General features: G+C 67.5%; 56 protein-coding genes (1 of these 56 running past the window's edge). 22 read left to right on the top strand and 34 right to left on the bottom strand.

Features of this window, described 5'->3' with window-relative positions; translation table 11 throughout:
* From AC6LJ2_RS16280 to pcp, 13 genes are all read right to left on the bottom strand, one after another.
* On the bottom strand, positions 1–354 hold the beginning of the coding sequence (locus AC6LJ2_RS16280) for a CysB family HTH-type transcriptional regulator (RefSeq protein ID WP_263912700.1). The gene continues 576 nt to the left of window position 1, outside the view; 354 of the gene's 930 nt are visible here — the first part of the coding sequence; its start codon is at positions 352–354; its stop codon lies off the left edge, out of view.
* A gap of 44 nt (positions 355–398) precedes the next feature.
* Positions 399–746: a VOC family protein gene (locus AC6LJ2_RS16275; RefSeq protein WP_263912699.1), complete on the bottom strand. Its 348-nt coding sequence runs from the start codon at positions 744–746 to the stop codon at positions 399–401.
* A gap of 122 nt (positions 747–868) precedes the next feature.
* Complete coding sequence (metC, locus tag AC6LJ2_RS16270) at positions 869–2,077, bottom strand: cystathionine beta-lyase (RefSeq protein ID WP_263912698.1); 1,209 nt, start codon at positions 2,075–2,077, stop codon at positions 869–871.
* Positions 2,074–2,700, bottom strand: a complete 627-nt coding sequence (locus tag AC6LJ2_RS16265) for a cysteine dioxygenase family protein (protein WP_175193535.1) — start codon at positions 2,698–2,700, stop codon at positions 2,074–2,076. The genes metC and AC6LJ2_RS16265 overlap by 4 nt, the downstream gene beginning before the upstream one ends.
* 30 nt (positions 2,701–2,730) lie before the next feature.
* Positions 2,731–3,582, bottom strand: a complete 852-nt coding sequence (locus AC6LJ2_RS16260) for an amino acid ABC transporter ATP-binding protein (protein WP_263912697.1) — start codon at positions 3,580–3,582, stop codon at positions 2,731–2,733.
* Entirely contained in the window at positions 3,569–4,390 is an 822-nt protein-coding gene (locus tag AC6LJ2_RS16255; protein WP_263912696.1) for an ABC transporter permease subunit, read from the bottom strand. The genes AC6LJ2_RS16260 and AC6LJ2_RS16255 overlap by 14 nt, the downstream gene beginning before the upstream one ends.
* Complete coding sequence (locus AC6LJ2_RS16250; RefSeq protein ID WP_263912695.1) at positions 4,380–5,117, bottom strand: amino acid ABC transporter permease; 738 nt, start codon at positions 5,115–5,117, stop codon at positions 4,380–4,382. Before AC6LJ2_RS16250 ends, AC6LJ2_RS16255 begins: the two co-directional genes overlap by 11 nt.
* A complete protein-coding gene (locus AC6LJ2_RS16245) occupies positions 5,114–6,361 on the bottom strand; it encodes an aminotransferase class I/II-fold pyridoxal phosphate-dependent enzyme (RefSeq protein WP_498151742.1) in 1,248 nt (415 codons plus the stop codon). The genes AC6LJ2_RS16250 and AC6LJ2_RS16245 overlap by 4 nt, the downstream gene beginning before the upstream one ends.
* Before the next feature lie 28 nt (positions 6,362–6,389).
* Positions 6,390–7,253, bottom strand: coding sequence for a transporter substrate-binding domain-containing protein (locus AC6LJ2_RS16240; protein WP_498151741.1), 864 nt, complete (start codon positions 7,251–7,253; stop codon positions 6,390–6,392).
* A gap of 35 nt (positions 7,254–7,288) precedes the next feature.
* Positions 7,289–8,128, bottom strand: coding sequence for a transporter substrate-binding domain-containing protein (locus tag AC6LJ2_RS16235; protein WP_263912692.1), 840 nt, complete (start codon positions 8,126–8,128; stop codon positions 7,289–7,291).
* Between the two features lie 138 nt (positions 8,129–8,266).
* Positions 8,267–9,289 (bottom strand): Bug family tripartite tricarboxylate transporter substrate binding protein, encoded by a 1,023-nt coding sequence (locus AC6LJ2_RS16230; RefSeq protein WP_263912691.1) that lies wholly within the window; start codon positions 9,287–9,289, stop codon positions 8,267–8,269.
* A 126-nt stretch (positions 9,290–9,415) separates the two neighbouring features.
* Positions 9,416–10,303, bottom strand: a complete 888-nt coding sequence (locus AC6LJ2_RS16225) for an alpha/beta fold hydrolase (RefSeq protein WP_498151740.1) — start codon at positions 10,301–10,303, stop codon at positions 9,416–9,418.
* Between the two features lie 11 nt (positions 10,304–10,314).
* The gene (gene pcp, locus AC6LJ2_RS16220) at positions 10,315–10,962 is read right to left on the bottom strand and encodes a pyroglutamyl-peptidase I (RefSeq protein ID WP_263912689.1); all 648 of its coding nucleotides are present in this window, start codon (positions 10,960–10,962) and stop codon (positions 10,315–10,317) included.
* 93 nt (positions 10,963–11,055) lie between these two features.
* Between pcp and AC6LJ2_RS16215 the strand changes: the two genes are divergently transcribed.
* Positions 11,056–12,000, top strand: coding sequence for a LysR family transcriptional regulator (locus AC6LJ2_RS16215; protein ID WP_498151739.1), 945 nt, complete (start codon positions 11,056–11,058; stop codon positions 11,998–12,000).
* A 3-nt stretch (positions 12,001–12,003) separates the two neighbouring features.
* Here the strand turns inward: AC6LJ2_RS16215 and AC6LJ2_RS16210 are convergent, their stop codons facing one another.
* Positions 12,004–13,167, bottom strand: coding sequence for an alpha-hydroxy acid oxidase (locus AC6LJ2_RS16210; RefSeq protein WP_263912687.1), 1,164 nt, complete (start codon positions 13,165–13,167; stop codon positions 12,004–12,006).
* Positions 13,168–13,329: 162 nt separating this feature from the next.
* Between AC6LJ2_RS16210 and AC6LJ2_RS16205 the strand changes: the two genes are divergently transcribed.
* From AC6LJ2_RS16205 to AC6LJ2_RS16190, 4 genes are all read left to right on the top strand, one after another.
* Positions 13,330–14,229 (top strand): LysR family transcriptional regulator, encoded by a 900-nt coding sequence (locus tag AC6LJ2_RS16205; RefSeq protein WP_263912686.1) that lies wholly within the window; start codon positions 13,330–13,332, stop codon positions 14,227–14,229.
* 171 nt (positions 14,230–14,400) lie between these two features.
* The gene (locus tag AC6LJ2_RS16200; protein WP_498151738.1) at positions 14,401–15,069 is read left to right on the top strand and encodes an RraA family protein; all 669 of its coding nucleotides are present in this window, start codon (positions 14,401–14,403) and stop codon (positions 15,067–15,069) included.
* Entirely contained in the window at positions 15,066–16,127 is a 1,062-nt protein-coding gene (locus AC6LJ2_RS16195) for a hydroxyacid dehydrogenase (protein WP_263912684.1), read from the top strand. The genes AC6LJ2_RS16200 and AC6LJ2_RS16195 overlap by 4 nt, the downstream gene beginning before the upstream one ends.
* 50 nt (positions 16,128–16,177) lie before the next feature.
* Positions 16,178–17,170, top strand: a complete 993-nt coding sequence (locus AC6LJ2_RS16190) for a Bug family tripartite tricarboxylate transporter substrate binding protein (RefSeq protein ID WP_498151737.1) — start codon at positions 16,178–16,180, stop codon at positions 17,168–17,170.
* Positions 17,171–17,288: 118 nt separating this feature from the next.
* Here the strand turns inward: AC6LJ2_RS16190 and AC6LJ2_RS16185 are convergent, their stop codons facing one another.
* Complete coding sequence (locus tag AC6LJ2_RS16185; RefSeq protein WP_263912682.1) at positions 17,289–18,125, bottom strand: DUF4189 domain-containing protein; 837 nt, start codon at positions 18,123–18,125, stop codon at positions 17,289–17,291.
* Between the two features lie 315 nt (positions 18,126–18,440).
* Between AC6LJ2_RS16185 and AC6LJ2_RS16180 the strand changes: the two genes are divergently transcribed.
* Together AC6LJ2_RS16180 and AC6LJ2_RS16175 are read left to right on the top strand one after the other, a co-directional pair.
* Positions 18,441–19,004: a hypothetical protein gene (locus AC6LJ2_RS16180; RefSeq protein WP_263912681.1), complete on the top strand. Its 564-nt coding sequence runs from the start codon at positions 18,441–18,443 to the stop codon at positions 19,002–19,004.
* Positions 19,005–19,246: 242 nt separating this feature from the next.
* Positions 19,247–20,785, top strand: coding sequence for a hypothetical protein (locus tag AC6LJ2_RS16175; protein ID WP_498151736.1), 1,539 nt, complete (start codon positions 19,247–19,249; stop codon positions 20,783–20,785).
* A gap of 73 nt (positions 20,786–20,858) precedes the next feature.
* Here the strand turns inward: AC6LJ2_RS16175 and AC6LJ2_RS16170 are convergent, their stop codons facing one another.
* Positions 20,859–21,257, bottom strand: a complete 399-nt coding sequence (locus tag AC6LJ2_RS16170) for a Rid family hydrolase (RefSeq protein WP_263912679.1) — start codon at positions 21,255–21,257, stop codon at positions 20,859–20,861.
* Positions 21,258–21,390: 133 nt separating this feature from the next.
* On the opposite strand from AC6LJ2_RS16170, the gene AC6LJ2_RS16165 reads away from it, so the two are divergent.
* Positions 21,391–22,314, top strand: a complete 924-nt coding sequence (locus AC6LJ2_RS16165; protein WP_498151735.1) for a LysR family transcriptional regulator — start codon at positions 21,391–21,393, stop codon at positions 22,312–22,314.
* Here AC6LJ2_RS16165 and AC6LJ2_RS16160 read toward each other — a convergent pair.
* Positions 22,311–22,817 carry a hypothetical protein gene (locus AC6LJ2_RS16160; protein ID WP_498151734.1) on the bottom strand — a complete coding sequence of 169 codons (507 nt, stop codon included), beginning with the start codon at positions 22,815–22,817 and terminating at the stop codon, positions 22,311–22,313. The two genes, AC6LJ2_RS16165 and AC6LJ2_RS16160, sit on opposite strands and share 4 nt — an antisense overlap.
* A gap of 248 nt (positions 22,818–23,065) precedes the next feature.
* On the opposite strand from AC6LJ2_RS16160, the gene AC6LJ2_RS16155 reads away from it, so the two are divergent.
* The 5 genes from AC6LJ2_RS16155 (at position 23,066) to AC6LJ2_RS16135 (ending at position 26,749) form a co-directional block, all read left to right on the top strand.
* On the top strand, positions 23,066–23,950 hold the full coding sequence (locus tag AC6LJ2_RS16155) for a hypothetical protein (protein ID WP_498151733.1): 885 nt from the start codon (positions 23,066–23,068) through the stop codon (positions 23,948–23,950).
* An 86-nt stretch (positions 23,951–24,036) separates the two neighbouring features.
* The gene (locus tag AC6LJ2_RS16150; RefSeq protein WP_498151732.1) at positions 24,037–24,471 is read left to right on the top strand and encodes a RidA family protein; all 435 of its coding nucleotides are present in this window, start codon (positions 24,037–24,039) and stop codon (positions 24,469–24,471) included.
* Positions 24,472–24,476: 5 nt separating this feature from the next.
* Positions 24,477–25,553, top strand: coding sequence for a hypothetical protein (locus AC6LJ2_RS16145; RefSeq protein ID WP_498151731.1), 1,077 nt, complete (start codon positions 24,477–24,479; stop codon positions 25,551–25,553).
* Positions 25,554–25,681: 128 nt separating this feature from the next.
* A complete protein-coding gene (locus tag AC6LJ2_RS16140; RefSeq protein WP_263912674.1) occupies positions 25,682–26,170 on the top strand; it encodes a CesT family type III secretion system chaperone in 489 nt (162 codons plus the stop codon).
* A 15-nt stretch (positions 26,171–26,185) separates the two neighbouring features.
* Complete coding sequence (locus AC6LJ2_RS16135) at positions 26,186–26,749, top strand: hypothetical protein (protein ID WP_263912673.1); 564 nt, start codon at positions 26,186–26,188, stop codon at positions 26,747–26,749.
* Between the two features lie 73 nt (positions 26,750–26,822).
* Here AC6LJ2_RS16135 and AC6LJ2_RS16130 read toward each other — a convergent pair whose 3' ends face one another.
* Positions 26,823–27,314: an aldehyde dehydrogenase family protein gene (locus AC6LJ2_RS16130; protein ID WP_498151748.1), complete on the bottom strand. Its 492-nt coding sequence runs from the start codon at positions 27,312–27,314 to the stop codon at positions 26,823–26,825.
* 185 nt (positions 27,315–27,499) lie between these two features.
* On the opposite strand from AC6LJ2_RS16130, the gene AC6LJ2_RS16125 reads away from it, so the two are divergent.
* Both AC6LJ2_RS16125 and AC6LJ2_RS16120 read left to right on the top strand, forming a co-directional pair.
* Positions 27,500–28,681, top strand: coding sequence for a TGL-type protein-glutamine gamma-glutamyltransferase (locus AC6LJ2_RS16125; RefSeq protein ID WP_498151730.1), 1,182 nt, complete (start codon positions 27,500–27,502; stop codon positions 28,679–28,681).
* A 245-nt stretch (positions 28,682–28,926) separates the two neighbouring features.
* Entirely contained in the window at positions 28,927–32,049 is a 3,123-nt protein-coding gene (locus tag AC6LJ2_RS16120) for a CheR family methyltransferase (RefSeq protein ID WP_498151729.1), read from the top strand.
* A gap of 53 nt (positions 32,050–32,102) precedes the next feature.
* Here the strand turns inward: AC6LJ2_RS16120 and AC6LJ2_RS16115 are convergent, their stop codons facing one another.
* The 4 genes from AC6LJ2_RS16115 to AC6LJ2_RS16100 all read right to left on the bottom strand — a co-directional run bounded on the left by AC6LJ2_RS16115 (position 32,103) and on the right by AC6LJ2_RS16100 (position 35,197).
* Complete coding sequence (locus tag AC6LJ2_RS16115) at positions 32,103–33,149, bottom strand: ankyrin repeat domain-containing protein (protein WP_263912670.1); 1,047 nt, start codon at positions 33,147–33,149, stop codon at positions 32,103–32,105.
* A 45-nt stretch (positions 33,150–33,194) separates the two neighbouring features.
* Positions 33,195–33,632 carry a hypothetical protein gene (locus tag AC6LJ2_RS16110; RefSeq protein ID WP_263912669.1) on the bottom strand — a complete coding sequence of 146 codons (438 nt, stop codon included), beginning with the start codon at positions 33,630–33,632 and terminating at the stop codon, positions 33,195–33,197.
* Between the two features lie 56 nt (positions 33,633–33,688).
* On the bottom strand, positions 33,689–34,186 hold the full coding sequence (locus tag AC6LJ2_RS16105; RefSeq protein ID WP_263912668.1) for a hypothetical protein: 498 nt from the start codon (positions 34,184–34,186) through the stop codon (positions 33,689–33,691).
* 126 nt (positions 34,187–34,312) lie between these two features.
* Positions 34,313–35,197, bottom strand: a complete 885-nt coding sequence (locus AC6LJ2_RS16100) for a LysR family transcriptional regulator (RefSeq protein ID WP_263912667.1) — start codon at positions 35,195–35,197, stop codon at positions 34,313–34,315.
* A 107-nt stretch (positions 35,198–35,304) separates the two neighbouring features.
* On the opposite strand from AC6LJ2_RS16100, the gene AC6LJ2_RS16095 reads away from it, so the two are divergent.
* Positions 35,305–36,429 (top strand): muconate/chloromuconate family cycloisomerase, encoded by a 1,125-nt coding sequence (locus tag AC6LJ2_RS16095; protein WP_263912666.1) that lies wholly within the window; start codon positions 35,305–35,307, stop codon positions 36,427–36,429.
* An 80-nt stretch (positions 36,430–36,509) separates the two neighbouring features.
* Positions 36,510–37,496 carry a Bug family tripartite tricarboxylate transporter substrate binding protein gene (locus AC6LJ2_RS16090; RefSeq protein ID WP_263912665.1) on the top strand — a complete coding sequence of 329 codons (987 nt, stop codon included), beginning with the start codon at positions 36,510–36,512 and terminating at the stop codon, positions 37,494–37,496.
* A gap of 157 nt (positions 37,497–37,653) precedes the next feature.
* Here the strand turns inward: AC6LJ2_RS16090 and AC6LJ2_RS16085 are convergent, their stop codons facing one another.
* Positions 37,654–38,304: a GntR family transcriptional regulator gene (locus AC6LJ2_RS16085; protein WP_263912664.1), complete on the bottom strand. Its 651-nt coding sequence runs from the start codon at positions 38,302–38,304 to the stop codon at positions 37,654–37,656.
* Between the two features lie 357 nt (positions 38,305–38,661).
* On the opposite strand from AC6LJ2_RS16085, the gene AC6LJ2_RS16080 reads away from it, so the two are divergent.
* Entirely contained in the window at positions 38,662–39,564 is a 903-nt protein-coding gene (locus AC6LJ2_RS16080) for a dihydrodipicolinate synthase family protein (protein WP_498151728.1), read from the top strand.
* Positions 39,565–39,577: 13 nt separating this feature from the next.
* Positions 39,578–40,543, top strand: coding sequence for a Bug family tripartite tricarboxylate transporter substrate binding protein (locus AC6LJ2_RS16075; protein ID WP_263912662.1), 966 nt, complete (start codon positions 39,578–39,580; stop codon positions 40,541–40,543).
* A gap of 48 nt (positions 40,544–40,591) precedes the next feature.
* Here the strand turns inward: AC6LJ2_RS16075 and AC6LJ2_RS16070 are convergent, their stop codons facing one another.
* From AC6LJ2_RS16070 to araD, 4 genes are all read right to left on the bottom strand, one after another.
* Positions 40,592–41,692, bottom strand: coding sequence for a PDDEXK nuclease domain-containing protein (locus tag AC6LJ2_RS16070; RefSeq protein ID WP_498151727.1), 1,101 nt, complete (start codon positions 41,690–41,692; stop codon positions 40,592–40,594).
* Between the two features lie 129 nt (positions 41,693–41,821).
* The gene (locus AC6LJ2_RS16065) at positions 41,822–42,811 is read right to left on the bottom strand and encodes a Bug family tripartite tricarboxylate transporter substrate binding protein (protein ID WP_263912660.1); all 990 of its coding nucleotides are present in this window, start codon (positions 42,809–42,811) and stop codon (positions 41,822–41,824) included.
* 142 nt (positions 42,812–42,953) lie between these two features.
* Positions 42,954–43,664 carry a ribonuclease activity regulator RraA gene (locus tag AC6LJ2_RS16060; protein WP_263912711.1) on the bottom strand — a complete coding sequence of 237 codons (711 nt, stop codon included), beginning with the start codon at positions 43,662–43,664 and terminating at the stop codon, positions 42,954–42,956.
* Positions 43,665–43,708: 44 nt separating this feature from the next.
* Positions 43,709–45,439, bottom strand: coding sequence for an L-arabinonate dehydratase (gene araD, locus AC6LJ2_RS16055; protein ID WP_025138523.1), 1,731 nt, complete (start codon positions 45,437–45,439; stop codon positions 43,709–43,711).
* Between the two features lie 132 nt (positions 45,440–45,571).
* On the opposite strand from araD, the gene AC6LJ2_RS16050 reads away from it, so the two are divergent.
* Positions 45,572–46,261 carry a GntR family transcriptional regulator gene (locus AC6LJ2_RS16050; protein ID WP_263912659.1) on the top strand — a complete coding sequence of 230 codons (690 nt, stop codon included), beginning with the start codon at positions 45,572–45,574 and terminating at the stop codon, positions 46,259–46,261.
* An 82-nt stretch (positions 46,262–46,343) separates the two neighbouring features.
* Here the strand turns inward: AC6LJ2_RS16050 and AC6LJ2_RS16045 are convergent, their stop codons facing one another.
* The gene (locus tag AC6LJ2_RS16045) at positions 46,344–47,672 is read right to left on the bottom strand and encodes a beta propeller repeat protein (protein WP_498151726.1); all 1,329 of its coding nucleotides are present in this window, start codon (positions 47,670–47,672) and stop codon (positions 46,344–46,346) included.
* Between the two features lie 225 nt (positions 47,673–47,897).
* On the opposite strand from AC6LJ2_RS16045, the gene AC6LJ2_RS16040 reads away from it, so the two are divergent.
* Entirely contained in the window at positions 47,898–48,461 is a 564-nt protein-coding gene (locus AC6LJ2_RS16040) for a surface-adhesin E family protein (RefSeq protein ID WP_263912657.1), read from the top strand.
* Positions 48,462–48,523: 62 nt separating this feature from the next.
* Here AC6LJ2_RS16040 and AC6LJ2_RS16035 read toward each other — a convergent pair whose 3' ends face one another.
* From AC6LJ2_RS16035 to AC6LJ2_RS16015, 5 genes are read right to left on the bottom strand one after another with little or no spacing between them, the layout of a single operon-like run.
* A complete protein-coding gene (locus tag AC6LJ2_RS16035; RefSeq protein WP_498151725.1) occupies positions 48,524–49,309 on the bottom strand; it encodes an ABC transporter permease in 786 nt (261 codons plus the stop codon).
* Entirely contained in the window at positions 49,306–50,496 is a 1,191-nt protein-coding gene (locus AC6LJ2_RS16030) for an ABC transporter substrate-binding protein (RefSeq protein WP_498151724.1), read from the bottom strand. The genes AC6LJ2_RS16035 and AC6LJ2_RS16030 overlap by 4 nt, the downstream gene beginning before the upstream one ends.
* On the bottom strand, positions 50,486–51,316 hold the full coding sequence (locus AC6LJ2_RS16025; protein WP_263912654.1) for an ABC transporter ATP-binding protein: 831 nt from the start codon (positions 51,314–51,316) through the stop codon (positions 50,486–50,488). Before AC6LJ2_RS16025 ends, AC6LJ2_RS16030 begins: the two co-directional genes overlap by 11 nt.
* Positions 51,313–52,482, bottom strand: a complete 1,170-nt coding sequence (locus AC6LJ2_RS16020) for an acyl-CoA dehydrogenase family protein (RefSeq protein ID WP_263912653.1) — start codon at positions 52,480–52,482, stop codon at positions 51,313–51,315. Before AC6LJ2_RS16020 ends, AC6LJ2_RS16025 begins: the two co-directional genes overlap by 4 nt.
* A complete protein-coding gene (locus AC6LJ2_RS16015) occupies positions 52,479–53,036 on the bottom strand; it encodes a carboxymuconolactone decarboxylase family protein (RefSeq protein WP_263912652.1) in 558 nt (185 codons plus the stop codon). The genes AC6LJ2_RS16020 and AC6LJ2_RS16015 overlap by 4 nt, the downstream gene beginning before the upstream one ends.
* Before the next feature lie 124 nt (positions 53,037–53,160).
* Between AC6LJ2_RS16015 and AC6LJ2_RS16010 the strand changes: the two genes are divergently transcribed.
* On the top strand, positions 53,161–54,093 hold the full coding sequence (locus AC6LJ2_RS16010; protein ID WP_445658907.1) for an AraC family transcriptional regulator: 933 nt from the start codon (positions 53,161–53,163) through the stop codon (positions 54,091–54,093).
* Positions 54,094–54,141: 48 nt separating this feature from the next.
* Here AC6LJ2_RS16010 and AC6LJ2_RS16005 read toward each other — a convergent pair.
* Positions 54,142–54,812: alpha/beta fold hydrolase (locus AC6LJ2_RS16005; RefSeq protein ID WP_498151723.1), on the bottom strand; the 671-nt coding region annotated here is incomplete at its 5' end.

Raw genomic sequence — 54,812 nt, 5'->3', positions numbered from 1 at the left:
GCGCTGGCGAAATTCCTTGATGACCGGCGGCAAGGCGTAGCGCGCCTGCGAATGGGTGGCGGCAATGGACAGCACGCCCGTGCGACTGTCGGCGTATTCCGCGCCCGCGTGGCGGATGTTGTCGGCGCATTGCAGGATCTGCTCGACCAGCGGCAGGATCAGTTCGCCGGGCGGGGTCAGGCCGATCAGGCGCTTGCCCGAGCGCACGAAAATGTCGACGCCCACCTCTTCTTCCAGTTCGCGGATCTGGCGGCTGACGCCGGGCTGCGAGGTATGCAGGCTTTCCGACACGTCGGTCAGGTTGAAATCACGGCGTACCGTTTCGCGCACGGAACGCAATTGCTGGAAGTTCATGGAGTCGCTGGGCCTGTAGAGGGCACAAGAAGCCTTGCCCGGCCCTAGCCGAGAAAGGCCAGTTGATTGCCGGAGGGATCTTTGACGTACATGACCCGCTGGCCGGCGTCAGGCAGCGAACAGACAGGGTGATAGCCCGCCTTGCGCAGGCGCAGCAGGATGTCGTCGTAGGCGCGGGTCTTGATGGCCAGGTAGTCGGGCTTGACCTCGCGGCTGACCTCGGCCACCGGCGACAGCGACAGGGTCGCGTCGCCCAGGGTGAACAGCAGCTGCCCGCCCGGGGCGGGCACTTCGTCCAGCCCGATGGCGCCGCGGTAGAACTCGCGTACCGCGTCCAGCCGCCGCGCCACAAAGGAAAGCTGTACCGAACCGATGGATGAAATAGTAGACATGCCCTGCCGCCAACCGTGGAACAAGGCAAATTCTAGTACCCGGGGGTACAACCGGACAAAGAGGTTGTAATTGCTTCTACATAATCAGAAACCCTTAAGACACGGAGTCATTTGCATATGCGTCAGGCACTGCGGCGCAGGCTCTCGCGGACCACGCCAAAGGCCCGGTCCAGGTCGCCCACCAGATCCAGCGGATGCTCCAGGCCGATGTGCAGGCGCACCACTTCGCCCGTCCCTTCCCAGACGCTGTGCTCGGCCAGGCGCTCGGGCGCGGCTTGCAGCGCCAGGCTTTCGTAGCCGCCCCACGAGGCGCCGATCGAGAAGTAGCGCAGCGCATCGATGAAGCGCGCCGCCGCGCCCGGCTGCCCTGCCGGAAACGCAAACGACACCAGGCCGCTGGCGCCGCTGAAATCTCGTTGCCACAGTGCGTGGCCGGGGTCGCCCGGCAGCGCCGGGTAGAACACCCGCGCCACGTCAGCATGGCGCGACAGGTATTCGGCCACGCTCAGCGCGTTCTGGTGGTGGCGCGCCAGGCGCACGTCCAGCGTGCGGATGCCGCGCAGCGTCAGGTAGGCATCGTCCGCACCCACCGCCAGGCCCAGCGCGTCGTAGGTGGCGCCGATGCGTTGCGCGAGTTCGGCGCTGTCGACCGTCACCACCCCCATCATCACGTCCGAATGGCCGGCCAGATACTTGGTGGCCGCCTGGATGGAGATGTGCGCGCCCAGCGCCAGCGGCTGGTAGTACAGCCCGCCGCTCCAGGTGTTGTCGGTGGCGACCAGCACGCCGTGGCGGCGCGCGGTGGCGGCCAGGGCCGGCAGGTCCAGCACCTCGTACAGCAGCGAGCTGGGCGATTCCAGGTACAGGAGGCGCGTGGCGGGGCGAATCAGCGTGTCCAGGTCGTCCTTGCCTGGCGAGAAATATTCAACTTCGATGCCATAGCGCTGCAGCAGCGCCTTGTCGACGCGCCGCACCGGTGAATAGACGCTGTCCGACACCAGCGCGTGCTCGCCCGGCGCCAGCGTGGCCAGCAGCACCAGCACGATCGCCGACAGGCCCGACGGCGCCAGGATGCTGCGATAGCCGCCTTCCAGCGACGCCACCGCGGCTTCCAGGGCCTGGTGGGTATCCAGGCCATGGCGGCCATAGGTGGCGACACGCTCGCCGGCCGCGCGCTGGCCGTTCAGCGCCGCATGCGTGGCGGTGTCGGCAAAGCGCACGGTGCTGGTGCGCACCACCGGCACGTTCACCGGGCCCGCCCCGGCGTGCAGGTCGGGGCTGCCGGTGTGCACCAGGCGGGTCTGCACATGGGCTTGGTCCAGGCCGCTCATGCGCGCTGCTCCTGGCCGGGCTTCATCTGGGTGGCGTTGTAGTTCACGATTTCGCCGGTGGCCAGGTCGATGCCGATGCGGCCCGACAGGGTCTCCAGCGGCTGGCCATACAGGTGAAAGTGCAGCGTCGGCTCATCGCCGGTCACGTGGATGCTGTGGATGTCATCCGGCAGGAACGACACCGGCTGGCCGGGCTGCACCACCACCTCACGCACCTGTTCCAGCGTGGCGCGGCCGGCCTGCGAGCCATCGTCGCTGCGGCGATAGACGCGGTTCAGTTCCTGCCCCGACAGCGCCACGATCGCCGCCCAGGTGGTGTGGTTGTGCGGCAAGGTGGTCTTGCCCGGGTTGATCGAATTCAGGTAGAGCGCCGGTTCGCCTGCGCCGTCGTCCGGGTTCAGGCGATAGCGGGTGGACGCGCCCACGCCCTGCCCCGGCGCGGGCGGCGGGAAGTCGGTCGCGGGAAACAGCGCGCGCTGCTCGGCCAACTGTTCCAGGCGTTCGGTCACGCGGGCCAGCAGGTCACGGGTCAGCGGCGCGGCGGCCAGCAGGCCGCGGATGTCGGCCAGGGCATCCTGCACCTGGCGGCGGCGTTCTTGGGAAACGGAAGTCTCGGTGGTCATGGCGGTTCTCCGGAAGGTCGGAAAAAAAGGTCACACTGCAAGACGCAGCGGATCAAAGGTCAGGTAGGCGTCGATCGGGTCGGGCTGCCCGCGCCGTGCAGGCGGCTCGGCCGACGTCCGTTGCAGGAACGCGCGGGTGCGTTCGCTGTCGGGATGGCTGAAGATGCGGGCCGGCGGGCCGTGTTCCACGATGCGGCCTGCCTCGGTGAAATAGACCGTGTCGCTGACTTCCTGCGCAAAGCGCATCTCGTGCGTCACCAGCACGCAGGTCAGGCCGTCGTTGACCAGGTCGCGGATCACGGTCAGCACCTCGCCCACCATTTCCGGGTCCAGCGCCGAGGTCACCTCGTCGAACAGGATCAGCTCGGGCCGCAGCGCCAGCGCCCGGGCGATCGCCACGCGCTGCTGCTGGCCGCCCGACAGTTCGCCGGGATAGGCGTTTTCCTTGTGGTCCATGCGCACCTTGGCGAGCAGTTCGCGCGCCAGCGCCTGTGCCTGGGCCCGTGGCTGGCCGTTGACCTTGATGGGCGAGATCACCAGGTTTTCCAGCACGCTCAGGTGCGGGAACAGGTTGTATTGCTGGAATACGAACCCGACCCGCTTGCGCAGCGCGATCAGTTCGCTTTCGGATTTCAGGGCGTCCACCCGCACCCCGCCCACCTCGATTTCGCCGCGTTGCGGGCGCAGCAGACCGGTGATGCAGCGCAGGATGGTGGACTTGCCCGAGCCTGACGGGCCGATGATGGAAACGGCGTTGCCCGCCCGCACCTCGACGTCGATGCCCTTCAGGACCTCGGTCTGGCCAAAGGCCAGGTGGACGTCCCGCAAGCGGACCAGCGGGGTGTCGGCGGCGGCGCGCGCGCCGGTGTCAGTGGTGCGCATAGCGTCGCTCCAGATAGCGCGTCCAGCGCGAGATGGGATAGCAATAGGCGAAAAACAGCGCCAATAGCGTGAAATAGACCAGCACGGTGAAATCGCTGCGCGCCACGGTATTGCTGGCCACGGTGGCCGTGTCGACCAGGTCGTGCACCCCCACCAGCGAGGCCAGCGAGGTGCTCATGGTGATGCTGGCGTACAGGTTCATCCACGACGGCAGCATGCGCCGCACGCACTGCGGCAGCACGATCATGCGCAGCACCTGGGTGCGGCGAAACGCCAGCGACTGCGCCGCTTCCCATTGGGCCTCGGGAATCGACTGGATCGCCCCGCGAAAGATCTCGGCCACGTTGGCGCTGGCCGGCAGGCCCAGGCCGATCACCACCTTGATCCAATCGGGAAACGGCAGGTTCCAGCGCCCCAGGTTCAGCTCGAACGGGAACACGTAGGTGGTGAAATACACCAGCACCAGGATCGGTGCGTTGCGAAACGCCAGCACGTAGACGCGCGTCAGGCGCCGCAGCAGTGCCGACGGCGACAGCGACAGCGCGCCGATCACCAGGCCCAGCGCGGTCCCCAGCGCCATCGCCAGCACGCTGATCTGCACGTTCATGCCCAGGCCGCGCAGCAGCGCCGGCGACCATTGCCACAAAAATCGCACCGCGGCGGGCGTGGTGCCCGTCAGCGCCCACCCGGCGCCCAGCGCAACCAGCGCCAAGAGCAGCACGAACCACGGATCGCGCAGCAGCGCGCCCGGCCCGAAACCACCCGCGCGGCGGGACGCCTGCGCATTCAATGCCAGATCATTGGCCATAGCCGGGCATCCTCAAGCGGGTTTCCAGCCAGCGTCCGCCCACGCTCACCAGCCAGGTCAGCAGGCCGAAGTACAGCAGGATCAGAAGCAGCAGTTCCAGCACGTTGTCGCGGTGCGACCAGATCATGATCGATTCATACGTCACGTCGCCCACCGCGATGGCCGATGCAATCGCGGTCATCTTCACCAGGTCCACCAGGTTGTTGACCAGCGCCGGCAAGGCAAAGCGCAGCGCCAGCGGCAACTGCACCTGCGCCAGGATCTGGCGCCGCGAGAACGCCAGCGACCGCGCGGCCTCCAGCGTCACGGACGGCACCGCTTCGATCCCCGCGCGCAGCGCCTCGGCGTGGAAGACGCCCTTGTGCAGCGCCACCACGATCACCACCCACATGAACGGCGTGACCGGGCTGCCGCCGCCCAGCTTCTGCGTGATCAGCATGTTCAGCACCAGGAAGGCGCAGTACAGCTGCACCAGCGTGGGCGTGTTGCGGGTCAGTTCCACAAACGCCTGCAAGGGCCGCGACAGCCAGGCCCGGCCACTGGTCAGCCCGGCGGCGATCAGCACGCCGAACGCGAGGCTGACGGGAATGGTCCAGAGGCACAGCTGCACCGTCACCAGCAGGCCATGGCCGAACGCAGCCAGTTCGCCGGGGTCCAGCACGAAGCTGTAGTTCAGGCCCAGGGGCTTGAAGAAATGCACCCAGGCCTGCAGCACCTGTTCGATCATGCAGCGGCCTCCAGCGTCCCGGCCGGCCGCAGCGCCGCGACCGCGCGGCCGATGCGCACCACCGCTTCCTGCAACTTGGCGTCCGAGGCGGCGAACGACAGGCGCAGATAAGGCGACAAGCCATAGGCCGCGCCGCGCACCACCGCCACGCCTTCGGCGTCGAGCAGCCAATCGACCACGTCGCCGTCATCGGCGATGACGCGGCCGTCCGGCCGTGCCAGGCCGATCAGCCCGGCCACGCCGATCCAGGCAAAGAACGAGCCCTGCGGCACGGCCACGCGCAGCCCCGGCACGGCGCCCAGGCCGTCCACCACCACGCGGGCCCGGCGCGCATACGCCTGCCGCGCCGTCTCGACAAAATCGTCCGCCACGCCCTGCAAGGCGGCCAGCGCCGCCGCCTGGCCCAGCGAACTGGGTCCGGACGACACCTGCGACTGCACGGCTTCCAGCACGCCGATCAACGCCGCCGGCCCCACGCCCCAGCCGATGCGCCAGCCGGTCATGGCGTAGGCCTTGGACACGCCGTTGACCGCCAGCGTGCGGCCGGTCAGGTCGGGCGCCACGCGCAGCAGATGCATCGGCGGCTCGCCAAACCAGATCTCCTCGTACATCTCGTCCCACAGCACCAGCACCGACGGATGCTCGCGCAGCACAGCGGCCAACGCCGCCAGCTCGTCGTGGCTATAGACGGCGCCCGAGGGATTGCCGGGCGAATTCAGGATCAGCCACTTGGTGCGCGGCGTCAGCGCCTGGCGCAGGCCACCCGGCGTGAGCTTGAAGCCGTTGGCCTCGGCCGTGGGCGCCAGCACCGGCGTGCCGCCATTGACCCGCACCGAATCCAGGAAGGTCGGCCAGTACGGCGTCGGCACGACCACTTCGTCGCCGTCGTCCAGCGTGGCGGCCAGGGCCAGGTAGATCACCTGCTTGCCGCCGTTGGAGATGATGACGTTGCCGGCCTGCACGTCCAGGCCATGACGCTGGCGATAGTCGTCGGCCACCGCGCGGCGCAGCGCCGCCGTGCCGGCGGTGGGCGTGTATTTGGTCTGGCCCTGGGCCAGCGCCGCCGCGGCGGCGTCCTTGATGGCCTGGGGCGTATCAAAGTCCGGTTCGCCCGACGTCAGCACGACAATCGAGCGGCCCTCGGCCGCCAGCCGCGCGGCGCGCGCACCGGCTGCGGCGATGGGCGACAGTTCCACACCGCGGGCGCGGCGCGACAGCACGCCGGGAAACAGGGATTCAGTCATGGCAGCACCTTTCGAAACGACATCGGGATCATGGCTTGGCCTGCGCCTCGGGCGGCGCGCTGTCGAACTTGCCGGCCTGGGCGTCGGCCTGGGCCTGTTTCAGGTAGTCGGCGGGCACGCCGAATTTCTCGGCCTCTCGCACCAGCAAGCCGGACGTGTGCCAGTCGCGGATCACGCCATCGACGAAGGCGCGCGTATCGGCTTCGTTGCGGCGCGTCCAGATGACCGTCGGCGACGGAATCAGCTGGTCGGACGTGGCCAGCTCGAAGCCGTCCCATTCCTTGCCATTGGGGCCATGCAGCGTCTCGTACAGCGCCGGCTGGATGTGTACCGACGCATCGCAGCTGCCCCCCTTGAGCGCCAGGAGCGATTCCGGAATGTTGCGCAGGCCCTTCACCACGGCGCCGTAGGTATCCTGCAGCGGCTTGGCGAAATTGCTGCCTTGCGACACGCACGCCACCTTGCCCTTCAGGTCTTCCCAGCGCTTGATGCCGCTGCGCTTGGACACCATCGCCGCGCCGCCCACCAGGTTGTAGGGCGTGGGCGCGTAGCTCAGGATCTCGCTGCGTTCCTGGGTCCACTGGATGTTGGCAATCAGCAGGTCCACCTTGCCCGCCTGCAGGAACTGCACCCGCGTCGCCGCGGTCACGGGCACCGTTTCCAGTGCCACGCCCAGCCGCCGGGCGATATCGCGGCCCAGTTCGGTCTGAAAGCCCCCCACCTTGCCGGTGGCCGGGTCCAGCAGGCCGAACGGCGGGCTGGCGCCGTCCACGCCCACCACCAGCCTGCCGCGCTGCTTGACGCGGTCCAGCGTCGCGTCGGCGTGCGCCGCCGTTGTCGCCAGGGCCGCCAGCGCCAAGGCGGCGGCCCACTTCATTGCTTGCTTGGTCATCGTCTTATCCAACACGTGCTTGGCGTTCGCCGGGCTCAGCTGCCCTGCTTGTACTTGTCATGCAGCTCTTGCAGCAGCGGCTGCGCCGGCTGGATGTCCAGGCGTTTCTCGGTGGCGATCAGCCAACCCGTGCGGTGCCAGCCCTGGATCACCTTGTCGACCGCGGCAATCGTGTCGGCCTCGCCCTTGCGGGTCCAGACCACCGAGTTCGCCGGCAGCACTTCCGTGGCGATGGGCGCGTGGTAGGCGGACCATTCAGGGTTGTTGCGCAACAGCGGATGGATCAGCGTCGAATCGTGCACCGCCGCCACGCACTGGCCGCCGCGCAGCGCCAGCAGCGAGTCCGACGAGCTCTTGTAGCCCTTGACCACCGCGCCGTAATCGGCTTGCAAGGGGCGCGCAAAGCTGCTGCCTTGCGACACGCAGACGGGCTTGCCGCGCAGGTCTTCCCACTTGGCGATGCCGCTGTCGCGGCGGGTGGCGGCCGCGCCGCCGACCCGGAAGAACGGCGTGGGCGCATAGCCCAGGATCTCGGCGCGTTCGGGATTCAGTTCCATCGACGCGATCAGCAGGTCGACCTTGCCCGAGATCAGGAATTGCGTGCGGGTGGCGGTCTGCACCTGCACCAGCTCGGCCTTCACGCCCAGGCCCTTGGCCAGCTCGCGCGCCAGGTCGGGATTCCAGCCCACCAGTTCCTGGGTCTTCGGATCGATCGAACCGAACACACCGCCATTGGCCAGTACGCCGATGGTGACGGTGCCGCGTTCCTTGATCTTGTCCAGGGTGGCGTCCGCGTGGGCGGCGGCAGCGCCGGCCGCCAGGGCCAGGGCAACGGCCGTACGCAGGAACAGGCCGGGGGTATTGCGAGTCTTCATGTTGTTGTGCCGTATGCATTGAACGAAGTTCTATGCTGCGGGGCCGCGGCGCTCAACACAAAGAAGACTTTCAGATATGGATATGAAACCGCTGGCGCGCCCCGGGTCGCGCTCCCGGACGGCGCGCCCGTCCCTGGCTCAGTCGAGCTTGACGTCGGCCGTCGCGATGATGCGGCGGTAGGTCGCGATGTCGTCGCGCACGGTCTGGTCGACGGCCTCGGGCGTGCTCGCCGCAATCGCAAACCCCAGGTTTTCCAGCAAGGCGGCCGTCTCCGGCTCGCGCAGCACCGCGACGACGTCACGATGAATGCGATCCACCAGCGGCTTGGGCGTGGAGGCCGGCACCACAAAGCCCTGCCAGCTTTCCACCGCGTAATCCGCCAGCCCCGATTCCTGGATGGTCGGCACGTCGGGCAGCGCCTTGGACCGGTAAGGCGTGGTCACCGCCAGCGCCACCAGCTTGCCCGAGCGCACATTCTCGGTGGCCGCGGCCAGCGTGATCAGCATCGCGTCCACGTGCCCGCCCAGCACGTCCAGCGTGGCCGGGCCGCCGCCGGGATAGGGAATCTGGTTGGTCCTGGCGCCGATGCGCTCGTTCAGCAGTTCCACCGCCAGGTGTTGCAGGCTGCCGTTGCCGCCGGGCAGCGCCAGCGAAATCTCGCCGGGCCGCTGGCGCACCAGCGCCACGAACTCCTGGAAGGTCTTCACGCCCAGCCCCGGGCGCACCACCAGCAGTTGCGGGTTGACGACGGCCTTGGTCACGCCCTGCAGATCACGCACGGGGTCATAGTTCTGCTTGCCCGGTTGCAGTGCGTTGAGCGACAAGGCATCGCCGCCCAGCAGCAGCGTATAGCCGTCGCCGCGCGCGTGCGCCACGGCGGCGTTGCCGATCGCGCTGCTGGCGCCCGGCTGGTTCTCGACCACCACGCTTTGGCCCCACTTCTCGCTGAGCTTCTGCGCCACCGTGCGCGCCAGCTTGTCGGCGCTGCCGCCCGCGGCGATCGGCACGATCAGCTTGACCGGCCGGGCGGGATAGCGCGTGGCGTCGTCGCCGAGCGCCGGCGCCGCCCCCGTCATGTTGCTCAATAACCCCGCGCCCACCACCACGCCTGCCGCCAGGCCAAGCGCGGCCTTGAGGACGGATCTGCGTTGACTGCCCATCGAAAAACTCCAGGTTCTCTACGTGAAAACCAGGATAGGGGCGTGCCACGCGGCCACCAAATACCGATACGCAATGTCGAAATGCCGCCCGGGCGCCTTGCGGCCGGGGCGGTCCGGGGCGCTGGCCTACGCCAGGAACGCCAGCATGCGCCGCGCCAGTTCCCGCGGCTGCTCTTCGGGCAGATAGTGGCCGCAGTCCGCCAGCACCCCGCCCTGCAGGTCGCGCGCCAGGGGCTGCAGGGCCTGGTACAGGTCGGGCGCGCTGCCCTGGTCGCCGCCCAGCGCCAGCACCGGCAGCGTCAGCGGCGTGTCGCGCAAGGCCCGGTTCTGGATCGCATCCTGATGCGCCGCCCGGTAATAGCCCAACATGCCGCGCAGGCCGCCCAGCGTCTGATACACGCGTTCGTACTCGTCGATGTCCTCGCGGCTGAACACGCCCGGCTTGTTCGCCGTCTTGCGGCTGAAGAACCATTCGATCAACACCCGCTCGCGCCCGGCCAGCAGCGCTTCGGGCAGGTCGGGCACCGTGTTGAAGAGGAAATGCCAGCTTTTCCAGTTGTCCGGCCCCAGTTCGATGGCCGGCTTGAGCGTCACGCCGGGAATGTTGGCGTCCAGCAGCACCAGGCGTTCGACCTCGTGCGCGTGGCGGGCCGCGTACGGGTAGGCGATCCAGGCGCCTATATCGTGACCGGCCAGCGCATAGCGCGTCAGGCCCAGCGTATGGAACAAGGCCCGCAAGCGCTCGCCCGCCGTGTGGGTGTCGTAGCCGTCCAGCGGCTTGTCCGAATCGCCCTGGCCCGGCAGGTCCACCGCGTACAGGCGAAAGTGCGGCGCCAGCAGCGGCATCACTCGCCGCCAGGCGTACCAGCTCTGCGGAAAGCCCGCCAGCAGTATCAGCGCCGGCCCGGCCCCGCCCTCCACCACGTGGTAGCCCAGGCCGTCCACGCGTACCCGGCGATGCCGAAACGGTACGCCGGCCAGCGCAAACCCGTCGGCGCCATTGAAGGTGTCCATCTCGCTCTCCCTCAATGCAGCGCGCCGCCGCCGGCCTTGATGTCGCGCTGGACCGCCAGGGTCGTCGCCGCCATGATCTTGACCGCTTCGATCAGCGTGTCCAGCGCCAGGCTGGGCTGGCCGGGATGGCGGGCCGCCATTTCCGGCAAATAGGGCACGTGCACGAAACCGCCGCGCAGCGCCGGTTGCTCGGTGGCAATGTAGTGCGCCAGGCCGTAGAAAATCGTATTGCAGTTGTAGGTGCCCGCCGTCGACGACACCGAGGCCGGCACGCCTGCCGCCCGCAGGTCGCGCACGATGGCCTTGATGGGCAGCGTCGAGAAATACGCCGCCGGCCCGCCCTCGACCACGGGTTCATCGATCGGCTGGCGTCCTTCATTGTCGGGAATGCGCGCGTCCACCACGTTGATCGCCACGCGCTCGACCGACACGTCGCTGCGGCCGCCGGCCTGGCCCAGGCAGATCACCACGTCCGGCCGGGTCTCGGCAATGGCCTGGCGCAGCACGCCCACCACCTTGCCGATCACGCACGGCAACTGCCGCGCCACCAGCATGGCCCCGGCCACCTGCGTGCCATCCAGCCGCCGCACGGCCTCCCACGAGGGGTTCAGTGTTTCGCCATCAAAGGGTTCGATTCCGGTAATCAATACAGTAGCCATGGCCGCATCCTTGCATCGGGGTTCTGGCGGTCATCGTAGGCCCGGGGAACTGAATTGTTGAAATCGATAATTGATATTCGTACTATTGACTACATGAATCTATCTGCCGTCGACCTGAACCTGCTGGTCGCCTTCGAAGCCCTCTACGACACGCGCAACGTCACCCTGGCCGGCCAGCGCATCCATCGCGCGCAGCCCTCGGTCAGCAGCGCGCTGGGACGCCTGCGCCTGCTGTTCCAGGACGAACTGTTCCTGCGCACCGCCGACGGCATGCAGCCCACGCCCAAGGCCACGGCACTGATGCCGGCCGTCGCGGCCGCGCTGGACCACATCCGCCAGGCCCTGGCGCAAGGCTCCGGCTTCGATCCGCGCAAGGCGTCCGGACGGCGCTTCACCCTGGCCGCCAGCGACTATGCCGACGTCGTCATCGTGCCCCACATCGTCGCCGCCCTGCGGCGCGAGGCGCCTGGCATCGACCTGCGCGTGGCCCGGCTGGACCGGACAGCGCTCTACGAACAGCTGGACAACGGCACGGTGGACCTGGCCATCGGCGGCCATCTGGCGCCGCCCAAGCGCATGCTGCCCGAAACGCTTTACACGGAAGATTTCGTCTGCCTCGCCGACAAGCGCCACCCAGCCCTGCGCGGCCGCAAGCTGGACCTGGCGCGCTACCTGGCCCTGCCCCACGCCCTGTTCACCCCCAGCGACGACGGCTCGGCCCGTGGCGTGATCGACGCCGGCCTGGCGCGGCTGGGCCAGCGCCGCCGGGTGGCCTGCACCTTCGCCCACATCGTTGCCCTGCCCCACGCCGTCCAAGGCACGGACCTGATCGCCACGCTGGCGCGTCGCGCCGCACAGCGCCTGGCGGGCGACGGCCTGAGCCTGCGGCCATTGCCGCCCGAGGTGGACCCCGGCCCATTCGACATCGACATGGTGTGCAGCCGCCGCGCCCCCGGAGATGCGGCGCTGGGGTGGTTGCAGGGGGTGGTCCGGCAGGCGGCGCAGCGGGTGAAAACGGCGCCCCGCCTGGCGACGTAGCGGTCAATCAGGCACGGCCGGCACCAACAGATCGGCCGGCAACGCCCCCACGTCCACCACGCCCAGCAGCCCCAGGTTGCGACGCACCTCGGCCACGAGCAGGCTGATCGCATGCGCCACCCCCGCCTGACCCGCCACCGCCGCCGCGTAATTGAATGGCCGGCCCACGAACACGCAGCGCGCACCCAGCGCCAACGCCTTGATCACATCCGAGCCGCGCCGCACGCCGCTGTCGAGCATGACGTCCATGCCGCCCGCGGCGTCCAGCACCTGCGGCAAGGCTTGCAGCGGCGTCATGCTGCCGTCCAGTTGCCGGCCGCCGTGGTTGGACACGATCACGCCGTCCATGCCCAGCGCACGGGCACGCCGCGCATCGTCGGGATGCAGCACGCCCTTGATCACCATGCGTCCCGGCCAGCGCCGCCGCACCGCTGCCGCATGCTCCCAGTTCAGGTGCCCGCGGTCGGAAAAATCGCGCAGCACGCGGGCCGACAGGATGGGCGCGCCACGGGTGGCGTAGTTGTTCTCGAAATGCGGCATGCCATGGCGCCACAGCGTGCGCAAGAAGGTGCCGAACAACCAGCGGGGATGCGTCGCGCCCTGCCAGGCCAGCCCCAGGCTCGGCCGCAGCGGCGTCGAGAATCCGGCGCGCACGTTGTTCTCGCGGTTTGCGGCCACCGGCGTGTCCACCGTCAGCACCAGCGTGCCGACGCCAGCCGCCGCCACCCGGTCGATCAAGGCATCGATCTGTGCCGGGTCCCCGGGCAGATAGGCCTGGAACCAGGTGCCGGGCGCTTCGCTCATCACCGTCTCCAGGCGGATCAGCGACGAGCCGCTCATGATGCAGGGCACTTGCGCCGCCTGCGCCGCCCGTGCCAGCACCAGGTCGCCGCGGTAGCTCGTCAACGCCGAAATGCCCATGGGCGCGATGCCCACCGGGGCGGCATAGCGCGTGCCCAGCACCGTGGCCTGCGTGCGGCATGCCGAGACGTCCACCAGCACCCTGGGGCGAAACGCATAGCGCTCGAAGGCGCGACGGTTGGCGCGCTCGGACACGCCGTCCTCCACCGCGCCCGATACGTAGGCGAACAGGGGCTTGGGCAGCACGCGACGGGCCGCCGCCTCGAAATCGTGCAGGCTGAGCAGATGACGCAAGCGTCTGGACATGGACGGACTCCTGGCGCGGGCGGCCATCGCGGGCCGCACGGGTGTCGTGGGCAATGGCGCACGACTATAGGCGCGACCGCACTTTGAATAAAGCGACTTTATCGATATTTTTTATTACTCTTTTGTTCACTCTCGATCTTGCCGGCTACGCCGCCGTCCCCCATGACACTCAAACAGCTCGAAGCGTTCTACTGGGCCGCCACCTGCAAGAATTTCGCCATTGCGGCCAACCGGCTCAATATCTCGGTGTCGTCGCTGTCCAAGCGCATCGGCGAACTCGAGGCGTCGATCGGCGCGGACCTCTTCAGCCGCACCGCCCGCAGCGCGACGCTGACGGCCTTGGGTGAACAGTTGGTGCCGCACGCCAAGGACCTGCTGCGCAACGCCGACCAGTTCATGCAGCAGGCCAGCGACAACCTGGCCTATTCCGGCCGCTGCCGCTTCGGGGCGGGCGAGCTGACCTCGCTGACCTGGATGCCGCGCTTGATCGACGTGATCCAGCAGGCCCACCCCAACCTGCTGGTCGAACCCTTCGTCGGGGTCGGCGAACTGGTCGAACGCGGCCTGGAAGACGGCGAACTCGATTTCGCGGTCATTGCCGGCCCGTCTTCGCGCGCCTCGATCGCGTCCAGCCTGATCGGCAGCGCCGAATTCGAATGGGTCGCCACGCCGCGCGCCGTGGCGGACCCGGCTGCGCTGCGCCCCGCGGACCTGCCGGGCCAGACGCTGATCACCCTGCCGCAAAGCTCCGGCGCCATCCGCATGCTGGACGACTGGCTGACCGAACAGCATGTCTCGCCGGGGCGCACTCTGTGCTGCAACAGCTGGGGCGCCATCGCCGGCCTGCTTTGCCAGGGCCTGGGGCTGGGCTTTCTGCCCAAGGCGTGGGCGCACATCCTGATCGCGCGCGGTGACCTGCTGCCGCTACCGGGGTTTGCGCCGCTGCGCCCGCTGCCCTACACCTTCCAATGGCGCCGCGACGACACCCGGCCGCTGTTGAAGACGCTGCGCACGCTGGCGCAGGCCACCCTGGATTTCCATGCGCCCACCGGCCTGGTCTGACGCCACAGGCCGGATTGATCCCGTCCCCGCGCGGACAGGTCCAAGACGGCGGCGTGCGCCATCAAGCTTTCCAAAAAGCGTTTCATAGATCTGCAAATTATTCGCTTTATCTCGCAATAGCCGCTCGGTAGAGTCGCCCCTGACACTCATCCCTGACGGAGACATTGCGACATGCCGGACTTTGGCTTCACCCTGCACGACTGCCCGCCCGGGCCCGACCGCGACACGCTGCTCGCCTACCGCGACCTGGCGGTCGCCAACATCAGCGATGCCATGAGCCGCACGGTCGGCACGAGCGCCCTGCGCCCCCTGCATCGCAGCCGCCGCATCCTGGGCCGGGCCTTCACCGTGCAGACCCGGCCGGGCGACAACCTGATGGTGCACAAGGCCATCGACATGGCCGAGCCCGGCGACGTGATCGTGGTGGATGCCGGCGGCGACACCCATAACGCCATCATTGGCGAAATCATGGCGGGCTGGGCCGCCAGGCGCGGCCTGGCCGGCTTTGTCATCGATGGCGCGGTCCGCGACAGCGACACGCTGGCCGCTGGCGACCTGGCGATATACGCCCGCGGCATCGCGCACCGCGGCCCGTACAAGGACGGCCCCGGCGCCATCAACGTGCCGATCACCGTGGACGGCATGGTCGTGCTGCCCGGCGACCTGCTGGTGGGCGACGCCGACGGCTTGCTGGCCATCCGGCCCGACCAGGCGCCGGCCATCGCCGAGCGGGTGCGGGCGATTGCCGCGAACGAGGCGGCCATCCTGCGGGACATCGCAGCCGGCACGCTCGACCGCCGCTGGGTCGATGCCACGCTCAAGGCGCGGGGCGTGCTGTGAGCGCGCCGCATCCTGCCGGCAGCCCGCCGCGCGTCACCCCGGCCCGCCTGTGCCGCCTGGACCTGTGGCTGGACCCGGTGTTCGACCAGATCATCGGCGCCGCCCCGGACATCGCGCTGTCGGTGCTGCCCGCGCGGGGCGATGACGCCCGCACACTGGCGGGCCTGCGCACCGCCCACGCCTATCACGTGTCGGCCGCCAAGGACGAATTGCCGCGCCAGTGGTTCGTCGGCGAAGCGCTGATCGCCCAATGCCCCGACCTGGTGGTCGTCTCGTCCGGCGGCGCCGGCTACGACACCGTCGACGTCGCAGCCTGCACGCGGGCCGGCATCGCCGTGGTCAACCAGGCCGGCGCCAACGCCGCGTCCGTGGCCGAACATACGTACGCGCTGCTGCTGGCCGTGCAGCGCCGGGTCGTCGAATCGGATCAACGGCTGCGTCACGACACGGGCTTCTCCCGCGAGGACCTGATGGGCCACGAAATCCGCGGCAGCGTCATCGGCCTGGTGGGGCTGGGCCAGATCGGCACCCGCGTGGCGCAGATCGCCCAGGGCTTCGGCCTGCGCGTGCTGGCCCACGACCCGCTGCTGGACGACGACACCATCCGCCAGCGCGGCGCGCAGCCCGTCAGCCTGGCCGACCTCCTGGCGCAATCCGACGTCGTGTCCTTGCATTGCCCGCTGGACGCGACCACCCGCGGCCTGATCGATGCCCGGGCCTTTGCCGCCATGAAGCCGGGCGCCGTGTTCATTTCCACCGCGCGCGGCGGCATCCACGACGAAAACGCGTTGTGCGCTGCCTTGCAGGGCGGCCATCTGCGCGGTGCCGGACTGGACGTCTGGCAGCACGAACCGCCGCCGCACGACGCGCCGCTGCTGGCCCTGCCCAACGTCGTGGCCACCTTCCATACCGCCGGGGTCACGCACGAAGCCCGCCGCAACGTGGCGCGCTCGTCGGCGCAGCAACTGCTGGCGATGCTGCGCGGCGAACGGCCACCGCAATTGATCAACCCTGAAGCGTGGCCCAAGGCCGCCGCCCGCATTGCCGCATTGACCTAGAAAAAAGATCGCGGCGCCCCGCCGACGATCCCTACCGCGAGGAGACAACCATGCAACATCGCACTACGCGCCCGGCCCGACGCCGGCTGGCCGCCATCGCCCTGGCTTGCGCCGGCCTGTACGCCGCCGCCGTCCCGGCCGCCGGCTACCCGGAACGCCCCATCAACCTGATCGTGTCCTATGGGCCCGGCGGCGGCACCGACCTGGTGGCGCGCATGCTGGCGCCCTATCTGCAGAAGTACCTGGGCAACGACGCCCGCATCGTGGTGCTGAACCGCCCCGGCGCCGGCGGCGCCATCGGCTTCACCGAATTGGCACGGGCCCAGCCCGACGGCTACACCATCGGCTTCATCAACACCCCCAACCTGCTGACCATCCCCATCGAACGCAAGTCCGGCTTCACCTGGCAGAGCTTTGACCTGCTGGGCAACCTGATCGACGATCCGGGCGCCTTCAGCGTGCGCACCGACAACCCGATGAAGACGCTGGCCGACCTGTCGGCCTACGCGCGGCAAAACCCGGGCAAGGTCACGGTCGGCACCACCGGCACCGGCTCGGACGACCATCTGGCCATGCTGAAATTCGAACGGGCCTCTTCCACGCAGCTCAGCCACATCCCCTACAAGGGCGCCGGCGAAGTGCGCGGCGCGCTGGCAAGCGGGGAAATCACCATCGGCGCCATCAATGTGGGCGAGGCGCTGCAGTACCAGAATGGCGGCACGCCCTTGCGCTTTCTCGGGCAGATGGGCAAGACCCGCTCTGCCGCCCTGCCCGACATTCCCACGTTCAAGGAACAGGGCTACGACTTCGAATTGGCGTCGTTGCGCGGCCTGGCCGCGCCCAAGGGCTTGCCTGCCGAGGTGCGCGACAAGCTCACGCAGGCGGTCAAGCGCAGTGTGGACGACCCCGAGTTCCAGGCCAAGGCGAAAGACATGTTCGCGCCCTTGCGCTATCTGGCGCCGCCCGACTACGCCCGCGAACTGGCGGCGGGCGAGGCGGAGTTCAAGCAGCTGTGGCAAGAGGCGCCCTGGCTGGACAAGTAGGCGGATGCGGGCCGGCCGGGGCCGGCCATGCCCGACGGGGCCGGGTCAGCTCAGGTCTGGCCCTGACGCAAAGGCGCGGCAGACGATCTGCCGCGCCGGTCATGCCGCGAGCCCGGCCTCAATTGGGTTTTTCTTCGAAGCCCGCATAGCCGTCGATATACGCCCGGCCCGAGCAGCGCACCATCGCCACGCAGTTCGGCGCGCCGGTCTTGCTGCTGCAAACGTCGCGGGCGGCATCGCGCGCCGCCTTGGGATCGGGGTTCAGTGCCGTGAAACCGGTGCCGCGGCCCTTGCTGCCCTTGGCCCAGGCCAGGCCCACGCAGCTGTCCTTGTAGGTCAGCACCTTGGTGCAGCCTTCGCACTCTTCCCATTCCAGCAGCTTGTTGATGGCATCCTTTTCGTTGGGATAGCCATCGGCATAGGACAGGCCGCCGGTGTTCGTTTCGGCGATGGCGCCCCAGTATTCGCGGTCGTTCAGCTTGGCCGACAGCGCCTCCAGCTGGGCGGGCGTGGCGGTCTTGGGCGCTTGCAGGTCCTCGGCGCTGTAGCCCGGGCCCACGCACAGCGGCAGCGTGGCCAGGCGGCATTTGCCGTCCGGGCTGCCGGCCGTGCAGCGGCGCATTGCCTTCTTGGCCGCCATTTCGGGCGACACGCTGTTGCCGGGGAACAAGTCGTTCGACGTGAGGTTGCGCGCATACACCATGCAGCTGTCAGAGAACCAGCTCAGGGATTTGCAGTCCTTGCCACCCGCGCGCCGGCATGCGGCCACCCCGGCCGCCTCGGCCTCTTTGCCCGTGTCTTCAGGCAGCGCCCAGTAGATCCTGGCGTGCTTGCCATCCGTGGCGATGCCGCCATACAGCGTGTCCGCGTGCGCGGCCGGGGCAAATACCCCCGCGATCAACGCCAACGCGGCAATGGCCGAGCGAATAATCGGAACAAATCGGGCAAGCATCATCGTCGGTATCCGGATCGAGTGAATTTGGCGGCCACGATCTTAGCAAGCCGGCTACGCCTGCCGCCCCCCTCGCAAATCGCCCCCAGGCATATTGAGTAACAAATTTCACAGGTGGCTGAAAGAAGCTGGCCCCGATTTCCGGTAAAAATGGCGGACTTTTCTCAAGCAGGCGGTCAGCCTGCGGCAACCCGTGCGCCCGTCAGGGTCTCCCGCCGCGCCCCCAGCCTGTCACGAAGAGAAACAAACACGTCGAGCGCCCCCTGGCTGCCCCCAGCGGCCGCGCCCATCCGATCGCAACGGAGCATCGCCCGCATCATGACGCCGTCTCTGCACGCCATTTCCCGCCGGCCGTTTCGGCTTGCCGCAGGCCTGATCGCCACCGCCAGCCTGGCGGCCTGCGCCCCGATGCCCACGGGGGGCAGTTCGGCCCTGCCGTCGCTGGGCAAGGTCTTCACCGAAGGCCTGTCGTTCTCCCCCAGCGTCAACGTCGCCCGCAACATGGAAGGCCGCTCGATCAACGACGCCATCGCCGCGCTCGGCGAACCGTCCAAGAAGCGCGCCATCGGCAACACGATGGAATTGGAATGGTCCGACTACCAGACAGCGCCTTACCAGGAATGGGTGACGACGGGCACGAGCCAGCAGGTGGTGGGCATGATCCCCGCCACCAACACGTCCGCCGCGACGCCGGTGTTCCAGCAGAACAGCACGGGCTACATGCAGAACCGCACCCGCGTCTATGAATGCAAGGTGCTGATGCGCATGAAAGACAGCGTCATCATCGGATCCACCGTCGATGGCAACGTCTGCCCGGAATTCATCGCGGCGCTGCGTAAATGGGCCGGTGAAAACGAAGCGCGCAATTATGTCGTCAAATAATCGCGCGGGCATGCCCGGCAATAACCGCGGAACCGGCGTAACTCATGCGCTTGCATCCGCGGCATTCAGTTTCTGGAAAGCAATCTTTTTGTCGACATTATTTCCGCGCCAAAGATAATCGCGGCAGTGGCGAATAATTATTCGCGCTGCCCATTAATTTTCCGCCGCGCCTGCCGTTAGTCATTCTGAATATCCCCGGCACGATCACTGGGCAGCTGTTGCCCGCCTGGAATACCGCAGACATGACTACGATCTCCTCTTCACTGCCCCCGCTCGTCATCGCGCCGCAAGCGCCAGCGAGCGGCGTGTCCCGCGTTACCAACGTCAACCGCAGCCCCGAGCCGCCCGCGTCCACTTCGGTCACGCTGGGCCAGCAATCGACCGGCGTGCTGACCTATTCGCCCAACACGCTTTCCGCCAACCCGGTGCAGGAACCCGACGCCCTGTCGTCGCTGATGTCGGACAACGTCCGCTCGTCGTCCCTGACCGGTCAGTTCAAGGGCCTGGCCGCCGCGCTGCTGTCGCGCTTCCAGACCGATGGCGGCAACTACTCGCAATTGGTCCCCGCGACTCGCTCGGCCGCGGCCGTGGACGGCGTCGATGGCCCCCAGGCTCAAGCCCAGGCTGATAACTCGGTGGCCCTGCGCATCACCACCGCCAGCGGCGCCAAGGTCAACATCACGCTCGACAGCAATGCAAAGGGCCTGGCCGTGCAGATCGACGTGGGCGACGCCAAGCTCACCGAGGCCGAGCGCAATGCCATCGCCGGCTTGTCCAAATCGTTCCAGGACGCCGTTGACGGCCTGGCGTCGGTGCCGCCCAAGCTGGCCCTCGGCGCGTTGTCCAAGATCGACACCAACGTCCTGTCGTCGGTGTCGCTGGAAGCCACCGTCGGCGCCGAAGGCCCGGACCAGGTCAGCTTCAAGTTTCAGGCCGACGCCGGCCAGCGCGCGCTGACCGTCAAGACCCTGGCCGGTTCCGCCCAGATCAACGTGGATGTCAGCAAGCCCGCCCAGTTCGGCAGCGCCCAGCAGCAATCCGCAGCCATCGACAGCTACCTGACCAAATTCGACAGCGCCCAGAAGCGCGGCGAAGGCGACGCCGCCTTGATGTCGTACTTCAAGCAAGGCTTCTCGGACCTGCACCGCAGCTATGGCGCCTGGTCGCCCCAGGGCGCCACCAACCGCCTGGGCGCGCCGGCTGAAGTCCACCGCACCATGCTGTCCGGCCTGGCCGACTTCTCCGCCTCGGTCAACCAGGCGCCCGTCGCGTCCAACCCGGCTCAGCCGCGCGAACTGGACACGTTCTCGTACCAGACCTCGCAGAACACCAGCAGCAGCGGCCGCCCGCAGTTCGACCTGGCCATCACGCAACAGCAGCAGTCGTCGCTGAGCGCCAGCTTCCATCGCGCGCTGTCGCTGGACCAGAAGCTGAACCTAACTACGGACCCGGATTCGCAGAACTACGCTTTCTACCAGATCCGCGACAACTACGAGAACAAGACCGACATCGGCTACGAAGACGGCAAACTGGCCAAGGCCTCGTTCACCGAGACCAGCACGCTGTCCACCACGGTCTCCAAGTTCGTCAAGGGCAAGCTGGTCGACCAAAGCGCGATTCCGTCCACCCAGACCCGTTCGCGCGACCTGATGGAGCTGCTGCGCGCCGCGGACCTGGATGCTCCGCTCAAGGACGCCACGACCCCGCGCGACCAGGTCGAGGCCGCCTTGATCCGCAAGCAGGAAGACCTGGCCCAGGCCGTGGCCCGCGCCCGCGGTTAATCCCCGCTTCCCGCGCAACGGCAAAGGCGCCCCGAGGGGCGCCTTTGTCTTGTCCGCTTTTATCCGCGTACGGCTACGCGCCTTCGGGCAGCTTCGCGATCACCTTGATCTCGAAGTCAAAGCCGTACAGCCACGTCACGCCCACCGCGGTCAGCGTCGGGTGCGGCGCCTGGCCCCAGTAGTCCGGCACGACTTGCCAGATGGTCTCGAACCTGGAGGCCGGGTCCACCATGAACACAGTCACATCGACCACGTCTTCAAACGTGGCGCCCGCGGCCTTCAGGATGGCGTTCAGGTTGTCGAACGCCTGGCGCACCTGGGCCTGCAGGTCGGGCTCGGGCGAGCCGTCTTCGCGGCTGCCCACTTGGCCCGACACGAACAGAAAGCCGTTGGACCGGATGGCCGGCGAATACCGGTTGCGTTCATATAGCGCCTGGCGTCCAGCCGGAAAAACCACATCACGTGTTGCCATTCGATTGCTCCCAGGGCCATCCGCCCGCATTGATCATGCAGGCACTTTACGGACCCCTTGCGGCGCGATAAACGGGCAACCCTGCCCATCACTGTTTGTAAAATGCAAACAATCCCCAGCCCTCGGAGTGACCATGGACCGTTTCGATGCCATGCAGGCGTTCGCCCGCGTCGTGGAAACCGGCAGCTTCACCAAAGCGGCCGACACCCTGCACATGAGCAAGACCAGCGTCACCCAGCTGGTGCAGCAACTGGAGGCACGGCTGCGCGTGCGGCTCTTGAACCGCACCACCCGCAAGGTCAATGTCACCGCTGACGGCGCGGTGTACTACGAACGCGTGCTGCGCCTCCTGGCCGACATGGACGACGCCGAAACCAGCCTGTCCAGCGCCGCGGCCGTGCCGCGCGGCCGGCTGCGGGTCGACGTGCCCAGCCCGCTCGCCCGCATGATTCTGGCGCCCGCCCTGCCCGCCTTCCATGCCCGCTACCCCGACATCCAGCTGGACATGGGCGTCAGCGACCGCATGGTGGACATCATCGGCGAGAACGTCGACTGCGTCGTGCGCGGCGGTGAACTCACCGACCAATCGCTGATCGCGCGCCGCGTCGGCGACCTGCAACTGCGCGTGTACGCCGCGCCCAGCTATCTGCAGCACGCCGGCAAGCCGGCGCATCCGGCCGACCTGGAAGACTCCCACCACCGCATCGTCGGCTTTCTGTGGTCACGCACCGGCAAACCCCTGCCCTACGCCATGCGCCGCGGCGACGAAAGCGTGCATGCCCAAGGCCGCTACATCGTGGCCATGGACGACGGCAATGCCTACCTGGCAGCCGGCTTGGCGGGCATGGGCATACTGTGGCTGCCCGACTACATGGCCCTGGAACACTCGGCCCGAGGCGAATTGGTGCCCGTGTTCGAAGACTGGAAGCTGGACCCCATGCCCCTGTACATCGCCTACCCGCCCAACCGGCACGTCAGCGCCAAGCTGCGGGTGTTCATCGAGTGGGTGGCGGAATTGATGGCGGAACACGCGCCGCTGATGCGGCCCGGCGCCTAGCCGAACCACGGTACGGCATCGATGGCGGGCATGATGTCGCCCGCCCCCGCCGGCTCGATGACCAGTTCCGCTGCGGGGTCCCGGTCATCTTCGTACGACACCGCGAACTGCCGCAGCGTGACGCGATACAGCCCAGGCCCGATGGGCAGCTGCAATTGTTCGTCGCGGGTAGGCATTTCATCGTCAAACTGCGCGGCCATGGTCAGCTGCGAGTAGTCGGTCAGCCAGAGCCCGCCTTCGCCAACGCGCACCAGGCCGGACACCGTGCGCCAGGCCGCCCCCGGCGAGGCCGCATCCGCGATGCGCAAGGACGCATCGGCCAGATCCGGCCCGGGAAACGCCGCAAACAGCGTCTGCGCATTCATCTGCCGCACAAAGCGTTCGAGCACCTGGGCAAGCGTCCAGTCTTCGTGCACGTACCCCTGATACGTATCGGGGCAGACCAGCGCAACAAAGCCGTCTTCGTCGACATGGGCGTGCAATTCGAACGGGGTGAGGCTCATGGCGGGGTTTCCTGTGCGATTGGCCGTACAGCAATGGCGACAAACGAGTATCCGCCAAACGCCGGCAACGGAACAAGCTCGTATCGACCGCAGCCCTTCGGCCTTGCGCAGCGCCCCCACCGCCCAACTGTTTGCCGCCCGCCTCCGAGATTTGAAATATCAACAAACATTGTGTATCACCCTGCGCAGGCAGGCGCCGAAAATTGGGTAGCATTCACCTGCCTCAACCCATTTGCTTCACCCCTCCGATGTCCCTTGCCACCCCAACCCCGCGCGAGCACTGCCGAGCCCTGTTCGGCAATCCCGTCGCGCCCATCGATGTTTGGGAACGCGAGTTCGACCACGACGATGCCGCGTTGCACGCCCTGGCAAAGAAAGACTGGCGGGACATCAACGCCGACGAACTGAGGCGGTACTACTTGCTGAATCTCGTCCATGTCGAGCCGCTGCAGCCCGAGGTGTTTCGCTATCTGTTTCCCTTGTGCCTGGCCTATTGGCAAGAGGCGCTGATGGACGACAGCGGCCCGGCTTTCGACAACTGGCACGATGTGATGCGCCGAACCTGCTTGTTTGAGACGATGATGACGCCGCCGCAGGCGCAAGCTGTCAAGACGTTCATCACAGACAGCCTGTTGGCAAGGCTGGACCGTGAACGCGGCTTTCTCTATGACGGCTCGCGTACCCCCGCCTACACCTGGCAGTTCGAGATCAATGAACTGGGCGGCAGCCTGCCTTTGGTAGCCCGGTTATGGGACAGATGGTGGGCCGTCGACAGCCCGGGCAAGGCGGTTTCGGCCATCATGTACGCTTCCGGTTTGATTTACGAAGAGGGCGAAAATCCCATCTTCGGCGCCTGGACCCGCGAGCACGGTGGCGGCGGCCCCTATCTGTCAGACGCTGGCGCGAGCGCTGACTGGTCAGCCGATAACCTGCAGGCTTTGCGCGAACGCCTGACGGTCGAGCGATTGCTGACGCTGGTGGACCTGTCGGCTCAACGCCTGCGGCAAGAGCCGGAATTCGCGCTAGCCATGCGCATCGCCGTCGACGCCCGCGACAGAACCGACATCATCGAAATACAGATCGATGCTCTGCTCGAAAGTCTGGCCACGCAGTCTCAATCGTGCTGGCCATGACGGCTGCCCCGACGACGGCCGGGGCCTGCGCGTCCGCTCTTCCATTGCCGATGATTGACCCCACATCCCTGCACCAAGGCCCCCCCATGACCCACATCGACCGCCTGCGCCTGCCCGACGATGACCCCGCCTTCGGCGGCAACCGCATTTTCGACCTGTTCCAGTATTCGCCTGCCGTCACGGCCAACGGCATGGTGTTCATTGCCGGCCAGATCGGCCTGCGCGCCGACGGCACGATTCCCGAATCGGCCGTGGACCAGGCCGATCTGGCGTTCCAGCGCATTCAGGCCGTTCTTGCGCACCTGAACCTGGACTTCACCGATCTCGTCGAGCTGGTGACCTATCACGTGGACGTCGGCGCGCAACTGGCCGACTTTCGCGCCGTGAAGGAAAAGTACATCCGTTCGGATTTTCCGGCCTGGACGATCCTGGGCGTCGCGGCCCTGGCCCGGCCCGAACTGGTGATCGAAATCAAGGCGATTGCCGCCACCCGACCCGTCGAACCCCGCAAAAAGGACTGAATCCCATGCCGTTGACTTCCCTGCTTGCCCGCGTCTGCCTGCTCGCCGTGTTCGCCCACGCGGCGGCGTCAGCCCATCCGACGGGTCAACCGGAACAGGAGTCCGCAGAAGCGTCCTGGGACCAAAAGATGGACCAGCGCCGCGCCAGCATCGACGCCCTGCTGGGCAAGGCGCGGCAGGACGGCATGGCGCTGCTGGTGATTCCCACCCTGAACCTCGATGCCCAGGGCAAGCGGGATTTCCACGACCCGGCCACGCGGATGCGGTTCATGCAGCAAAGCAGCACCATGATGCATTGGAATCACAAGGCCGACGACGGCTACGCGATCTCGGTCGGCCATGCCGAGCACAAGGCCGACATTCCCGACCTGGGGCCGCTGTTCCAGACCCCGCGCGGCAAGCTGACGTACCAGGTGATTCCCGTCTGGCCGGGCGAGTACCGCTTGAATCGCATTGCCTACCACCAGATGGACGCCACCCCGCCCAAGGCCGTCAGAAGCATTCCGGTGGCCGACATGCTGGCCAAGGTCGGCATCGCCGAACTCACCCCCACCACCGACCGGGACTTCAAGAAGACCGCCCCCTGGTCCAACTCGGCCGAACAAGCGGACGACGGCCTGGGCAATGGCTGCGGCCTGGTGCTCCGCCTGGGCGGCGGTTGCGACGAACTGGCCCGCGTGTTCCGCTGGGACGCCAGCGCGCGGATCGCGCTGCAACAACGCCAGGCCGAAGCCGTCCAGGTGCCCGGGGTCGACGTGCTGCTCAGTTTTTCGCCCATCGCCGACATCACCCTGCACCAGGGCGAAGCCGTGCTGACCGACGGCTTCGTGCTGCTGGACGACCAGCCGGTGCTGGCCAGGAACCTGTGCGAAACATCGCTGGATTTCGTGCGCTGCGCGGTGCAGTCGATCACCGTGCAACGCCTGCCCGCCAGCCTGGAAGATTTTCGCCAGGCGCCGGGGGCCGATACCTTCAACCTGCCCCAGACGCATGCGGCCCTGCGCGACCTGGTCTACCGCGCACCCAACGTGCACGCCAAGCCGGTGACCGGCGGCTCACCCAATCTGCTGCGGGCCCAGTAAACCCGGCCTGCCTCGCGGCACGCCGGCATACGGGCGTCTCGGCACCAGGAACGCGACAAATCAGGGCCATATTCGGAACCGTCAGCCCGCTCGCGTTACTAAGGCCTTACCTATCACAAGGAGGGTCTATGGACGCCAATACGTCTGGCACCGTGAAAGCGTGGATTTCCCGATTGGAAGCCGCCATGGGGATCACCATCGGCGCAACCGAACAAGGCGCATTTGCGCTGCGCACCCAGGGCGGCGCCCCCGTCGTCATCGAGCCCGTTGCCGGCCAGATGGGACTGATCCTGTCAGGCCAGATCGGCACGGTTGACGACACCACGCCCACCCCGTTGCTGCTCGCCCTGCTGGCCGCCAACCTGGTGCCGGGCATGGTGGCCCCCAGCAGCATCGGCCTGCAACCCGCAGACCGCACGCTGGTGGTGCGCCTGTTGTGGACGCCGTCGGAAGCCGGATGGACGCAAGACGGCTTTTTCAACGTTCTCAGCGCCTTTGGCGAGCAGGTCGATGCCCTGGCCGCTGCCATCGCCAGCCGCAGCATCGAACAGCTGCTGCCGTCGAAAGCGCCCGCACCGGATGCCGCGCCCGCCCAGGGCCCGGCCCATTTCGCCTGAACAGGAAGCGACACCATGAGCACGCCTTTCGACAGTATCCGCAGCCTGTTCCGGCCCACGAGCACCGCCTCGACCTCGCTGCAAGAGGCCGACACGTCCCTCAAGAAGTTGGATACGGCCCTGGACACCACATCCAAGGTGGCCGACACCTTCATGAAGGAAGGCATTCCGAAGACGACCACCAGCATATTCCTGGGCAAGCTGGGCATCGTCGGCAGCTTCGTCAGCACGGCCCGCGCCTACCAGGACGGCGACGCCAGCGCCATGTTCGCCGGCGGCGCCAGGATCGTCGGTGCGATGGGGACCGGACCGCTCGCCAACATCGCCGACGGTATCAACAATGGCGTGGACCTGGTCAAGGGTCTGGACCAGGGCGACATGCAGAAAGTCACCTTTGCCGGAGCGAAGCTCTGTCTGAACCTGGCGGCCGGCGGCTCGGCGCCCGGCATGCTGCTGCTGGGCGCAAGCGAGTTCGCCTTCGACGCCATCAAGAACAATCCCGACGGCTTCCAGCTGCACAACCACGAAACCCAAGAGTGGATGCGCCGGGGTTCGGACGACAATTACGTCGGCGCCTGACGGCCGCAGCGATCACGTCCCTGACCATCGCGCAGTACGGTTTGCCCCGCGCGCGGATTGGTCAGGGTCACCTTCACTTGTCCAAACCCGCCATCAACACATACTTCACCTCGACGTATTCCTCGATGCCGTAATGGCTGCCTTCGCGCCCATAGCCGGAATGCTTGACCCCGCCGAAGGGCACCGACGCCGTCCCCACCGAACCGGAATTGAGCATCACCATGCCCGACTCGATGTTGCGTGACAGCCGGAAAGCAAGCGCCAGGTCGCGGGTATAGGCATAGGCCACCAGGCCGTATTCCGATGCATTGGCGCGCTGCACGACCTCGTCTTCGGTGTGAAAGCGGTAGATCGGGAACACCGGCCCGAAGATTTCGGTGTGTGCGATGCGCATGCCGTCGTCCAGGCCGGTCAGCACCGTGGGCGAATAGAACAAGCCGCCCTTGGCGTGTGGCTGGCCGCCCAGCACCACGCGCGCCCCGGCGGCCCTGGCGTCGGCGTACGTGTCGTCGCATTGATGACGAACATGACAATCCGCTGACAGTTTTATCGTGTTGGCGATCAATCCTTGCAAGCTGCCATTCAGGCCGCATCACTACAATCAGAACAGTTCCGGCCGTTGATTCCCGCAGCAAAAATCCCTGCACGCCGCGCTGAAATAGTTGTTCACGCCAGCTTGCAGCTTGATGGGAACTCTGCCCGGGCCGCACCGATCCATACTGATTCCTGCCGCTTTTCGATTCGTATTTCATGCCGTCTTCCCAGCAGTCGCCGAATCAGCCTTACGCAGGCGGGATTCGCATCGAAGTCTCCGATTCACGCCAGGCCGCCGCCGCGCGGGACGCGACAGCGCAGTTCCTGTCCGGCCTGGGGTTGCGCGCCACCGCCCATTGCGACCTGCTGGCCGGCCCCGTGCCTGGCGTACACGCCGCGTTGAACGCCGGGTTCGCCGCCACCTACCTGCCCGACCACGACACCACCGGCGTCGCCCGCGCGCTCAGCCTGCGCACCGATGCCAACGCCGCGGACCTGGACCGCGAGATCGTCCTGACCATGCTGGCCAGCCCGGTCGCCTTCACCTTCCCCAGCGTGGCCGAGCTTGAGTCGGCGGTGCGCATACGCCGCTACATCGTGCAGGCCGCCAGCAAGACCGCGCTGGCCTTCGACACCGAACACGCCGAGCGGCCCGACGACTACTTCACCTATGACGAAGCGCGCGGGTTCACCGTGCGGCCCGGGCGCTCGCTGATCGACGGCCTGCGCAAGGCGACGCAGCCCGAGGCCTCGGGCCAGCTGTATTCCTTCTCGTGCTACCGGGCGACGGAATACGTCACGGTGCTGGGCATTGCGCAGGAACTGCACAGCGCCAACCCCGATCTGGCGCGGCGCCTGCAGCGCCAATGGGAAACGCGCGCCGTCATGTCGGGCAGTTTCCACGAGACCTTCCTGCACGAATATGGGTCGCTGGCCGAGCCCCTGCCGCAACGCTTTTACGTGCCGGGCGACCGCCTGTGGTTCCGCAATCCCGATGCGGAATCTTCGGACGTCGAGGGTTACGAGGGGTCCTGGGTGTTCTACCTGGGCGGCGGCCAGTTCAACAATTTCTGGGAACGCGGCGTGCCCTACACGCTGACGTCCAAATGCGTGGAAATCTTCCATTGGCGTGACGGCCTGCGCACTGACACGGCCGGCAAGCGCTACATGGACGAAGACGTGGTCAAGGCCCGCGTGCACGACACGCTGGCCGATCCCAAGGCCACCGCCGCGATTCTGGAGCGCATGATGCGCATCCGCGATCCGCAGGGCGTCTACGACCAGGGCGGCTGCATCGACGCCACCCGCGAACGCGTCCGCTGGGTGCGCCCCGGCCATAGCGATATTGCGCTGCCGGATTTTCCGGGTTCGGCCCGGCCGCTGTCCATCGCGGCCTGATCAGGCGGAATCTGCCGCCTGACGGGCGGAGAATTGCCCCCTATTCCGGGAAAGACCCTCGCTTTATTACAAATGCGATGCGCCCGTGTTAATGTCGATGGATTCTCCCTCATTCCATCGACGGGCCATTGCCTGAACCAGACCTTGCGAGCCATTTTCTTGCCCCGGGGTCACTTGCCATGGCCAGCTTTACAGCCATCCATGCCATATCTGCTGCACGCCCAATCAAACCCGCACGGCTCGTCATGACGCTCCCGCAGGAATTTCCCATCGTGGGCGTGGGCGCTTCCGCTGGCGGCATCGAAGCACTCGAAGGTTTCTTCCGCGGGCTGCCGCCCTTGCCTGGCGTGGCGTTCGTGGTCGTCACGCACCTGAGCCCGTCGCGCGAAAGCCACCTGCCTGAAGTGCTGTCGCGTTACACGACGCTGCCGGTGGTGGCCGCCGCCGATAATCTGCCGGTGGAGATCAACTGCGTCTACGTGCTGCCGCAAGACGCACTGATGTCCATCAGCCACCGCCGCCTGCGGGTGCTCAAGCGCGCCGCGGACCTGCCCGGCCGTCGCCCGATCGACCTGTTCTTTTCCGCACTGGCGCGCGACTGCGGCGATTTCGCGGCGGGGGTGATCCTGTCCGGCAGCAATTCCGACGGCACGCTCGGCATCAAGGCCATCAAGGAACACGGTGGCCTGACGCTGGCGCAAGCGCCCGGCGATTTCGGCCCGCTCAACCCCGAGATGCCCGACAGCGCCATCGCCAGCGGCCTGGTCGATTTCGTGCTGCCCGCCGACCAGATGGGGCCGCCCCTGGCGCAATTCGCCCTGCACGCGCCGGCCGACGAACCGCAAACCAGCGGCCCGGTGCGGCTGGACGCAGCGGGGCTTGAAATCAGCAATCTGCTGCGCAGCCGCATCGGCCACGACTTCAGCGGCTACAAGAACAAAACCTTCATGCGCCGCGTGCAACGCCGCATGCACGTCAACCAGATCGACAACCTCGACAGCTATATCGCGCTTCTGAAAAGCGCCCCCCAAGAGGCCGGCGCGCTGTTTCGCGACCTGCTCATCAGCGTGACCAACTTCTTCCGGGATGCCGAGGCCTTCGATTCGTTGCGGCGCCTGGTCATTCCCCAGCTGCTCGAAGGCCGCGGCGCGGCCGAATCCGTGCGCATCTGGGTGCCGGGCTGCGCGACCGGCGAAGAGGTCTATTCCCTGGCCATCCTGCTGCGCGAGCACATGGACGGCATGTCGGTGGCGCCGCAAGTCCAGCTGTTCGCCACCGACATCGACGACCGGGCGCTGGCGGTGGCCCGGGCCGCGCGTTATCCCGGCCAGTTGCTCGAGGGCCTGTCGCAAGAGCGGCGCGAACGCCATTTCTTTGCCGACGGCGACGGCTACGTGGTCAACAAGCAGGTGCGCGAACTCTGCATCTTCTCGCCGCACAGCGTGCTGCGCGACCCGCCCTTCTCCCGCATCGACCTGATTTCCTGCCGCAACCTGCTGATCTATTTCGGCGGCGACATCCAGAAGCAGGTCATCCCGACGTTCCATTATTCGCTACGCCCCGGCGGTTACCTGTTCCTGGGCATGTCCGAGAACGTCAGCCAGTTCGGCGAGCTGTTCAGCCCCGTCGAGAAAAAACACCGTATTTTCCAGCGCCGCGCCGATGTTGCCGCCCCGCCTCGCCCGGCATTGCCGCTGGCATCGCTGCAATCCCGGGGCCAGCCTCGCATCGGCGTACCGCGTCCGCAAGCCGGCACCGCCGCCCTGCGCCAGGCCGTCGACACCCAGGTGCTGTCGCAGCACGCCCCGGCGCACGTGCTGGTCACCCGCGACGGCGACATCGTCTATTACTCCACCCGCACCGGAAAATACCTGGAAGCCGCGGCCGGCGTACCCACGCGGCAGGTGCTGACGCTGGCCCGCAAGGGCTTGCGGCTGGACCTGCGCACGCTGCTGCACGACGCGGTCGAAACCGGCCAGGCCGCCGTACGCAAGGATGTCGTGGTGGAAGACGACGACGGCCGCGTGCAGCGGGTATCGCTGACCGTCGAGCCCCTGGCGGCCCGCCACGAGAGCGAACCGCTTTACCTGATCCTGTTCGACGACCAGGGCCCCGTCCTGTCGCGGGACGAGGCGCAGGCCCACGCGCGCATGCTGCGCCACGATGCGGCGCAGCACATGGAAACCGAGCTGCGCGACACGCGCGAACGCCTGCAATCCATGATCGAGGAATACGAAACCGCGCTGGAAGAACTGAAGTCGTCGAACGAAGAACTGCTGTCCGTCAACGAAGAACTGCAATCGACCAACGAGGAACTGGAAGCCTCCAAGGAAGAGCTGGTGTCGCTCAACGAAGAGCTGCACACCGTCAATGCCGAATTGCACGGCAAGGTCGACGAGCTGGATCGCAGCAACAGCGACCTGCACAACCTGTTCGAAAGCACCGCCATCGCCACGCTGTTCCTGGACCAGAACCTGATCATCCGCAGCTTCACGCCCGCCGTCAGCGACGTGTTCAACATCCTGCCCGGCGACTGCGGCCGCCCCATCACCGATCTGGCCAGCCGCTTTGACCTGCCCTCGTTCGCCAGCGACATCCAGCAGGTCTACGACCGCTACCAGCCGATCGAACGCCGCATTGCCGGCACCCTGGACGGCAAGCACTACCTGCTGCGCCTCGTGCCCTATCGGGGCAGCGACAGCCAGGTCGACGGTGTCGTCGTGACGTTCATCGATATCACCCAGGTCACCCGGGCCGAGCGCCGCCACCGCATCCTGATCTCCGAGCTGCAGCACCGCACCCGCAACCTGCTCGCACTGGTCAAGAACGTGGCCCGGCGCACGCTGGGTGAAGGCGAGCCCTTCAAGCGCCTGGACACCCGCCTGGCCGCGCTGGACCGGGTACAGGGCCTGCTGGGCGAAAGCGGCAACGAGAAAATCGAATTCGGCGGCATGCTGCGCCGCGAGCTGGACGCCGTGGGCAATGAACACCAGATCACGCTCGCCGGACCGTCCGTCCAGGTGCTGCCCGAACGTATCCAGACGCTGGCGCTGGCGATTCATGAACTGGCCACCAACGCGGTCAAGTATGGCGCCCTGAGCCACGAAGCCGGGCACCTGGACATCGCCTGGCGCGTACAGCCCCAGGACGGCAAGGACCACCTGCTGATCGATTGGACCGAGACCGGCTTGCCGACCCCCCCCGACGCCACCCGCCGCGGCTACGGCCGCGAGCTGATCGAACACGCGCTGGCGTTCACCCTGCGCGCCAAGACGGCGCTGGAGTTCAAGCAGGACGGCCTCGTCTGCCGTATTGACGTGCCGCTGGAAAGCGAGGACGTCGCCGCGGAGCCCGCCGACAAGGCCTGATCCGGCGCGTCACCCGGGCTTGCCCAGGAATGCCTCCGAGTCACCGGACAGACCTACCGCCGGTAGTCCACCGCAGGCAAGGCGACGGGACTCGGATTGCGCGTCACCCATTCGACCGCCCCTTCGCACAGCAGGGCGGGCTCGCCCGACTTCTGCTTGATCGCTTTCGCGGCGGTGGCGGCCCGTTCCAGCTGTGCGGGGGGCAAGGCAGTCCCTGAGCCCAGATGTCCCAGCAGCGCATCGACCATGCGGCGAAAATCCGCATCCCAGTTCACGCCGCCATTGCCGTCCAGTTCGTTGGCGATTCGGCCTGAGAGACGGATGACTTCGCCTTGTACCGTCGCAGCAGGGCCGCTGGAGGGCACCAGCAGATTCCACAGCGCTTCGTGCTGGTCCTGCCATGCGCCGGCCTGGACGACGATGGGCGAGCGGCCGTCATGCATGGCCCGCCGCGCAACCGGGGCCACGGCGAACAGGCTGTACAGCCGATCGAGCGCGGCGCTGTACTCGTCCACCGAATCGCGATTGAACCCCGCGCGATGAAACTCGAACTGCGTGCCGATCTGCGTGATGAATGCTTCCATGCGCGGCGTCTGGCGCGCGCCGGCTGCCAACATGACGGGCGCCACGTTGGCGATGCCGACAATGCCGCTGTTGCTGCAGCGCTGGAGCGCCCATTCCAGCGGCGTGAGGCCGTCGGCCGTCAAGGCATCAGGGTTGGCGCCACGCTGCAACAACAAGCGAACGTTGTCCGCATGGCCGACGCCGCAGGCCTTGTGCAGCGCCGTGCCCCGCCCGCCCTCGCCGCTGTGGACGTCCGCGCCCAGGTCCAGCAGGACGTCCAGCCGACCCTGCCAATGCCCTGCGCGCGACTGCAAGGGCGTATCGCCATAGCTGTCCGCCGCCGAAATATCCGCGCCCTGCTCCACCAGCCAGCGGCAGAGTTCGTCGGGAAACGCATTGAACGCCAACGCCGTCTGCTTGAAGACCCCGCCGCGGGCATCCACGCTGCATGTGGCGAATACCGCTTTCAAGGCATCGACGTCGCCTTCGGCCAGCAGGTCATCAAAGTTCTTGGGTAATAGCTTCTTCAATTTCATACGACTGTGCAGAGGGCGGTGGGATTGTCCGATCGAGACGGTGTGTCAGACCTTGGCCAGGAACGCATCCGCGTCGCCGGCCTCGCACTTCCATTCGGCAAACACGCCCACCAGGTTGCAGTCGACGCAGCGGCAGCCGATGTAGTACCAGCGCACGTCGTTGCTGTCGGCGTAGAGCGCCACGCCCGACATCAATTCGAAGGTGTCTTCGTCGCACACGCAGACATGGCCGCCCAGGTCGGCCTCGTCGGCGAATTCGGCGCTGTCTCCCATGAAATGGACAACGCCGCACTCGGCGCAGGTGCGTTGGGCGACGCCGGCTTCCTCGTCGGACTCCAGGTTGAACGTGCGGTTGCCACAGGTGCAGACCGATTGCGCGTAGCGGACGGCGGGATATTCGTCGTGGCTGAACTTGGCGATCTCGGTCTTGATGTCTTCTGCCGACGTACCGTACCAGTAGTCGCCTTGCTTCTTCAGTGTCATGGCATTCCAGGAAAATTGACGGATCCCGAGATCCGATTTGAACGTGCTGCCCGCTTCTAGCGCTTGCCGAAGTCCTTCTGCTTGAAATCGGTTTCGCCGCGGTAGCCGTACATCTGCGAGACCTTCTGGAAGTCTTCGGGTGAAAATCCCGTCCACGAATAGTTGCGGACATTGCGCCGGGATTGGGCGTCGCGCACGTAGAACGACAGGGCCGCCTTTTGCTCAGGCAGGTTCACTGCCTTGTGCAGCGACGGCACGAATTCGTATTGGGCCGTGGGATAGGTTTTCTTCACGCCCAGCAAAGTGCTGACCGAGATCTGGGTATCGCTGAATTCGTAGCGGTTCACGAAGACGTAGTCTTTGCGGATGATGAGAAACGCGATCAGGCCCAGCCCCACCGTGGCGACGTAGAAGACCGGCGTATCGATGTGGCGGTCGACGGTGTAGCGGTAGGCGTAATTGAAGACCAGCGACAGCAGGCCGACGGCGATGACCAATTGGCCGAGCTGGGCAAACAGCCACTTGGGTTTGTTCTGGATATTGACGATCATCATTACCTCTGGGCGGGCATTTCGGTGATGGAGTCCGGGTGGGCTGGCCGGAAAATGGGGTAGCCGGCAACCCGCCCGGCCGTAGTGTGCCCCAATGCCGCGCAGGATGGATCGTCGAAAAACGGTTTGTTACCCCTTGGCCAACGACTCGGCCAGGGCCAGGGCCTGCGCCAGGAACGGCGACTTGTCATCCTTGCGGTAGCTGGCGATCACCGGTGACACGAAGGCATCGGCATCGATGGCCACATGGGCCACGTCGCGCCGTTGCAGGCGCTGTACCGACGCCGGCACCACGGTCACGCCCAGTCCGGCGGCCACCAGGCCGATGGCGGTCTGCAGTTCGTTGGCCTCTTGCACCACCTGCGGCGCATGGCCGGCGGCGCGGAACAGGCCCAGCACGTGGTCGGCAAAGTTAGGCCGCGGGCGCGCCGGGTACAGCACGAAGGGTTCCTGGGCCAGGCGGTCGACCGTGACGCTGGCGCTGCCGGCCAGCGCGTGGTGCAGCGGCACGGCAGCCATCAAGGGTTCGGTCATCAGCACGCGCCGTTCAATCGCCGGGTCGTCCAGCAGGATGCGGCCGATGCCCAGGTCGATGCGGCCGGCTTTCAGGGCTTCCAGTTGCGGCAGCGTGGTCATCTCGGCCAAGCCGACTTCCACCCGCGGGTCGGCGCTGCGCAGTTGCCGGATCAGTTCGGGCACGAAGCCGTACAGGGTGGACGGCACGAAGCCGATGCCGAACCAGCGGCGCTGGGTCTGGCCCAGGCGGCGGGTGCCTTCCAGCACTTCGTCCAGCCGCGCCGTCAACAGGCGCGATTGCTCCAGCAGGAAGCGGCCGGCCTCGGTCAGGCGCAGGGCCCGGGTGGTGCGCTCGAACAACGCCACGCCCAGTTCTTCTTCGAACTGGCGGATCTGGCGGCTGAGCGGCGGCTGGGCCATATGCAGTTTTTCCGCGGCGCGGGTGAAGCTACCCGCTTCGGCCACGGCCTGGAAGTACCGAAGTTGCCGCAATTGCATGGCTTATTCAGACCTTAAAGGTATCAATAGAGACCCATATAGTCTTGGACTTCGCTCGATCCTGCAAGCGATACTGCGGCCTATTGTTCACACTGGCTGCAAAAAGTATGAATCCGGTAAGCATAGTCTCGGTCGAAGCGATCCTGGTGGACCTGCCGACCATCCGCGCCCACCAGTTGGCCATGGCGGTGATGCAGCGCCAGACGCTGGTGATCGTGCGGCTGCGCTGCAGCGACGGCATCGAGGGCATCGGCGAAGCCACCACCATCGGCGGCCTGTCGTACGGCGAGGAAAGCCCGGAAGGCATGAAGCTGGCGATCGATACCTATCTGGCGCCCGCGCTGGCTGGCCTGGACGCAGCCAACATCCACGGCGCGATGCGGCGCCTGGAAACGGTGGCGCGCGGCAACCGCTTCGCCAAGTCGGCCCTGGAAAGCGCGCTGCTGGATGCCCAGGGCAAGCGCCTGGGCGTGCCGCTGTCGACGCTGCTGGGCGGCGCCGTGCGCACCCGCCTGCCGGTGCTGTGGACCCTGGCCAGCGGCGATACCGCACGCGACATCGAAGAAGCCGAATCGCTGCTCGCCAGCCGCCGCCACAACACATTCAAATTGAAGGTCGGACGTCGCGCCGTGGCCGACGACGTGGCGCACGTATCGCGCATCAAGCAGGCGCTGGGTGACCGTGCCCGCGTGACGGTGGACGTGAACCAGGCCTGGAACGAGGCCGATGCCGCCGGCGCGATCGCGCGCCTGGAAGCGGCCGGCGTGGACCTGATCGAGCAGCCGATTCCGCGCGCCAACCTGGCCGGCATGGCCCGGCTGGCCGCGCGCTTCGTGGTGCCCATCATGGCGGACGAGGCGGTGAACGGCCCGGAAGACGCGCTGGAGATCGCACGCCAGGGCGCGGCCGACGTGCTGGCGCTGAAGATCGCCAAGTCGGGCGGCATCCATGAAATGCTGCGCACCGCCGCGGTGGGCGACGCCGCCGGCATGTCGCTGTATGGCGGCACGATGCTGGAAGGCTCCGTGGGATCGATCGCCTCGGCCCACGGCTTTGCCTGCCTGCCGCGCCTGTCGTGGGGCACCGAGTTGTTCGGACCGCTGCTGCTGAAAGACGACATCGTCGCCAACCCGCCGCGCTACACGGATTTCGAGATGGAGATACCCAGCGGCCCCGGCCTGGGGCTGGAACTGGACGAAGACAAACTGACGTTCTACCGCAGGGGTAACTGACCCCCCTGCCCCGATCACCCCCGCGCGCACGGCCCCGGCCGTTGCGCCGGCAACAATAATTCAAGCACGACGGAGACAGCATGCCATTTCGCCACGCCTTCAAACACCTTGCCCGGGCCTGCATGGGCCTGGCCCTGCTGGGGGCCGCCAGCGGCGCCTATGCCGACGGCTACCCGGACCGCCCGGTCAAGTGGATCGTGCCGTTCCCGCCCGGCGGCGCGATGGACAGCATCGCCCGCACGCTGGGCGAGTCGATGGGCAAGCAGCTGAACACCTCGTTCATCGTCGAGAACCGCGCAGGCGCGGGCGGCAACATCGGCGCGGCCAGCGTGGCGCGGTCCAAGCCGGACGGCTACACGATCCTGATCGTGGCCAACGGCATGGCCGTGAACCCGGCGCTGTACGCCGACCTGAACTACGACCCGATCAAGGATTTCGCGCCGATCTCGCTGTTGGCGGTGGTGCCGAACGTGCTGGTCACCAACCCCGCGCGCAACGACGTCAAGAGCGTGGACGACGTGATCGCCAAGGCGAAAGCGCAGCCCAACCACTACACGTTTGCGTCGGCCGGCGTGGGCACGTCGATTCACCTGGCGGGCGAGCTGTTCGTGTCGATGGCCAAGATCGACATGCTGCACGTGCCGTACAAGGGCAGCGGCCCGGCCATCGCGGACCTTCTGGGCGGCCAGGTCGACTACATGTTCGACAGCATCACGTCGGCCAAGCCGCACATCGAAGCCGGCAAGCTGCGCGCGCTGGCGGTGACCACCAGCAAGCGCTCGGCCGCGCTGCCCAACGTGCCCACGGTGGCCGAAAGCGGCCTGCCCGGCTACGAACTGATGCCCTGGTTCGCCGCCTTTGCGCCGGCCGGCACGCCGCCGGAAGTCGTGGCCAAGCTGAACGCCGCCATGCGCCAGGCGCTGAACGAGCCCAAGGTGAAGGCCACGCTGGATTCGATCGGCGCGGAATCCATCGGCGGCTCGCCCGACGAACTGCGCGACCACCTGGCCAAGGAAACGGCGCAGTGGAAGGTGTTGGTCAAGGAACGCAACATCAAGATCAACTGAGCCGCTTGCGGGCTTGAATGGCGGCCTTCGGGCTGCCTTGGATGCGCCGGCCGGGCTTTGCCCGGGCCGGCGCTGTCGCGTCGGGCGCGCCAAACGCACCGTTTGCCGTGACGGCGAGCCTGCGATGACGTGCGGCGCGGCGATCGCGTGCCGGCTGCTAGGCCGGCGCCGTCGCATCCAGCAGATGATCGACGATGGCCAGGATCTGGTCGGCCGCCTGGGCGATGTGGCGTTCCAACGCGGCCTCGGCCTTGTCGGCCTGGCCCTGGCGGCTGAGCGCGATGAGCTCGGAATGTTCGTCGTGGGCCTGCTGGCGGATGGGCGCATTGACGATCTGGAAGCGGAAATAGCGCTCGGACTTTTCATGCAGGGCGCGCACCATCGCCAGCGCCGCGGGCCGCTGGGCGGCGCGGTACAGCAGCTCGTGCAGTTGCCAGTTCAACCGGCCCCATTGATCGGGCGCGGCGCTGTCCATCTCGGCCACCACCTGGGCCGCGCGGTCCAGGTCGGCCGCCTCGTGCTGCTGCACGGCCAGGCTGAACAACCAGGGTTCGAGCCGCAGGCGGATGTCGAAGAATTCCTGCACTTCGGCGCGCGACAGCATCGAGACGTAGGCGCCGCGGTGCGCAATCATGTCGACCAGCCCTTCGGCGCTGAGCTGGCGGATGGCTTCGCGCACCGGCAGCCGGCTGACCCCCAGTTCATCGGCCAGCAGTTCCTGCCGCAAGGCCGAGCCGGGCGCGATGGCGCCGGACAGGATCCGGTCGCGCAGGTCGTCGACCACGAGGTCGACGGCGGTCTTGCGCACGAGGCGGCCGGCAGAGGATGAAGACGAGGCGGAGGATGCGGGCGAGGTCCGGGTCACGTGATACCTGATGCGTGAGGCCGCCCGGCGGGCGCCGCGCGGCTGAGGGATGCCGGCCATCAGCCGGCTGAGGCGGCGGCAGCCGCCATGCCCAGGAAAACCCCGAGAGACAGCGGGTGCCGGTAGCCCGTTTAATGCGAAGTATATTGGATCCATGATCCAGTTGAAACCGACAGCCTCGGCTGCCGGGTGTCACAGGCCAAGCGCCTGTTTTTTCTAGCCTTTTTATTTTGGATCCAATATCCAATTAGAACGATCCGACGGGAACGGCCCGGCGGACCTCGCAACAGGAGCAGCAGCATGAGCATTCAATGGCAAGGCGTCTTTCCCGCCGTCACCACCAAACTGAAACCTGATTTCTCGTTGGACCTGGACGCCATCCGCCAGGGCTTGGAACGGCTGATCGCCAACGGCGTGGGCGGCGTGGTGATGATGGGCATGGTGGGCGAAAACGCCCAGTTGGCCCCCGATGAAAAACTGGCGGTGCTGCGCACGGCGGTCGAGACCGTGCGCGGCCGTGTGCCGGTGGTGTCCGGCGTGGCCGAAACCGGCACCGCCCGCGCCGCCGCCTTCGCGCAGGAAGCGGCCCGGATCGGCGTGGACGGCCTGATGGTGTTTCCGGGGCTGACCTACAAATCGGACGACCGCGAAACCATCGCGTTCTACCGCAGAGTGGCGCAGGCCAGCCCGCTGCCGATCCTGCTGTACAACAATCCGCGCGGCTACGGCGTGGACCTGACGCCCGACGTGGTGGCCGAACTGCTGCAGGAACCCACCATCGTCGCCATCAAGGAAGAGTCCTACGACACCACTCGCGTCACCGACCTGATCACGCGCTTCGGCGACCGGTTGGCGGTGGTCTGCGGCGTCGACGACCTGGTGCTGGAAAGCGCCGCGCTGGGCGTCACCGCCTGGGTGTCCGGCATGGCCAACGCCGTGCCCAAGGCGTCGGTGGACCTGCTGCGACTGGCGGCCGAAGGCGATTTCGTGCGCGCCCGCAAGCTGTACGCCGCGCTGACGCCGCTGTTCCACCTGGATACGGTGGTCAAGCTGGTACAGCACATCAAGCTGGCCGAGCACCTGATCACCGGCAGCGCCGAAACCGTCAAGCCGCCGCGCCTGGACCTGGCCGGCGCCGAGCGCGAACGCACCCTTGCCATCACCCGCCAGACACTGGCCGACCTGGCCGCCTTGGGCTATTGATACGAGAACCGCCATGACACCCCTACGCCTGCCCGCGCTGGCCCTCAGCGCCCTGACCTGCCTGTCCGCCCTGGCCCCCGTGGCCGCCGCCGACTACCCGACCCGCTCGATGGAGCTGGTGGTGGCCTACCAACCCGGTGGCGGCAGCGACAACACCGCCCGCGCCATCGCCGAGGCCGTGCGCCCGCCTCTTCTGGCGCAGCCCACGGTGGTGATCAACAAGCCCGGCGCCAGCGGCTCGATCGGCTGGGCGTATGTCGCCAACGCGCAGCCCGACGGCTACAAGCTGGTGCTGATGACGCCCGAAATGCTGGTGGTGCCGCTGATGGGCATCGGCAAGACCACGGTCAAGGATTTCCAGCCGATCGCCCGATTCACCGACGATCCGTCGTCGGTGACCGTGCGCGCCGATGCGCCGTGGAAAACGGTGGAGGAATTCCTGGAATACGCCAAGAAGAACCCCGAGCGCGTGGCGGTATCGAATGCCGGCATCGGCACGGTGCCGCACATGGCCGCGGCGGCACTGGGCGAACAGACCGGCGTGAAGTTCGTGCATGTGCCCTACCAGGGCTCGGCCCCGGCCATCATGGGCCTGCTGTCGGGCGACGTGCAGGCCACGACAGTGGCCTACGCCGAACTGCAGCAGCACGTGGACACCGGCAAGCTGCGCACGCTGGCGGTCATGGCGCCCAAGCGGCTGGACACCCTGCCCGACGTGCCGACCATGAAGGAACGCGGCGCCGACCTGCAGTTCAGTGTGTGGCGCGGCATCGGCCTGCCGAAGGCGGCGCCCGCCGACGTCGCCGAGAAATGGCGCGCCGCTGCCCGCCAGGTGGCGCAATCGAAGGACTTCCAGGCCTTGATGCGCAAGCAGAACCTGACGCCGTCATACGCTGACCAACCGCAGTTTGCCGCGGACGTGGCCCGGCAGGAGCAGGCGTTCAATGCGCTGGTGCCGAAGTTGAATCTGAAGCCTTGAAGGCGTGCCGGATAGCGCCCCGGCTCAAGGCCGGGGTTGAAGATTCCTTTACGCATTCAAGCCAGAAGATTCAAGCAGACGCCGCGCCGCATTCAATTCTTTCTGGAGCAATTCGGCATCTGGCAACACGGTGCGGTAGTTGGCCGCCATGACTTGGGTCGGCAGGCCATCCAGGGCATAGCGTGCCAAGGCCTGCCCCTTGTCGGCGCAGAGAATCAAGCCCACCGGCGGGTTCTCGTCCGCGTAGGTCCAGTGCGCCTTGGCATAGTTGCAGTACATATGCATCTGCCCCACATCGGCATGTGTCAGGCTGCCCAGCTTGAGATCGACGATGACCAGACAGCGCAATTCGCGGTGAAAGAACAGCAAGTCCACCCGATACCAGGTCTGATCGATGCGCAGGCGGCGTTGCCGCCCGACGAAGGTGAACCCTTCGCCCAGTTCGAGCAGGAAGTCCTGCAGACGCAGGATCAGGGCTTCTTCCAGGTCGGATTCTGAATATTCGTCCTTGAGATCCAGAAATTCCAGCACGTAGGGATCTTTGATGGCGTCGCCTGGCGTGACCGCATCTTCGGGCTTGGCCATGGCGCCCTTGGCGAGCATGCTGGATTTGTCTTTCGACAACGCCGTCCGCTCGTAGAACTGGCTGCCGATCTGCCGATCGAGCTGGCGTACGCTCCAGCCTCCGCGGAGGGCTTCTGCTTCGTAGAATTGGCGCGCGTGGGCATCCTGGACCGCCAGTAGCCGGACATAGGCCGACCAAGGTAGCGTAAAAGCCGGGGCCAAATCGGCCGAGGCAGAATTCCGAGACGGTGTCTCGGAAATTGCCGTACGGGGATAAGCCAGAAAAAAACGCCGCATGTTCTCCAGATTGTCCGGACTGAACCCCCGGCCAAACCGGGCCGTCAGATCGGCTGACAAGCGCACCATCAATTGGTCTCCGTAACCCGCGCGCCGCCTACCTTGTTGCTCGGCCTCGACAATGCGGCGGCCGATTTCCCAGTAGCTGGTGGTCATGACGGCATTGACACTGCGCGCCGCCGCCTGGCGCGCAGTGTCCAGCAGCACCACGATACCGTCGTGGATATCGGCATAACCGGGGGGAATGGCGGCGAGCTTACCCGCCGCTGTAGACGCCTTGCTGACCATGCTGTGACCGTCCTGAATGCGATGCCAACATCACCTGGTCACCAGATTACGTGTGGCCTGAACCGCCGTCATCGGTGAATCAGTCTGCTTCGTCGACGGCTACCACGCTCAGGCGGTTCAGCCCCCCTTCTACTCCACCGTCGCGCCCGACTTCTTCACCACTTCCGCCCAGCGCGGAATCTCGGTGGCCATCAGGGCGCGCAGTTCGTCGGGGGTGCTGCCGACCAGTTCCATGCCCATGGTCTTGCCCAGTTTTTCCTGCACGTCGGGTTCTTTCAGGATGACGGCGATCTCGGCGGCGAGCTTGTCCAGGATGGGCTTGGGCGTGCCCTTGGGCGCGTACACGGCCTGCCACGAGGCCATCTGGAAGCCGGGCACGCCCGCTTCCTGCATGGTGGGCACGTCAGGCGCGAGCGAGATGCGGTCTTTGGTGGTGACGGCCAGCAGCTTGAGCTTGCCGGTCTGCAACAGCGGCAGCGCGGCGGTCATCTGGTCGAACATGAAGGTGACCGCGCCCGAAGACACATCGACCATGGCGGGCGGCGTGCCCTTGTAGGGCACGTGCGTGAGCGGCACGCCGATCATGCTGGAAAACAGCTCGCCGGCCAGGTGGGTGGACGTGCCGGCGCCGGACGAGGCGAAGGTGCGCTTGGACGGGTCGCGCTTGAGCAGCGCGATCAGGTCGGCCACGGAATTGACGCCCAGGTTGGGGTCCACCAGCAACACGTTGGGCAGGTAGGCGATCAGCGAGACGGGCTCGAAGTCCTTGACCGGGTCGTACTTCAGGTTCTTGTACAGGCTGGCGTTGATGGCGTGGGTGCTGATGGTGCCGCCGAACAGCGTGTAGCCGTCGGGCGCGGCCTTGGCCACGTACGTGGCGCCGATGCCGCCGGCCGCGCCGGGCTTGTTTTCGACGATGACGTTCTGGTGCAGCCGATCGCCCAGCTTCTGGGCCAGCACGCGGCCGACCACGTCGGTGGACCCGCCCACGGTGAACGGCACCACATACGAGATCGGCTTCTGCGCGGGCCATTCGGCGGCGAAGGCCGGCAGCGCCAGCGCGCCCAGCAGCGGTCCTGCCAGCAGCGCGGCCAGCGCGCTGCGACGTTGCGTGTTCATGGTTTGTCTCCTGCCTTGTCTATGTCATCAGGCATGCCCGCCGGCGGGATTGCCGGCGTGTACATGGCCCGTTTTCTCTGCCGCCCGGCCAAGGCTCGACGGCCTTGTCGGGGATGCCAGGCGGCGTATGCGGCGTGGTGCCTCAGCGGCCGTGCTGCTGGCGCCAGGCGGCGAATCTGTCCTTGGTGCCGGGGTCGGTGGGCGGGTACAGGCCCAGGATGGACGCGCCGTCCTGCACCTGGCGGGTGACGAAGTCTTCGAAGGCGGTCATTTCCACCGCTTCCACGGCGATCTCGTCGGCCAGGTGCGCCGGAATGATGACCACGCCCTCGCGGTCGCCCACCACGATGTCGCCGGGGAACACGGCCACGTCGCCGCAGCCGATGGGCGCGTTGATGTCCAGCGCCTGGTGCAGGGTCAGGTTGGTCGGCGCCGACGGGCGGTTGTGATAAGCGGGAAAGCCCAGTTCGGCGATTTCAGGGGAATCGCGAAAGCCGCCGTCGGTGACCACGCCGGCCACGCCGCGCTTCATCAGGCGGGTGACCAGGATGGAGCCGGCCGAGGCCGCGCGCGGGTCCTTGCGGCTGTCCATGACCAGCACGGCGCCCGGCGGGCAGGTCTCGACCGCGACGCGCTGGGGATGAGCGCGGTCTTCGAACACCTTGATGGTGTTCAGGTCTTCGCGGGCGGGGATGTAGCGCAGCGTGAACGCGGGGCCGACCATGTTGGGCAGCGTGGCGTTCAGCGGACGCACGTCCTGGATGAACTGGTTGCGCAGGCCGCGCTTGAACAAGGCGGTGCACAGCGTGGCGGTGCTGATGCCAGCCAGCCGGGCACGGGTTTCGGGATTCATGTCGGACACGTCGGAAGCTCCAGGGATCGGATGCGTAAGCAGGTTCAGAAGATTTCGGGTTCGGGCACGGGCGCGCCGAAGCTGGTTTCCAGGAAGTCGAAATCGCAGCCTTCGTTGGCCTGCAGGATGTGTTGCGAGTACATCCAGCCATAGCCGCGCTCGTAGCGCTTGGGCGGCGGCGTCCAGGCGGCGCGGCGCGCGGCCAGTTCTTCGTCGCTGATGTTCAGGTGGATGCTGCGGGCCGGTACGTCGACGGTGATGAGGTCGCCCGTCTTGACCAGCGCCAGCGGGCCGCCGATATAGGCTTCGGGCGCAGCGTGCAGGATGCAGGCGCCGTAGCTGGTGCCGCTCATGCGGGCATCGGACAGGCGCAACATGTCGCGCACGCCCTGCTTCACCAGCTTGGTGGGGATGGGCAGCATGCCCCATTCGGGCATGCCCGGCCCGCCCTGCGGCCCGGCATTGCGCAGGATCATGATGTGGTCGGCGGTGACGTCCAGGTTCTCGTCGTCGACCGCGGCCTTCATGCTGGGGTAGTCGTCGAACACCAGCGCGGGGCCGGTGTGCTGCAGGTATTGCGGCGCGCAGGCGCTGGGCTTGATGACGCAGCCGTCGGGCGCGATATTGCCGCGCAGCACGGCCAGCGCGCCTTCGTCGTAGATGGCGGTGTCCAGCTTGCGGATGACGTCGTCGTTGTAGACCTCGGCGCCGGCGATGTTCTCGCCCAGCGTCTTGCCGGTGACGGTCAGTGCGGACGGGTCCAGGTGGTCTTGAAGGCGCGACATCAGCGCCGGCAGGCCGCCGGCGTAGTAGAAGTCTTCCATCAGGTATTTGTCGCCGCTGGGCCGGATGTTGGCGATGACGGGCACCTTGCGGCTGGCGGCGTCGAAGTCGTCCAGCCCCACGGGGTGGCCGGCGCGGCGCGACATGGCCACCAGATGCACGATGGCATTGGTGGAGCAGCCCATGGCCATGGCCACGTTGATGGCGTTCTTGAACGAGGCCAGCGTCAGGATGCGCTGCGGGGTCAGGTCTTCCCAGACCATGTCGACCACGCGGCGGCCGCATTCGGCCGACATGCGCATGTGGCCGACGTCGGCCGCAGGAATGGACGAGGCGCCCGGCAGGGTCATGCCGATGGCTTCGGCGATGGCGGTCATGGTGCTGGCCGTGCCCATCGTCATGCAGGTGCCATAGCTGCGGGCGATGCCGCCTTCGACTTCGGTCCATTGTTCCTGGGTGATCTTGCCGGCGCGGCGCTCGTCCCAGAGCTTCCAGGCGTCCGACCCGGAACCCAGGATCTTGCCCTTCCAGTTGCCGCGCAGCATCGGGCCGGCGGGCACGTAGACACAGGGCAGCCCGGCGCTGATGGCGCCCATGAGCAGGCCCGGGGTGGTCTTGTCGCAGCCGCCCATGAGCACGGCGCCGTCGACCGGATGGCTGCGCAGCAGCTCTTCGGTTTCCATGGCCAGCATGTTGCGATAGAGCATGGTGGTGGGCTTGACGAACGATTCCGACACCGAAATGGCCGGCAGTTCCACCGGAAAGCCGCCCGCCTGGAACACGCCGCGCTTGACGTCTTCGACCCGCTGCTTGAAGTGGCTGTGGCAGGGGTTGAGGTCGGACCAGGTATTGATGATGGCGATGATGGGCCGGTTGACCCAGTCTTCGGGGGCATAGCCCATCTGCATCATGCGGGAGCGGTGGCCGAACGAGCGCAGATCGTCTTTGGCCATCCAGGCGGCGCTGCGCAGGCTTTCGTAGGTGCGTTTCATAAGCGGGGGCAAGGGGAATAGGGACGGGGCGGAATCGTAGACAAGCCATTTAAACACTAATACATTAGTGCGTCAGCTAGGGAGAAACCCGCTACACTCCCGTTCCACCCGCCTTTACTTGATTTCGCCCTGATGCACAGCCAAAAGCTCAGACTGGACCGCTCGCGACACGCCGCGCCGCAGGTCTTCGAACATCTACGCGAACAGATCGTCTCGCTGGAGCTGGCGCCGGGCGCCCCGCTGTCGCGCGTGACGCTGGCCGAGGCCTATGGCCTGAGCCAGACGCCCATCCGCGACGCCCTCATGAAGCTGGCCGAGGAAGCGCTGGTCGAGATCTATCCGCAGCACACCACGGTGGTCAGCCGCATCGACATCGCGGCGGCCCGCCAGGCGCATTTCCTGCGCCGCTCGCTGGAACTGGAAATCGCCTACATCCTGGCGCAACGGCCCGATCCGCTCCTGATCCAGCGCCTGCAGGCCAGCATCGAGCGCCAGCGCGTCAGCCACGCCAATGGCCAATCGCAGCAGTTCATGGACGCCGACCAGGCGTTTCACCGCGACATGCACGAGGCCGCGGGCATGATCGGGCTGTGGCACATGGCGCAGCGCTACAGCGGCCACCTGGATCGCCTGCGGCGCCTGCACCTGCCCGAAGCCGGCAAGGCCGAACGCATCATGGACGACCACCAGCGGGTACTGGACGCCATTGCCGCGCAGGACGCGCCCCGGGCGCAGCAAGCACTGCGCGAACACCTGTCGGGCACGCTCAGCCAGGTGGCCGAGATCTGCAAGCGTTATCCGGATTACGTGCTGGCCGAATAAGGCCGGCGCGCCACGTCAAAGCCCCGGCCGTGCCGAGGGGGGTCTCGCGATTCAGCCGTTTGGGGCTGCCGGATCGCCCCGTTCAGGGTGCGCGGCCCACATCGTCCAGCGCGTAGCGCAGGATGACGGTCTTGCCGCCCTGCTCGGCATGCACCAGCAGCCCCTGCCCCGCCGCGTCCAGGCCCAGCAGGCCGCGTTCCTGGTCGGGCGACAGCTGGAACGGACGCCAGGTGCGGCCCTGGTCGCCGGAGTAGAAATAGGTGCGGGTGTAGTCGCCGAACGAAAACAGATGGTCGGCGTAGGTCTTGACCACCCAGCCGTTGCGCGCGAACCAGGCCTGGGCGATCCAGGTGCGCTCGCCGCGCACGGCGGGCGTGGCGGCCACGGCGTGCCAGGTCTTGTCCATCGGGTCCAGCCGGTAGACCCGGTTGCCGGCCGTCTCCAGCACAGGCTGGCCCAATTGCACCTGCGCGTCCGGGTCCTGCACCGGCACGGGCGGCGGCACCGGCGTGATGCGGAAGGCAGGCGAGGCGCCGTCCTGGAAGCGGACCTCGAAGCGACGGGTCTGGATGCGCTCGGGGCGCCCCTTGCCGACGCGTTCGCGCCAGCTCCAGCCAACCGCCAGGTCGGGCGCCAGCGGATAGAGCGACCACCCGTAGGCCAGGCTGTCGTCGTCGTCGCCGGTGCGGGCGGCCTGCTCGCGAAAGGCCTTGTCGTAGCGGGCCGCGTCGGGCCAGACCTGTTCGCGCAGCGAAATGGCCCACCAGGTGCGCGCACCGTCTTCGCTATGCAGCAGGCGTTCGCCGTCGGGGCCGTCTTGCAGGGCCACGACGCGGGCCGGGGTCAGGAATGCGGTGTGGCGCTGCGGCGGGCCCAGCGCCACATCGGGTTCGTAGCGCCAGCTGGCGCCGTGGTCGTCCGTGCGCAGGGTTTCGGACACGGCGCCCGGCGCGCCCAGGCGCGCATCGCGCGAGGGGCCAGCCACCAGATACAGCGTCTGGCCTTGCGGGCCGGGGACCAGGGTGACGCCGGTATCGCCCCCGATGGAGCCCAGCAACGCGTAGCGGCCATTGTCGCGGCCGCCATAGACCAGGTTGCGGACCTCGCGGGCGGCAGCGGCGCTGCGCAGCGGGCTGTCGGCATGCGTGGGCAGCAAGGCGTCCAGCACGGGGGCTTGCCGCAGCGGTTCGACGTCGCGGGGGCCGGCGATCAGTTGGCCGGTCAGGAACTGCTGGGCGCCGAAGCGGTAAAGACGCGTGCGGGAATAGCCGGCCAGGGGCGGACCGTCAAGCTCGCCGATGACCTCGCTGCGGACCAGCGGCGGGCCCGGCGGGACTTGTTGATAAAAGCCGTAGGCCAGCACCCCGGTCACGGCGATGGCGGCCGCGCCGGCCAGCACCCTGATGTTCATCGCGATGGCCTTATCTCCCCGAATCCAGACCGCAGCCGCGCCACACGTCTGCAACGGATCGAGACTATACAGGGATGATGAGCCCCGGGGTCGTTGGCCCCCACGCGGCACGCGCTTCGCGCGCTTGCCGCCCCCAAGGGGCTGCCGGGCCTTCGGGCGGCCGGGCCTGGCGCGCCACTCTATACTGGGATGCTAACGATATCGATGTCTCACACGGAACGCCCCATGACAGCACGGCATGCGCATCTCACCCTGGTCCTGGCATTGCTGGCCGGGCCGGCCTGGGCCCAGGCGGCCGAGCCGGCTGACGTCTGCAAGGCGGTGACGGTGCGCCAGGGGGATCCGATTCCGGACAATGCCTGCGCGGTGAACATCGTGCCGCGCACGCCCGGCGTCGAGGGTATCGGGTTCGGCAGCGGCCCGGCCTGGCAGCCCGTGGATTCGCAGGCCATGCCGGGGGTGTTCTACGACAGCGAGTCGATCGCCGCGCTGTCCGAGCGGCCGCTCGTGATGCGGGTGACGGTGGCGTGGTTCTATGCCCAGCCGCGGGTCTCGGAGGCCAACGGCCAGCCCTATGGGTCGGTCACGCAGCCCGTGACGCTGAACTGCAGCAACAACACCTATACGGTCACCGAGACCCAGCACTATGCGGGTCCCAACGCCAACGGCGGGCTGGTGGAATCGATTCCCGTGGCCGGCATCGTCAATGCGCCGGTGGCGCGCGACCCGGTGCAGCGCAAGCTGCGCGAGGTGGTCTGCCCGGCGGGCGGCAAGAGCGCGCGCAAATAGAGGGAACGGGCGCTCCAGGCGCCCGTGCATCGCGATGCCGGGCGGCAACGCCCCGCCCCGCCCTACCCTCGCCAATACCGATACAGCCCGCGCGCCGCCGCATCCAGCAAGAAGCCCAGCACGCCGATCAGCAGCACCATGGCCATGAGTTCCGAATAGGCCAGGCGGTCGCGCGTATCCAGGATGAAGTAGCCCATGCCGGCCGACACGCCCAGCATCTCGCACGGCACCAGCACGATCCACAGAATGCCGATGGCCAGCCGCACGCCGGTCAGGATATGGCCCAGCACGCCCGGCAGGATCACGTGGCACAACGTTTCCCAACGCGTAGCGGCCACGCTTTGGGCCAGCTGCAGCCAGCGCGCGTCCAGTTGCTGCACGCCGGCCGCGGTGTTGAGCACGATGGGCCAGACCGCCGCGAAGGTCAGCAGGAAATAGACCGGGTCGTCGCCCACGCCGAACACCATCACGGCTATCGGCATCCACGACAAGGGCGAGATCATGCGCAGGAACTGCATGGCGGGCGACACGGCGGCCTCCAGCCGCCGGTAGCTGCCGATGGCCAGGCCCAGCGGCACGCCGATGGCCAGCGCCAGCCCCAGGCCCACCGCGATGCGCCGCAGGCTGACCGCCACGTGCATGGGCAGGTCGGACCCGATCAAGAGTTCGCCCAGGCTGAGGAAGGTGGGCCCCGGTGCGAAGCGGCGCGCCATGCCGCCGGCCGGCGCCAGCACGTCAGTACCCAGCCACCACAGCGCCAACAGCGCCGCCAGGCCGGCCAGGCCCAGGCCGCACCGCGCAATCAGGCCCTGCCGGCGCGATGCCGGGGCGACAGAAGCCGCCGTCACGCCTGCACCGTCTCGGTCCGGCGGTACGAATCCGGGAAGCCGAAACGCTGCAAACCGCCCGCGGATTCGATGGCGCGCTTGACGAAGCGGTCGTCGACCAGCTCGGCCGCGGCGCGCGCCGGGTCCAGGTTGGCCAGGAAGCCGCGGTCGGCCTCGATCAGCGTGTCGCGCAGGCGGCGCACCAGTTCTTCGGTGTAGCTGGGGAACGGGTACGGCTGGAAGTCGATGCGGCGCTCATCCCAGTCGGCATGGCGGATGGCGCCGCTGGCCAGGTATTGCTCGCGATCCGACGGCGGCGGCGCCAGCACCTTGCTCAGCGCCGGCAAGGCATGCGGCGTGTAGCGGTTGATGCCTTCCTTGGACAGCAGCCTGGCGGTCTCTTCGCGGTTGTCGCGAATCCAGAGCTGGGCCTGGACGATGGCGTCCACCACCTTTTGCGACCACTCGGGACGCTGTTGCAGGTCGCGCTCGTGCATGAAGACGACGCAGCAGGCGTGATTGCGCCAGATGTCGCCCGTAAAGCGCAGCACCTTGCCCACGCCCAGCGTCTCGGCCACGGCGTTGAACGGCTCGGCCACGATGTAGCCGGCGATGCGGTTCTGCGCCAGCGCCGGCGGCATGTCGGACGGTGCCATCACCACCAGGTTGACCTCGCCCGCCGCCACGCCGGCGTCCTTGCGCGACACGGGCGTCAGGCCGTTTTCGCGCAGCAGGTACTGCAGCATCACGTTGTGGATGGAATACCAGAAGGGAATCGCGACGGTCTTGCCGCCCAGTTCCTTGACGCTGTTGATGGCCGGGGCCACCGTCAGGCCGGATCCGCCCACGTGGTTCCAGGCCACCACCTTGGCCGGCACCTGGCTGCCAAAGCGCGCCCAGACCGTCATGGGCGACAAGAGGTGCACCACGTTCACCTGGCCGGAAATGAAGGCTTCGATCACCTGCGCCCAACTGCGCAGCAGCGTGGGCTTTTCAGCCTTGACGCCGGCCTTGTCGAAAAGACCATTGTTGTGCGCCACCAGCAGCGGCGCCGCGTCGGTGATGGGCAGGTAGCCGATGCGCACGGGCGCGTCGGGCTCGCCCTGGGCCCGCGCGTTGAAGGCCGACAAGAGCGGCGCGGCGCCGCCCACGGTCAGCAGGGCCGAGAGTTTCAACCAGTCGCGACGCGACATGTGTTCAAGGCACATCAATAGTCTCCTTGGCGCTTTCAGTGTTGAACGGCCCCAGGCCGCGTACGTCCCGCAGCGCGGCGCGCAGGCGGGTCAGGATTTCCAGGCGCAATGCGCCCATTTCCGACAACAGGTCGGCGCGCGGCTGCGGCAGGTCCACCGGCCACACGCCCAGGATGCGGCCGGGCGCGCCGCCCAGCAGCACGATGCGGTCGGCCAGCAGCAGCGCTTCGTCGATATCGTGGGTGATCAGGACCACCGCGGTGTGGAAGTCGGCCACCACCTTGCGCAACAGGGCCTGCATCTCGCCGCGGGTGACTTCGTCCAGCGCGCCGAAGGGTTCGTCCATCAGCAGCACCGCGGGCTGGCGCGCCAGGCAGCGGGCCAGCGCGGTGCGCTGGGCCATGCCGCCGGACAGTTGCGCCGGGCGCAGGTGGCGGGCATGCGACAGGCCGACTTCGTCGATGGCCTGGTCGACCCGCAGGCGGCGTTCGGCGGCCGTCAGCGCGGGCTGGTGCTTGAAGTCCAGGCCGAAGGCCACGTTGCGTTCGAGCGACAGCCAGGGCAGCAGGCTGGGATCCTGGAAGGCCACGGCCACGCGCGGATGCACCCCGGTCAGCGGCGCGCCTTCCATCAGCAATGCCCCCCTGCTGGCCGGTTGCAGGCCCGCCAGCACGCGCAGCAGGCTGGATTTGCCCGCGCCGCTGGCGCCCAGTACCGCCACCACTTCGCCACGGTCCAGGGCCAGGTCCACGTCCTGGAACACATCGGCGGGCGCGCCGGCATAGCGCAGCGCCAGCCCGCTGGCTTGCAGCACGGGGCGCGGCGGCGTGGTCATCGAGCGGCCTCGGAAGCGGCGTGGCCGGATACCGCGTCCGCCGCTGCCTGGCCCGCGGGTCGGGCGCCTTCGGCGGCCAACCGCGCCTGGCGCTTGGCCAGTTCGGTCTTCAGCTGCACCAGGCTGGGCGTGACGATGGGCAGGAAGGCCGCCTCGCGCCAGCGCCGCGCGAAGCCGTCGCCCGCGGGTTTCAGGTAGGCCGCGCCGCCGCTGGCCTGCAGTTCGAGTTGCACCGCCTGGCTGGCGACATCGGCCAGGCCGATGCGCAATTCGAACAGGCGCCAGGGCTCGGCCACGAAACGTTCGCTGCGCACGCCGGCAATGAGGCGCGCGGTCAGGTCATCGAGTTGCGCGGCCAGCGCTTGCAGCGGTTCGCCCAGGATGCCGCGCGAGGCCTGGCCCTGCCCGACGTCCCGCGCCGCCCGCAGCGCGCGCCGGGCCAGGCCGATCGACAGGCCGCATTGCAGGCCGGCAAAGGCCGGCCGCGCCTGCGGCAGGTATTGCCGCGCGTCCGGGTGGATCAGCCATTCGGGGCCGATGCGCACGCCGCGCACCTCCAGCGCCGCGGTATTGCTCGATTGCAGCGCCAGCAGATTGAGATCGGCGCTGCGCACCAGGCCGTCGATATCGTGCGGCAAGGCCACGACGGCCGGCGTGCCGTCCGGCGCCGACACCGCGGCGGCCACCAGGAAGCCCTGCTTGCGCAGGTTGGTGACCCAGGGCATGCGGCCATCCAGCAGCCACTGCCCGCCGTCCTGGCGGGCGCTGATCTGCAGCGATTCGATGCCGCTCAGGAATTTCATGGCGTTGGACAGCGCGGTGGCGCCGGCCTGCTCGCCCGCGAGCAACGGCGCCAGCCAGGCCTGCGCCAGCGCCGTATTGGGGCTGCGCAGCAGGTATTCGATGAAGACCCGCTGGCCCCACGCGACGAAGGCGCTGGCCACGGAATGCTCGGCCACCTGCGAAACGGCTTCGATGGCATCGCCGATGTCGGTGCCCGGCAGGCCGCCCAGGGCCTCGGGCACGCCCTGGCGGAACAGGCCGTCGGCCGCCAGGCGCGGCAGCACGCTGGCCGGGTCTTGCGTGCCGTCGTCCAGCGCGCCGGCGTGCTGGTCCAGCCAGGCGACGAGATCCGGCGTCAGCACGGCAGGCTGGCGCGCGGTCATCGGTCGCCGCTCCAGGCGTAGGCGCTCAGTTGCTCGTTCAGCGGTGTCTGCGCCAGGTTGTTGCCGAAATTGCAGATCGTGGCCAGGCCCACGCCGACGATGACTTCCAGGGCGTTGCCGTCGGTGTAGCCGGCATCGCGCAGCGCTTGCAGGGCCTCGTCGCTGACGCGGCCGCGGGTCTGGATGACGGCTTCGGTGAAGGCGGCCAGCGCTTGCAGGCGGGCATCGGGCAGCACGCCCTGGGCGCGCAGCGCGTCCACCACTTCGGGCGACAGCCTGGCCTTGTTGCGGGCCAGCGCCGTGTGGCCGGCCACGCAGAAGGTGCAGCCGTGGCGGGTGCCAGCCACCAGTTGCACCACTTCGCGTTCTTGCAGCGTCAGCCCGGCGCGGGCGTTGATTTGCGACAGGGTCTGGTAGGCTTCGAGCGCCACGGGTGCGTTGGCCAGCACCCCCAGCAGGTTGGACAGGTAGCCTGCGCCCTGTTCGGCGGCGGCCAGCGCGGCGCGGGTGGGTTCGGGCGCGCTCTGCGCGGTGTGGACGGTCAAACGGGCCATGAGAGTCTCCTGGAAGACGTTCGATGAAAACACGATTGTGCGGCCGCACCGCAAAGCGCGACAATGCACGGGGATCGCAAGCTGATGCTCGATCTTATCGACTTTCAGCAATGCCCATATAACCATGCCATCTACTGCCGCCCCCAACACCGACCAAGCCGCCGTCGATGCCCTGCTGCTGTCCAGCCTGGAAGTGCAATCCAGCTTGTATCACCTGGGCCAATACTGCGGCAATTGGACGGCCAGCACCAGCGGCCGTGCGCGCGCCAGCTTTCATCTGATCCTGCACGGACGCTGCCGCGTCGACCTGGGCGGCGAACAGGCGCCCCTGACCTTGTCGGCGGGCGACGGCGTGTTCTTCCTGCGCGACGTGCCGCACACGCTGACGCCGCTGGACCCGCCCGATCCGGGCGCCCCCACCTGCCGCGCGATGCAGCCGCTGGCCCCGGCCCAGCCCGACGGCACGGGCCTGGCCTGCGGCTTTTTCCAGTTTCGCCCCGGCCTGGCCGACCTGCTGGCCGACACCCTGCCCGATGTCCTCTTGCTGCGCGCGGGCGATGCGCGCTATGCCGGCGCGCGCGGCGTATTCGACCTGATCCTGGGTGAAACCACGCGCGAAGGCGGCGCCTCGGCCGTGGTGCTGGAACGCCTGACGGACATGCTGATTTTCTTCATGCTGCGGCACCTGGCCATCCACGATCGCCAGGCCTATGGCCTGTTCGTGCTGGCGCGCGACCCGGCCATGGCGGGCTTGCTCCAGGCCATCCTGGCGCGGCCGGAAGACGACTGGACCCTGGACGACATGGCGCGCCACGTGCATATGTCCAAGGCCACGTTTCACCGCCGCTTCACGCTGCACAGCGGCACCACGCCCGCGCAGTTGCTGCAATTGCTGCGCATGCGCGTGGCGCGGCGCCTGCTGTCGCAGGGCGTGGGCATCCAGGATGCCGCGGAACGGGTCGGCTACCGCTCGCAGGCGGCGTTCAGCCGGGTGTTCCAGCGCACCGAGGGCGTGGCGCCCTCGGCGTGGCGAAAAGGGCTTAAAACCGGGGCGTGAAAGCGGGCGGTGCGCCCCCCGCCGCGGCATCCGGCTCAAGCCCAGGGCTCAAGACAGCCCCAGCAGCAGATCCGCCAACAGCGCCGGATGCGTGATGTGGGCTTCGTGCGGCGCCGCGATGTCGACCCAGTTCCAGCCCGGTTCCGACTTGACCCGCTTGCGCGATTCTTCGAGCACCGGCAGTTCAGGCTGGGTGCAGTGGATGTAGGTGCGCGGGCGGCCATTGCCGATGGGATGCTTGAGCGTCAGCGGCGTGGTGTAGCTGGCCAGCGGATGCTCGGTCAGGCGCCGCTTGACCCAGGCTTCGTCGGCGCTGCCCGGCTTGAAGCCCCAGGCCGCGGGCAGCGGATCGGGAATCGGCACGGCCAGGCCGTTGGTGGCCTTGGACGCCGCGGCGATGCGGGCATCGGCATCCGCCTTGGGGTACACGGAAAACGCGTTCTGGCCGCTTTGCAGCACGATCGAGTCGAAGTACACCAGGTGCGCCAGCCGCTCGGGGATGCGATCTGCGACACCCGAGATCGGAATGCCGCCAAAGCTGTGGCCCACCAGGATGACGTCATTCAGTTCTTCGGACTGGATCACCTGCACCAGGTCTTCGACGAAGGTGTCGATGGTGATGGCCGGGTTCAGCAGGTGCGCGCGGTCGCCCATGCCGGTGAAGCTGGGCGCATAGACGCGGTGGCCGGCGGCTCGCCGCCGGTCGGGCCCCCGGCCCC

The organism is Achromobacter sp. 1014246743 (assembly GCF_059760725.1).
This window is presented reverse-complemented; position numbering and strand designations above follow the sequence as displayed.

What these genes read in the sequence shown, in the direction of transcription:
- AC6LJ2_RS16260 (WP_263912697.1), bottom strand. Translation starts at nt 3,582, where the DNA reads ATGCGCACCACTGACACCGGCGCGCGCGCCGCCGCCGACACCCCGCTG.
- AC6LJ2_RS16140 (WP_263912674.1), top strand. Translation starts at nt 25,682, where the DNA reads ATGGACGCCAATACGTCTGGCACCGTGAAAGCGTGGATTTCCCGATTG.
- AC6LJ2_RS16160 (WP_498151734.1), bottom strand. Translation starts at nt 22,817, where the DNA reads ATGAGCCTCACCCCGTTCGAATTGCACGCCCATGTCGACGAAGACGGC.
- AC6LJ2_RS16065 (WP_263912660.1), bottom strand. Translation starts at nt 42,811, where the DNA reads ATGAACACGCAACGTCGCAGCGCGCTGGCCGCGCTGCTGGCAGGACCG.
- AC6LJ2_RS16020 (WP_263912653.1), bottom strand. Translation starts at nt 52,482, where the DNA reads ATGACCGCGCGCCAGCCTGCCGTGCTGACGCCGGATCTCGTCGCCTGG.
- AC6LJ2_RS16050 (WP_263912659.1), top strand. Translation starts at nt 45,572, where the DNA reads ATGCACAGCCAAAAGCTCAGACTGGACCGCTCGCGACACGCCGCGCCG.
- AC6LJ2_RS16015 (WP_263912652.1), bottom strand. Translation starts at nt 53,036, where the DNA reads ATGGCCCGTTTGACCGTCCACACCGCGCAGAGCGCGCCCGAACCCACC.
- AC6LJ2_RS16080 (WP_498151728.1), top strand. Translation starts at nt 38,662, where the DNA reads ATGAGCATTCAATGGCAAGGCGTCTTTCCCGCCGTCACCACCAAACTG.
- AC6LJ2_RS16210 (WP_263912687.1), bottom strand. Translation starts at nt 13,167, where the DNA reads ATGTCCAGACGCTTGCGTCATCTGCTCAGCCTGCACGATTTCGAGGCG.
- AC6LJ2_RS16215 (WP_498151739.1), top strand. Translation starts at nt 11,056, where the DNA reads ATGAATCTATCTGCCGTCGACCTGAACCTGCTGGTCGCCTTCGAAGCC.
- AC6LJ2_RS16250 (WP_263912695.1), bottom strand. Translation starts at nt 5,117, where the DNA reads ATGATCGAACAGGTGCTGCAGGCCTGGGTGCATTTCTTCAAGCCCCTG.
- AC6LJ2_RS16045 (WP_498151726.1), bottom strand. Translation starts at nt 47,672, where the DNA reads ATGAACATCAGGGTGCTGGCCGGCGCGGCCGCCATCGCCGTGACCGGG.
- AC6LJ2_RS16185 (WP_263912682.1), bottom strand. Translation starts at nt 18,125, where the DNA reads ATGATGCTTGCCCGATTTGTTCCGATTATTCGCTCGGCCATTGCCGCG.
- AC6LJ2_RS16245 (WP_498151742.1), bottom strand. Translation starts at nt 6,361, where the DNA reads ATGACTGAATCCCTGTTTCCCGGCGTGCTGTCGCGCCGCGCCCGCGGT.
- AC6LJ2_RS16115 (WP_263912670.1), bottom strand. Translation starts at nt 33,149, where the DNA reads ATGAAATTGAAGAAGCTATTACCCAAGAACTTTGATGACCTGCTGGCC.
- AC6LJ2_RS16180 (WP_263912681.1), top strand. Translation starts at nt 18,441, where the DNA reads ATGACGCCGTCTCTGCACGCCATTTCCCGCCGGCCGTTTCGGCTTGCC.
- AC6LJ2_RS16240 (WP_498151741.1), bottom strand. Translation starts at nt 7,253, where the DNA reads ATGACCAAGCAAGCAATGAAGTGGGCCGCCGCCTTGGCGCTGGCGGCC.
- AC6LJ2_RS16165 (WP_498151735.1), top strand. Translation starts at nt 21,391, where the DNA reads ATGGACCGTTTCGATGCCATGCAGGCGTTCGCCCGCGTCGTGGAAACC.
- AC6LJ2_RS16040 (WP_263912657.1), top strand. Translation starts at nt 47,898, where the DNA reads ATGACAGCACGGCATGCGCATCTCACCCTGGTCCTGGCATTGCTGGCC.
- AC6LJ2_RS16155 (WP_498151733.1), top strand. Translation starts at nt 23,066, where the DNA reads ATGTCCCTTGCCACCCCAACCCCGCGCGAGCACTGCCGAGCCCTGTTC.
- AC6LJ2_RS16100 (WP_263912667.1), bottom strand. Translation starts at nt 35,197, where the DNA reads ATGCAATTGCGGCAACTTCGGTACTTCCAGGCCGTGGCCGAAGCGGGT.
- AC6LJ2_RS16120 (WP_498151729.1), top strand. Translation starts at nt 28,927, where the DNA reads ATGACGCTCCCGCAGGAATTTCCCATCGTGGGCGTGGGCGCTTCCGCT.
- AC6LJ2_RS16075 (WP_263912662.1), top strand. Translation starts at nt 39,578, where the DNA reads ATGACACCCCTACGCCTGCCCGCGCTGGCCCTCAGCGCCCTGACCTGC.
- AC6LJ2_RS16145 (WP_498151731.1), top strand. Translation starts at nt 24,477, where the DNA reads ATGCCGTTGACTTCCCTGCTTGCCCGCGTCTGCCTGCTCGCCGTGTTC.
- AC6LJ2_RS16025 (WP_263912654.1), bottom strand. Translation starts at nt 51,316, where the DNA reads ATGACCACGCCGCCGCGCCCCGTGCTGCAAGCCAGCGGGCTGGCGCTG.
- AC6LJ2_RS16090 (WP_263912665.1), top strand. Translation starts at nt 36,510, where the DNA reads ATGCCATTTCGCCACGCCTTCAAACACCTTGCCCGGGCCTGCATGGGC.
- AC6LJ2_RS16095 (WP_263912666.1), top strand. Translation starts at nt 35,305, where the DNA reads ATGAATCCGGTAAGCATAGTCTCGGTCGAAGCGATCCTGGTGGACCTG.
- AC6LJ2_RS16135 (WP_263912673.1), top strand. Translation starts at nt 26,186, where the DNA reads ATGAGCACGCCTTTCGACAGTATCCGCAGCCTGTTCCGGCCCACGAGC.
- AC6LJ2_RS16150 (WP_498151732.1), top strand. Translation starts at nt 24,037, where the DNA reads ATGACCCACATCGACCGCCTGCGCCTGCCCGACGATGACCCCGCCTTC.
- pcp (WP_263912689.1), bottom strand. Translation starts at nt 10,962, where the DNA reads ATGGCTACTGTATTGATTACCGGAATCGAACCCTTTGATGGCGAAACA.
- AC6LJ2_RS16275 (WP_263912699.1), bottom strand. Translation starts at nt 746, where the DNA reads ATGTCTACTATTTCATCCATCGGTTCGGTACAGCTTTCCTTTGTGGCG.
- AC6LJ2_RS16125 (WP_498151730.1), top strand. Translation starts at nt 27,500, where the DNA reads ATGCCGTCTTCCCAGCAGTCGCCGAATCAGCCTTACGCAGGCGGGATT.
- AC6LJ2_RS16235 (WP_263912692.1), bottom strand. Translation starts at nt 8,128, where the DNA reads ATGAAGACTCGCAATACCCCCGGCCTGTTCCTGCGTACGGCCGTTGCC.
- AC6LJ2_RS16190 (WP_498151737.1), top strand. Translation starts at nt 16,178, where the DNA reads ATGCAACATCGCACTACGCGCCCGGCCCGACGCCGGCTGGCCGCCATC.
- AC6LJ2_RS16205 (WP_263912686.1), top strand. Translation starts at nt 13,330, where the DNA reads ATGACACTCAAACAGCTCGAAGCGTTCTACTGGGCCGCCACCTGCAAG.
- AC6LJ2_RS16265 (WP_175193535.1), bottom strand. Translation starts at nt 2,700, where the DNA reads ATGACCACCGAGACTTCCGTTTCCCAAGAACGCCGCCGCCAGGTGCAG.
- AC6LJ2_RS16110 (WP_263912669.1), bottom strand. Translation starts at nt 33,632, where the DNA reads ATGACACTGAAGAAGCAAGGCGACTACTGGTACGGTACGTCGGCAGAA.
- metC (WP_263912698.1), bottom strand. Translation starts at nt 2,077, where the DNA reads ATGAGCGGCCTGGACCAAGCCCATGTGCAGACCCGCCTGGTGCACACC.
- AC6LJ2_RS16175 (WP_498151736.1), top strand. Translation starts at nt 19,247, where the DNA reads ATGACTACGATCTCCTCTTCACTGCCCCCGCTCGTCATCGCGCCGCAA.
- AC6LJ2_RS16060 (WP_263912711.1), bottom strand. Translation starts at nt 43,664, where the DNA reads ATGAATCCCGAAACCCGTGCCCGGCTGGCTGGCATCAGCACCGCCACG.
- AC6LJ2_RS16010 (WP_445658907.1), top strand. Translation starts at nt 53,161, where the DNA reads ATGCCATCTACTGCCGCCCCCAACACCGACCAAGCCGCCGTCGATGCC.
- AC6LJ2_RS16200 (WP_498151738.1), top strand. Translation starts at nt 14,401, where the DNA reads ATGCCGGACTTTGGCTTCACCCTGCACGACTGCCCGCCCGGGCCCGAC.
- AC6LJ2_RS16230 (WP_263912691.1), bottom strand. Translation starts at nt 9,289, where the DNA reads ATGGGCAGTCAACGCAGATCCGTCCTCAAGGCCGCGCTTGGCCTGGCG.
- AC6LJ2_RS16225 (WP_498151740.1), bottom strand. Translation starts at nt 10,303, where the DNA reads ATGGACACCTTCAATGGCGCCGACGGGTTTGCGCTGGCCGGCGTACCG.
- araD (WP_025138523.1), bottom strand. Translation starts at nt 45,439, where the DNA reads ATGAAACGCACCTACGAAAGCCTGCGCAGCGCCGCCTGGATGGCCAAA.
- AC6LJ2_RS16030 (WP_498151724.1), bottom strand. Translation starts at nt 50,496, where the DNA reads ATGTGCCTTGAACACATGTCGCGTCGCGACTGGTTGAAACTCTCGGCC.
- AC6LJ2_RS16070 (WP_498151727.1), bottom strand. Translation starts at nt 41,692, where the DNA reads ATGGTCAGCAAGGCGTCTACAGCGGCGGGTAAGCTCGCCGCCATTCCC.
- AC6LJ2_RS16170 (WP_263912679.1), bottom strand. Translation starts at nt 21,257, where the DNA reads ATGGCAACACGTGATGTGGTTTTTCCGGCTGGACGCCAGGCGCTATAT.
- AC6LJ2_RS16105 (WP_263912668.1), bottom strand. Translation starts at nt 34,186, where the DNA reads ATGATGATCGTCAATATCCAGAACAAACCCAAGTGGCTGTTTGCCCAG.
- AC6LJ2_RS16255 (WP_263912696.1), bottom strand. Translation starts at nt 4,390, where the DNA reads ATGGCCAATGATCTGGCATTGAATGCGCAGGCGTCCCGCCGCGCGGGT.